General features: G+C 45.1%; 49 protein-coding genes and 2 riboswitches (2 of these 51 cut by a window edge). Of the genes, 22 read left to right on the plus strand and 27 right to left on the minus strand.

Annotated features, from left to right (window positions below; genetic code table 11):
* The 5 genes from B2P60_RS11115 to queC all read right to left on the minus strand — a co-directional run.
* Positions 1–1060 carry the 5' portion of a mechanosensitive ion channel family protein gene (locus B2P60_RS11115; RefSeq protein WP_286741374.1) on the minus strand. The gene continues 137 nt to the left of window position 1, outside the view, so the window shows 1060 of its 1197 coding nt (coding positions 1–1060); its start codon is at positions 1058–1060; its stop codon lies off the left edge, out of view.
* A gap of 80 nt (positions 1061–1140) precedes the next feature.
* Complete coding sequence (locus B2P60_RS11120) at positions 1141–2637, minus strand: dihydrolipoyl dehydrogenase (protein WP_286741376.1); 1497 nt, start codon at positions 2635–2637, stop codon at positions 1141–1143.
* Between the two features lie 96 nt (positions 2638–2733).
* Positions 2734–3231, minus strand: coding sequence for a peroxiredoxin (locus B2P60_RS11125; protein ID WP_193005130.1), 498 nt, complete (start codon positions 3229–3231; stop codon positions 2734–2736).
* A 165-nt stretch (positions 3232–3396) separates the two neighbouring features.
* Positions 3397–3726, minus strand: coding sequence for a hypothetical protein (locus B2P60_RS11130; RefSeq protein ID WP_193005129.1), 330 nt, complete (start codon positions 3724–3726; stop codon positions 3397–3399).
* A gap of 228 nt (positions 3727–3954) precedes the next feature.
* A complete protein-coding gene (gene queC / locus B2P60_RS11135) occupies positions 3955–4734 on the minus strand; it encodes a 7-cyano-7-deazaguanine synthase QueC (protein WP_193005128.1) in 780 nt (259 codons plus the stop codon).
* Between the two features lie 398 nt (positions 4735–5132).
* Here queC and ttcA point away from each other — a divergent pair, with 398 nt between their 5' ends.
* The gene (gene ttcA / locus B2P60_RS11140) at positions 5133–6281 is read left to right on the plus strand and encodes a tRNA 2-thiocytidine(32) synthetase TtcA (RefSeq protein WP_198334342.1); all 1149 of its coding nucleotides are present in this window, start codon (positions 5133–5135) and stop codon (positions 6279–6281) included.
* Between the two features lie 133 nt (positions 6282–6414).
* On the opposite strand, the gene B2P60_RS11145 is transcribed toward ttcA, so the two are convergent.
* The 6 genes from B2P60_RS11145 to ccoN all read right to left on the minus strand — a co-directional run bounded on the left by B2P60_RS11145 (position 6415) and on the right by ccoN (position 12428).
* Entirely contained in the window at positions 6415–6996 is a 582-nt protein-coding gene (locus B2P60_RS11145) for a FixH family protein (RefSeq protein ID WP_198334343.1), read from the minus strand.
* Between the two features lie 145 nt (positions 6997–7141).
* Positions 7142–8551: a cytochrome c oxidase accessory protein CcoG gene (ccoG, locus tag B2P60_RS11150; protein WP_198334344.1), complete on the minus strand. Its 1410-nt coding sequence runs from the start codon at positions 8549–8551 to the stop codon at positions 7142–7144.
* Between the two features lie 432 nt (positions 8552–8983).
* Positions 8984–10120 carry a cytochrome-c oxidase, cbb3-type subunit III gene (ccoP, locus tag B2P60_RS11155; RefSeq protein WP_198334345.1) on the minus strand — a complete coding sequence of 379 codons (1137 nt, stop codon included), beginning with the start codon at positions 10118–10120 and terminating at the stop codon, positions 8984–8986.
* On the minus strand, positions 10117–10299 hold the full coding sequence (locus B2P60_RS11160) for a cbb3-type cytochrome oxidase subunit 3 (protein WP_183618778.1): 183 nt from the start codon (positions 10297–10299) through the stop codon (positions 10117–10119). The genes ccoP and B2P60_RS11160 overlap by 4 nt, the downstream gene beginning before the upstream one ends.
* Positions 10299–10937, minus strand: a complete 639-nt coding sequence (gene ccoO, locus B2P60_RS11165) for a cytochrome-c oxidase, cbb3-type subunit II (RefSeq protein ID WP_193005123.1) — start codon at positions 10935–10937, stop codon at positions 10299–10301. The genes B2P60_RS11160 and ccoO overlap by 1 nt, the downstream gene beginning before the upstream one ends.
* 9 nt (positions 10938–10946) lie before the next feature.
* The gene (gene ccoN, locus B2P60_RS11170; RefSeq protein WP_193005122.1) at positions 10947–12428 is read right to left on the minus strand and encodes a cytochrome-c oxidase, cbb3-type subunit I; all 1482 of its coding nucleotides are present in this window, start codon (positions 12426–12428) and stop codon (positions 10947–10949) included.
* A gap of 861 nt (positions 12429–13289) precedes the next feature.
* Between ccoN and B2P60_RS11175 the strand changes: the two genes are divergently transcribed.
* A complete protein-coding gene (locus B2P60_RS11175; protein ID WP_193005121.1) occupies positions 13290–13679 on the plus strand; it encodes an SCP2 sterol-binding domain-containing protein in 390 nt (129 codons plus the stop codon).
* A 118-nt stretch (positions 13680–13797) separates the two neighbouring features.
* Here the strand turns inward: B2P60_RS11175 and B2P60_RS11180 are convergent, their stop codons facing one another.
* Positions 13798–14772, minus strand: a complete 975-nt coding sequence (locus tag B2P60_RS11180) for a hypothetical protein (RefSeq protein WP_193005120.1) — start codon at positions 14770–14772, stop codon at positions 13798–13800.
* Positions 14773–15223: 451 nt separating this feature from the next.
* Between B2P60_RS11180 and B2P60_RS11185 the strand changes: the two genes are divergently transcribed.
* The 3 genes from B2P60_RS11185 (at position 15224) to B2P60_RS11195 (ending at position 17651) form a co-directional block, all read left to right on the plus strand.
* The gene (locus B2P60_RS11185; protein ID WP_198334348.1) at positions 15224–16459 is read left to right on the plus strand and encodes a lipoprotein-releasing ABC transporter permease subunit; all 1236 of its coding nucleotides are present in this window, start codon (positions 15224–15226) and stop codon (positions 16457–16459) included.
* A 44-nt stretch (positions 16460–16503) separates the two neighbouring features.
* Complete coding sequence (gene lolD / locus B2P60_RS11190; RefSeq protein WP_230708533.1) at positions 16504–17184, plus strand: lipoprotein-releasing ABC transporter ATP-binding protein LolD; 681 nt, start codon at positions 16504–16506, stop codon at positions 17182–17184.
* Positions 17185–17345: 161 nt separating this feature from the next.
* Positions 17346–17651, plus strand: coding sequence for a hypothetical protein (locus tag B2P60_RS11195; RefSeq protein ID WP_193005117.1), 306 nt, complete (start codon positions 17346–17348; stop codon positions 17649–17651).
* A 38-nt stretch (positions 17652–17689) separates the two neighbouring features.
* On the opposite strand, the gene B2P60_RS11200 is transcribed toward B2P60_RS11195, so the two are convergent.
* A complete protein-coding gene (locus tag B2P60_RS11200; protein ID WP_286741381.1) occupies positions 17690–18307 on the minus strand; it encodes a DUF2062 domain-containing protein in 618 nt (205 codons plus the stop codon).
* A 270-nt stretch (positions 18308–18577) separates the two neighbouring features.
* Between B2P60_RS11200 and B2P60_RS11205 the strand changes: the two genes are divergently transcribed.
* From B2P60_RS11205 to B2P60_RS11220, 4 genes are all read left to right on the plus strand, one after another.
* On the plus strand, positions 18578–21469 hold the full coding sequence (locus B2P60_RS11205; protein WP_286741384.1) for a ComEC/Rec2 family competence protein: 2892 nt from the start codon (positions 18578–18580) through the stop codon (positions 21467–21469).
* A 364-nt stretch (positions 21470–21833) separates the two neighbouring features.
* Positions 21834–22892 carry a signal peptide peptidase SppA gene (sppA, locus tag B2P60_RS11210; RefSeq protein ID WP_286741386.1) on the plus strand — a complete coding sequence of 353 codons (1059 nt, stop codon included), beginning with the start codon at positions 21834–21836 and terminating at the stop codon, positions 22890–22892.
* A 118-nt stretch (positions 22893–23010) separates the two neighbouring features.
* Entirely contained in the window at positions 23011–23901 is an 891-nt protein-coding gene (locus B2P60_RS11215) for an alpha/beta fold hydrolase (RefSeq protein ID WP_286741388.1), read from the plus strand.
* Positions 23902–23971: 70 nt separating this feature from the next.
* Positions 23972–24763, plus strand: coding sequence for a CPBP family intramembrane glutamic endopeptidase (locus tag B2P60_RS11220; RefSeq protein WP_286741434.1), 792 nt, complete (start codon positions 23972–23974; stop codon positions 24761–24763).
* A gap of 50 nt (positions 24764–24813) precedes the next feature.
* Here the strand turns inward: B2P60_RS11220 and dusA are convergent, their stop codons facing one another.
* From dusA to B2P60_RS11235, 3 genes are all read right to left on the minus strand, one after another.
* On the minus strand, positions 24814–25785 hold the full coding sequence (gene dusA / locus B2P60_RS11225; protein ID WP_286741389.1) for a tRNA dihydrouridine(20/20a) synthase DusA: 972 nt from the start codon (positions 25783–25785) through the stop codon (positions 24814–24816).
* Positions 25786–25906: 121 nt separating this feature from the next.
* On the minus strand, positions 25907–27148 hold the full coding sequence (locus B2P60_RS11230) for an MFS transporter (RefSeq protein WP_286741391.1): 1242 nt from the start codon (positions 27146–27148) through the stop codon (positions 25907–25909).
* 306 nt (positions 27149–27454) lie between these two features.
* Positions 27455–29101, minus strand: a complete 1647-nt coding sequence (locus B2P60_RS11235; RefSeq protein ID WP_286741392.1) for a phospholipase D family protein — start codon at positions 29099–29101, stop codon at positions 27455–27457.
* A 492-nt stretch (positions 29102–29593) separates the two neighbouring features.
* Between B2P60_RS11235 and B2P60_RS11240 the strand changes: the two genes are divergently transcribed.
* From B2P60_RS11240 to B2P60_RS11255, 4 genes are all read left to right on the plus strand, one after another.
* Complete coding sequence (locus B2P60_RS11240) at positions 29594–30850, plus strand: O-succinylhomoserine sulfhydrylase (protein ID WP_286741436.1); 1257 nt, start codon at positions 29594–29596, stop codon at positions 30848–30850.
* A gap of 82 nt (positions 30851–30932) precedes the next feature.
* Entirely contained in the window at positions 30933–31262 is a 330-nt protein-coding gene (locus B2P60_RS11245; protein WP_193005110.1) for a YbaB/EbfC family nucleoid-associated protein, read from the plus strand.
* 227 nt (positions 31263–31489) lie between these two features.
* A complete protein-coding gene (gene recR / locus B2P60_RS11250) occupies positions 31490–32083 on the plus strand; it encodes a recombination mediator RecR (RefSeq protein WP_286741394.1) in 594 nt (197 codons plus the stop codon).
* A gap of 223 nt (positions 32084–32306) precedes the next feature.
* Positions 32307–33614: a ribonuclease D gene (locus B2P60_RS11255; RefSeq protein ID WP_286741396.1), complete on the plus strand. Its 1308-nt coding sequence runs from the start codon at positions 32307–32309 to the stop codon at positions 33612–33614.
* A gap of 15 nt (positions 33615–33629) precedes the next feature.
* Here the strand turns inward: B2P60_RS11255 and B2P60_RS11260 are convergent, their stop codons facing one another.
* From B2P60_RS11260 to gcvT, 5 genes are all read right to left on the minus strand, one after another.
* Positions 33630–34319: an esterase/lipase family protein gene (locus B2P60_RS11260; protein ID WP_286741397.1), complete on the minus strand. Its 690-nt coding sequence runs from the start codon at positions 34317–34319 to the stop codon at positions 33630–33632.
* Between the two features lie 198 nt (positions 34320–34517).
* Positions 34518–37415, minus strand: a complete 2898-nt coding sequence (gcvP, locus tag B2P60_RS11265) for an aminomethyl-transferring glycine dehydrogenase (protein ID WP_286741399.1) — start codon at positions 37413–37415, stop codon at positions 34518–34520.
* A 57-nt stretch (positions 37416–37472) separates the two neighbouring features.
* Positions 37473–38231 carry a nitroreductase family protein gene (locus B2P60_RS11270; protein WP_286741401.1) on the minus strand — a complete coding sequence of 253 codons (759 nt, stop codon included), beginning with the start codon at positions 38229–38231 and terminating at the stop codon, positions 37473–37475.
* Between the two features lie 270 nt (positions 38232–38501).
* Positions 38502–38882: a glycine cleavage system protein GcvH gene (gcvH, locus tag B2P60_RS11275; protein ID WP_144297111.1), complete on the minus strand. Its 381-nt coding sequence runs from the start codon at positions 38880–38882 to the stop codon at positions 38502–38504.
* A gap of 86 nt (positions 38883–38968) precedes the next feature.
* Entirely contained in the window at positions 38969–40171 is a 1203-nt protein-coding gene (gene gcvT / locus B2P60_RS11280; protein WP_286741405.1) for a glycine cleavage system aminomethyltransferase GcvT, read from the minus strand.
* A gap of 171 nt (positions 40172–40342) precedes the next feature.
* Positions 40343–40491, minus strand: a riboswitch (glycine riboswitch).
* 54 nt (positions 40492–40545) lie between these two features.
* Positions 40546–40685, minus strand: a riboswitch (glycine riboswitch).
* A gap of 240 nt (positions 40686–40925) precedes the next feature.
* Between gcvT and B2P60_RS11285 the strand changes: the two genes are divergently transcribed.
* The 5 genes from B2P60_RS11285 to B2P60_RS11305 all read left to right on the plus strand — a co-directional run bounded on the left by B2P60_RS11285 (position 40926) and on the right by B2P60_RS11305 (position 46152).
* Positions 40926–41246 carry a YcgL domain-containing protein gene (locus B2P60_RS11285; protein ID WP_193005104.1) on the plus strand — a complete coding sequence of 107 codons (321 nt, stop codon included), beginning with the start codon at positions 40926–40928 and terminating at the stop codon, positions 41244–41246.
* Between the two features lie 235 nt (positions 41247–41481).
* Complete coding sequence (locus tag B2P60_RS11290) at positions 41482–42132, plus strand: hypothetical protein (RefSeq protein WP_286741406.1); 651 nt, start codon at positions 41482–41484, stop codon at positions 42130–42132.
* A 305-nt stretch (positions 42133–42437) separates the two neighbouring features.
* Positions 42438–43295 carry an AAA family ATPase gene (locus B2P60_RS11295; RefSeq protein ID WP_193005102.1) on the plus strand — a complete coding sequence of 286 codons (858 nt, stop codon included), beginning with the start codon at positions 42438–42440 and terminating at the stop codon, positions 43293–43295.
* 84 nt (positions 43296–43379) lie between these two features.
* Positions 43380–44603, plus strand: coding sequence for a vWA domain-containing protein (locus tag B2P60_RS11300; RefSeq protein ID WP_286741407.1), 1224 nt, complete (start codon positions 43380–43382; stop codon positions 44601–44603).
* A 352-nt stretch (positions 44604–44955) separates the two neighbouring features.
* Positions 44956–46152, plus strand: a complete 1197-nt coding sequence (locus B2P60_RS11305; RefSeq protein ID WP_198334362.1) for a globin domain-containing protein — start codon at positions 44956–44958, stop codon at positions 46150–46152.
* Positions 46153–46306: 154 nt separating this feature from the next.
* Here B2P60_RS11305 and B2P60_RS11310 read toward each other — a convergent pair whose 3' ends face one another.
* From B2P60_RS11310 to B2P60_RS11320, 3 genes are all read right to left on the minus strand, one after another.
* Positions 46307–47134, minus strand: coding sequence for a phosphodiester glycosidase family protein (locus B2P60_RS11310; RefSeq protein ID WP_193005099.1), 828 nt, complete (start codon positions 47132–47134; stop codon positions 46307–46309).
* A gap of 72 nt (positions 47135–47206) precedes the next feature.
* Entirely contained in the window at positions 47207–49009 is a 1803-nt protein-coding gene (locus B2P60_RS11315; RefSeq protein ID WP_286741408.1) for an FMN-binding glutamate synthase family protein, read from the minus strand.
* Between the two features lie 406 nt (positions 49010–49415).
* A complete protein-coding gene (locus B2P60_RS11320; RefSeq protein WP_286741410.1) occupies positions 49416–50243 on the minus strand; it encodes an IclR family transcriptional regulator in 828 nt (275 codons plus the stop codon).
* Positions 50244–50419: 176 nt separating this feature from the next.
* Here B2P60_RS11320 and B2P60_RS11325 point away from each other — a divergent pair, with 176 nt between their 5' ends.
* Positions 50420–51604, plus strand: a complete 1185-nt coding sequence (locus B2P60_RS11325) for an acyl-CoA dehydrogenase (protein WP_198334366.1) — start codon at positions 50420–50422, stop codon at positions 51602–51604.
* Between the two features lie 334 nt (positions 51605–51938).
* Positions 51939–53138, plus strand: coding sequence for a CaiB/BaiF CoA transferase family protein (locus tag B2P60_RS11330; RefSeq protein WP_264298168.1), 1200 nt, complete (start codon positions 51939–51941; stop codon positions 53136–53138).
* A gap of 17 nt (positions 53139–53155) precedes the next feature.
* Here B2P60_RS11330 and B2P60_RS11335 read toward each other — a convergent pair whose 3' ends face one another.
* From B2P60_RS11335 to B2P60_RS11345, 3 genes are all read right to left on the minus strand, one after another.
* Positions 53156–53551, minus strand: coding sequence for a transposase family protein (locus tag B2P60_RS11335; protein ID WP_286741412.1), 396 nt, complete (start codon positions 53549–53551; stop codon positions 53156–53158).
* Positions 53548–53988: a transposase family protein gene (locus B2P60_RS11340; RefSeq protein ID WP_286741414.1), complete on the minus strand. Its 441-nt coding sequence runs from the start codon at positions 53986–53988 to the stop codon at positions 53548–53550. Before B2P60_RS11340 ends, B2P60_RS11335 begins: the two co-directional genes overlap by 4 nt.
* 105 nt (positions 53989–54093) lie before the next feature.
* Positions 54094–54855 (minus strand): IclR family transcriptional regulator, encoded by a 762-nt coding sequence (locus tag B2P60_RS11345; RefSeq protein WP_193005095.1) that lies wholly within the window; start codon positions 54853–54855, stop codon positions 54094–54096.
* A 233-nt stretch (positions 54856–55088) separates the two neighbouring features.
* Between B2P60_RS11345 and B2P60_RS11350 the strand changes: the two genes are divergently transcribed.
* Both B2P60_RS11350 and gabT read left to right on the plus strand, forming a co-directional pair.
* The gene (locus B2P60_RS11350; protein WP_193005094.1) at positions 55089–56555 is read left to right on the plus strand and encodes an NAD-dependent succinate-semialdehyde dehydrogenase; all 1467 of its coding nucleotides are present in this window, start codon (positions 55089–55091) and stop codon (positions 56553–56555) included.
* 169 nt (positions 56556–56724) lie between these two features.
* A protein-coding gene (gabT, locus tag B2P60_RS11355) for a 4-aminobutyrate--2-oxoglutarate transaminase (RefSeq protein ID WP_286741438.1) crosses the window boundary here: on the plus strand, positions 56725–57671 show its 5' portion. Its footprint extends 310 nt past the window's final position; only the first 947 of its 1257 coding nucleotides appear in the window; its start codon is at positions 56725–56727; its stop codon lies off the right edge, out of view.

Here is a 57671-nt window from a genome sequence, read left to right on the forward strand (position 1 = left end):
AAATGTCAGCGGCATCAAGGGCACGCTTGATATCTTCTGTGAGACCTTCTTTGATCTTGGGCATACGCGCAACGGCGGCGGGCTTTACCCAAAAACGTACAATAAAGAACACCCCATACTCACCAATCTCCGCTACGGTGACCGAGGTCTCAGGGCGGCTGAGCACCACCTCGGTGTCAGTAAGTACCTGCAAAATCTCTTTACGCGCAGTGTCAATATCGTCTTCAAAAGCAATACGTACCCGAATGTCAAAGCGTATAAAGTTTTTGGAGGTCAGATTGGTCACCTCGGAGGAGGCAACATTGGAGTTTGGGATAATAACGGTGATGTTGTCTCGAGTCAAAATATGGGTAGTGCGTAAGGCGATAAGTACGACGCGGCCCTCATTTTCATTGATGTGAATCCAGTCACCCACTTGAAAGGATTGCTCCAGCAAAATAGTGATACCAGCGATAAAGTTGGCAAGGGTCGACTGAGCGGCAAAACCCACGGCCAAACCTACGATCCCCAAACCGGCCACTAGTGAAACAATATCGAAGCCAAATTGCGCCATAACGCTGGCAAGACCAAGTACTAACAGGAGCACTGATAAGATGTTTTGCAGGAGCTGCTCTATAGAAGCATTGAGTCCATAGTGCTGCAAAACCCTATGAATAATCTGGCCCGATGAGGTCCAAAGCACGTAGTAAATACCAGCCCAAGTACTGGCTTTAGCGGTGGCTTTAACCGTTTCGGGTTCAAAGTTAATTTGACTCATGATGGCGATCAGGCTGGCCACAATCCAAATGTAGCGTAGCACCGAGCGGATAATTTTGGTGCGTCGTTCATTCAAGCGAATTTTCGTTCTACTTTGCTTAACGATGTAAATAGCGAGCCAATAAAAAAACCCCAATACTGCCAGCAGTATGAGGATTTTTATACCAGTACTCACCAGCTCTACCGCTTTAGAAGACCAATCAAGTTTCTCCTCCTCTATGGAGCCACCCAGGGCAAGATATAGGCTAGTATGGAGGTCACGAATGATCTCTTTAAAAAAATCAGTAACACTAGCGATTGGCATTTTTTAGTCCATGCAAAGTTTTTTAAATTGTCTCAAACTGTTAAGGCGTACTGAATATTCAACCATAGCACTGCCGATGTTTAAAAGCTTGCTTCTTGTGTGTCATGGTATTGATAAGGGATTTCCATTTTCTGTTGAACGTCACGTAGCGCAGTCCGTAGCCCTTCTAATATCGTAGGATGATAAAAAGGCGTGTCAAGCATGGCCTTGATACTTAAATCATTGGTGATGGCGGTGGCCAATATGTGACCGATATACTCAGCATCAGGCCCCACCATACTGGCGCCTAGTATTCTATCGGTTTTTTTGCAGCCATAAATATGTAGCAGACCACAGTTAACGCCCATGACGCGACTACGACCTTGATTGTCAAAGCTTACCCTGCCGATGACATATTCTAAAGTTGGATCTTGTTGAATTTCTGGTAAAGACAGGCCGACATTGACGATTTGGGGAGCGCAAAACACGATAGAGAACGGCGTGGCTGGTGGGCGAATGTAGGCGGCTTTTTTATTGTCACAGACCATGCTACCAGCACTATAGCCTTCATCACTGGCGACGTGTAGCAGTGGGAGATGAACATTGGCATCACCAACGATATAGACATTTAAATCGCCAATCTGCCCCGTTTTTTCACTGAGGTGTTTTGGGCGGTTTTTATCATCAAGCTCTACGCCTAAGTGTTCAACACCCAGCTGTTTTATGTCGTTGCGGCGACCGGTCGCGACCAGTACGTATTCACCTTGCCACTGCTGAGACTCACCAGCACTGTCTTCATAGTCAATGAATGCAGCTAAGCTGTTATTGCTGCCGTTTGCTTGGGTGCCCACATTACTGATTTTACTACCCAAATGCATGGTCAGCTCACGATTTAAGCAATCGATAGCCTTATTGTTAATATCGGCATCTTTCAGGCCTGCAACGCGCTTTTCACGATTAAACAAAGTGACATTCACGCCCAAGCGGGTGAACGCTTGCGCAAGCTCCAGCCCAACCGACCCTGCACCTACCACTGCCATTGATGTTGGTAAATCTGTTAGCTCAAAGACGGTATCAGAGGTCAGAAGGGTATGGCCGAGCTTCTCAGCCCAACCATCTGGGATAAATGGCGAGCTACCTGTAGCGACAATAACTTTACTGGCTTCAATCACCTCATCGTTAACTTCAATCAATCCGTGCTCATTGATACAAGCACGTCCTGCGATTTTTTTATGATCGGGCCAGCTGTCTACTTGCTCTTTGATATAGCTTGCAAAATGGCTGCGCTCATCACGTACGCGCTGCATGACTTGTTTGCCATCTATCTGAGCGGTGGCATGCACGCCAAACTCAGCAGAATGATTGGCTTCATGCGCCCGATCAGCTGCCGCGATCAACAGCTTACTTGGCATACAACCTACGGCGATACAGGTAGTTGTCCAAAATCCTTCATTAATAATAACGATATTATCAAAGATTTTGCTGGCTTGACGAAAGGCGTTTTGGCCAGCAGTACCTGCGCCAATAACAGCAACAGTGACTTTGCGAGTAACTTTACGTTTACTGTCATCAGCAGAAGTGCCAGATTTTTTATTCATGTCGCTCTCAAATAGTGAAGGCTTAGTGGGTGTTAACGGTTACTTTTAGCATTTGGCATCAGGTTTTTGTCATACCTGTTTTGTAGTTGGTGCAGATTAAGACGCTAATGTCTCAAGCAAGCGCTCGGTATAGCCTTTGGCGCGTAGATTTCGTTGGGCGTGTGTCATTTTGCCCTCTGCATTAAACACAAATGCTGAACGCACCAGACCTAACGTTATTTTGCCATACATGTTCTTTTCTTTGATGACGTCGAAGTACTGGCACAGTTTTTCGTCGCTATCACTGACAAGTGCAATATGTAAATCGTGCTTGGTGATGAATTTTTCGTGCGACTCAATGCTATCACGTGAGACCCCAATAATGTCATAGCCCAAATCATCAAACTCATTAAGACGAGCAGTAAATTCTGTTGCTTGTGTGGTACAGCCTGGCGTATTGTCTTTTGGATAAAAGTAAAGAATAAGCCCTTTATCGGTATTGGCTAGCATGTCTTTGAGGCTGATCTCATCGTGAATCACATGTCCATCTAGCGCTCGTACTAGGGTGACGGGGAAGTCAGGTAAGGTCGTGTTTTCTGTGGTTGGCTTTGCCATTATAAAATCCTTATTGGTTGCGATTACCGGCGCGGGTTATATTTATCATGTTGTTATTATAAGCAGATTCGTAGAAATACCTCATCAGTTTTACACTTTGCTGCTGCATTGGCAACAAAAAAGACTGGCAATGACCAGTCTTTTGTATATCAAACAAGTTGTACATTAAGCCGATTTTTGTGGCTGCTTGAGATCTAAGCCTACCGTACATTGCTGTAAATCTTTTTGCATTTTTTTCACATATGGTAGGTTTGAAGGGTCTTTTTTGTCTTGCGCGTAGCTTTCAATTTCCCACATTTGACCGATAGTCATATTGCTGCGTACACCAATCGTGCAATTACACAGTTTGGTCGCATCGCCTTTATCAGCGACTTTATATTTGACCGCACCAGTGACACAGGTATTGATATTTTTTTGTTTAATGTCAACAGCATTTGCTTGTGGCATGGCAAAAATGGCCGCTAGGGCTAGAGGTAATACTGGCAACAACTTCATAAATGTCCTCGTAAATGTGGTATCAGTTTTTTAGATTTTGTACTCAAATTAGACTCAATTCGCTAATAGGTGAGTAATCCGTAACGCTGCTTATATCTCATGATAAATGCAATCGCTCATACCATAACAAGTATAGCGATTAAAATACAACGGCGACGTGCTGTGTTAATGCAAGCGAATGTTTCGCTAGTGTTGACTGCCGCCATTTGCTAGGGCAAATACTGTCTATTAAGACTGGTAGAGGGTTGGGTCAGTGACGCCAGCCTGTGCAAATCCTTGACGGCGTAGCGCACAACTATCGCAGACTCCGCAAGCAAGACCGTTGATATCAGCCCGGTAACAAGAAATCGTTTGCCCATAATCAACGCCGAGTGACAAACCAAGCTCAATAGTTTTCGCTTTTGATAGCTGCTGCAACGGCGTTTGAATAGACAGGTGGTGACCTGTGACGCCAGCTTTTGTGGCAAGATTGGCCATGTGCTCAAAGGCGGCAATGTATTCTGGACGACAGTCAGGATACCCAGAATAATCGACTGAGCTGACGCCAATGACGATATGATTGGCATCGGTTACTTCGGCGACTGCCAATGCGTAAGATAAAAATATCGTGTTACGCGCTGGCACATAAGTATTGGGAATGGCATCGTTATCAATCTCATCGCGTTTCTTATCAGGGAACTTATCCGCATCACCGTCAGGCACAATCATGCTGTGATCAGTCAGGGAGGAGCCACCAAGTTGAGCGATATCAATATCGATAATTCTGTGATTGACCTCGGCTGCCTCAGCGATGGCTTTGGCCGCGACAAGCTCACTATTGTGACGTTGGCCATAGTTAAAGCTGACTGCCGTCACAGAGGCATAGCGCGCCTTGGCCCAATACAAACAAGTGACCGAATCTAGCCCGCCTGACAGTAGCACGACGGCATTTTGATGTTTATGCGAGGTAGGTAAGTTAGCATCGGACGCTTGAGTGCTAGAAGGGCTTTGCGAGGTAACGTTGGTCATAGTGGTATCTATTATTGGTTTACGTAAATGGTTATTTTAGCAAAAATCGCTCCATTACAGAACCATGTGGCCATGATAAAAGCGCTCTTACCTGTAGAGTGTATTGAGTTATTTATCCCACTCCCGTCGCTTTAAAAAATCTGTGTGTATAAAATGTGCTACTGAGACAAAGTGATCGTTGATAAAGAGACTCACAAATAAAGGAGCTTTGGGTAATAAAGAAGTTGTGACGTTTAACTTTATAATTTAATGTCATATTTTCAATCTATTAGCAATATTTGTTATAATCCTGCTTCTAAAGTAGGCGTGCTAATGATTTTTGCTCACTGCTTTATCATCCCAATTTATGGCCAATGGCTTCATAGCAAAACCACCCTTGTAAAGATATTGAGTAACTTATGACCGCAGCGACCTTGTTTACGCCAAAAATTACACCTGATTTTGATGATACTGGCTTAGATAACCATGCTTTAGACGCTAATATGGATGGCATGGAATACGATGATGGCGCTGATGATGAGGATTATGAAGACAGTGCTGTGACTGGGCAGTCAGCGCCCACTGAGTCGGCACAGTTTCGTAAGCTACAGAAAAAACTACGTAGGCAAGTGTCTTGGGCGATTCGTGATTTTAACATGATCGAAGAGGGTGATGTGGTGATGGTCTGTGTGTCAGGGGGCAAGGACAGCTATACACTACTGGACATTCTACTGCTTCTCAAGCGCATCGCACCCATTAGTTTTGATATCGTTGCGGTCAATCTTGACCAAAAGCAGCCAGGCTATCCTGAAGATATTTTGCCCGCTTATCTAAACGAGCAGGGTATTGCTCACTATATCTTAGAAAAAGACACTTATAGTATTGTCAAAAGCGTGGTGCCCGAAGGCAAAACGTATTGCTCAGCCTGTTCGCGCCTACGTCGCGGTTCTCTGTACGGCTTTGCCAAACAAATTGGAGCGACCAAGATTGCCTTGGGTCATCACCGTGATGACATGTTGGCCACTTTCTTTTTAAACCTGTTTCATGGAGGTGCCCTCAAATCGATGCCTCCTAAGTTGCTCAGTGACGACAAGCAAAACCTACTTATTCGCCCATTGGCTTATGTCGAAGAAAAAGACATCATTGACTATGCTCGCCTCAAAGAATTTCCCATTATTCCCTGCAATTTATGCGGTAGCCAAACTAATCTACAGCGTGCGATCATCAACGACATGTTGCGAGAGTGGGATAATGCGCACCCTCAGCGTTTGGCGTCCATTTTTAAAGCCATGCAAAACGTGGCACCGTCACAGTTAGCGGATCGTGAGTTGTTTGATTTTGAACAGTTAAGTCTTGACCGTGATGATAATGAGCGTTTATTTGAAGGGGATAATATTCAAGCAGGGCAGACCGACAGTTTGGCGGAGATTGGCTTGCCAGTATCGCCAAAAGCGCAGACGTTTAGCTCGAAGTTTGCTAGCGATAAGCAGGATTCGGCAAGTAAGAATAAAACGGCAGAGGGCAGCCGTAGCACACAGAAAATCCCAACCATTAATCCTGTTCTTTAACGGTTTATCAGAGCGTGTCCTCGTTTTAAGAGTAATGAGGGCATGCCTGAGCCGTTAAATAACTCATAAAAAAACCAGCTCATATTTAGTATGGCTGGTTTTTTTACATTGTCAGATGAGGTAATGGTAAACGTTAACTTTCGGCAAAAACAGGTAATGGATCGAAATTAACCTCTGAGCGTGGCAATTTTGCGACATCTTGCATGCGCCAATCTTCTTTACCGTCATTACTTACTTGCAAGTAGTACTTGGCTTTTATAGGATCCATGTCTACTTGCGCGCTGTACTTATTGCCCTCGACATGCTGAAGCACCACATCACGATCTTTTTTGACGTCAGTTGCGTGTGAGATAGACAGGTCCAGCTTTTCTGGATAAACGAGCGGCGTACCATCCAGTAGTTTACCTGACTGCAAGCTTTGCTCAGGATAATTTAAATAAAAAACAATCTCGCCATTATCAGCAAACTGCATTTTGCCATGCAAGTCTAAATCAGCCGTGAGCTTGTCACGTGACACATCTTGATAAAGTGTCTTGCCATCCATATACCAGTCGTCACGTACCACGCTGTCACGGATTTGATAAGAATAATAAACAAACCAAAGGCAGGCGATCACAACCGCAGCTGGCATGCCAATCACAAAGATAACGACCATGTAATTTTTATACCATGGCTGCGTGTCTTGATGCTTAAAGTTCGGTGCTGGAGTAGACATAAAATACCTATTAACTGTATCGACTAACTGTATCGACGGATAATCTGACGGCTAAATACTGCCAGTTTTATGATAAATCGTAACCCCGTTAGTCCTTGACTAACGGATGCAATATAACAGACTACATAGCTAGACTTTTAATAACTTACTGACCTTGAGTGGTAAAAATATTTTGCTTACTGACCTTGTACTGGCCATCTTCACTGGTCACATTTAAGGTCACAGGGGTTTGCCCAAACTCAATCACATCGGGGTCGCCATAGATACTTACGGGCATATCAAAGCTTTCGCCCGCTTCTAGGGGTACATCATTAAATCGCAGCTCTAAGCTTAAACCCTCTTGCGGTGCAAGGGTTATCGTATAAGAATGAGCGTCCTGCGTCTTATTGGTCAGTTTAACGATATAGCTGTTTTCAATCATGCCTTGATTATTGACTGAAGACAACTGATTACGGTCACGACGAATATCAATCTCTAACGGCACTCGGTCCGTCAAAGCATATATGACGCCACCACATAATATGGCTAACAACGCTAAGTAAGCAAACAAGCGTGGGCGTAACACGCGGCTTGGCTCTTTTTCTGCCAATTGACGCTCTGTCGTATAGCGGATAAGCCCACGTGGGTAGCCGACCTTGTCCATGATTTCATTACACGCATCGATACAAGCCGCGCACTGGATACATCCAACCTGTAAACCGTCTCGAATATCGATACCAGTCGGGCAGACCTGCACACACATTTGACATTCGATACAATCGCCTAAATCTTCAGGATTTGTGCCTTTTTTACGAGGGCCGCGTGGCTCGCCGCGCTCATAATCATAGGAGACAATCAGCGTATCCTTGTCAAACATGACACTTTGGAATCGGCCATAAGGACAGATTTGAATACACATTTGCTCACGCATGTAACCGGCATTAGCATAGGTTGCAAACGTAAAGATAAACATCGATATCCAGACCCACGTTGGCCAGTCGGGAAGTGGTATGAAGCCTATCATTTGCCAGCTTTGATACAAATAATCTGTCCCAGCGACGTAGCTTACAAAAGTCGCTGCTGTAATCACTGAAAATACAAACCAAATAAAATATACGACAGAGCGTTTAAATACTTTTTTTGCGCTCAGCGGTTCTTTATCAAATTTGATTCGTTTGTTGCGATCACCAATGACCCACTTTTCGACATACTGATAAAGATGCGTCCAAATCGTTTGGGGGCAGGCATAGCCACACCAAACGCGCCCTGCATACACGGTCACCATAAACAAAGTAAAAGCTGCAATGATGGCAAACGCAGCAATAAAGTAAAAATCTTGGGTCAAAAACGTCATGCCAAAAATATAGTAATGCTGTGAGGGAACATCAAACCATATTGCTTGTCTACCATTATATCGTAGCCACGGCAAAAGCAGAAACGCAGCCAAAAGCGCATACATCGTGATGACACGAATATTTTGATAAAAACCTGTGACAAACCTAGGGTGAACGCGATGTTTGGTGGCATCAAGATCAACTTGCTGTACAGGAATTTTATTGGGTTGTTGTGCTGACATAAACGTGCCTCTTTTAAAAAAGAATCAGTTTGCTGGCATGATGAACAAACACCTTTGATAATGAGATGTATGAGTGTGCGATGTTATCAATGTCAGTAAGTAGCGGCGCGAACTTTGAACCACAAAGTATCGAATCCACCTACCAAATGATCGATTGTATATAGCTAAATGAGAATCGGTAAGATCTGCTAAAACCAGTGACTAATACACGGTTTTTAGGTGCCGTTATTTTAACATTCTCCCTACTATAAATGGGGTGATAATCTTAAAAAGCAAATAATATATAGTAATAATTATCGATAGCTCAGTCGTGCAAGATGCCCTAAATAAAGGCTTGATGACAGACGTATAAAAAGGGAGAACTGTTTTTACAGTTCTCCCTTTTTTGACACTTATCCATTTATTTCTAATACAGCATATAACGAAACTATATTAGTTAACAGTCGCTTCCACAGTTTCTGGAACCTCAGTGGTAGCAGTTGCTGCTTTAGCAGGCTGCGCGGTCTTATCTGACAGTGAGTAAACATAAGCAGCAAGAAGCATAATACGCTCATTACCTAACTTAGTTTGCCATTCAGGCATCACACCAGCACGACCATAACGTAAAGTCTCACGAATGGTTTCGCGATCGCCGCCATATAACCAAGTATTGTCCGTTAAATTAGGCGCGCCAGTAGAGTTCATACCTTTAGCGTCTTCACCATGGCAAAGCACACAGTTGGTAGGCTCATTAAAGATGACCTTACCTTGAGCGACCTTCGTTTGATCAAGATCGTAACCTGGCTGGTTGCCTGATATCGATAACACGTATTCAGATACCGCACGTATGCCATCTTCACCAAGTTGATCACGCCACGCTGCCATACCACCGACTCGGCCGTTATGCAGCGTCGTCAAGATGTTTTCAGGGGCGCCGCCATATAACCAATCATTATCGGTTAAGTTTGGATAACCTGTGGCACCTTTAGCGTTAGAGCCGTGACACACTGAACAGTTCTGTAGAAACAAGCGGCTACCCACTTTTAAAGCATTGGGGTTTTCAGATAACTTTTCTACATAGGGAGCGAGATCCGCCACCTTTTCATCAATCTGAGTTTGCAGATCTGCTGGCGGATTATCACTATGACGCATCGTCGCTTGCATATCCGCAAGTGTCGCTAAAGTCGATGTGGCCCCGCTGGCATCCGCTTTTGCTAAGATGTTTTGTTCAAAGTTATCCGTAAATACTTTGTTATTGCTCTCAAGCTCACTATACAGCTCGTTTTTAGAAGACCATGGTACTGTTTCGCCATCGACTTCTACGGTGGCAATACCGTCCCATTTTGACGGAAAAATAGCTGGAAAAAATACCCAGTATGCAATACCCCAAACGATAGAACCAAAAAATATCACTAGCCACCATTTAGGCAATGGCTTGTCATACTCTTTAATGCCATCATAAGCATGGCCTGTGGTACCGTCCTCTTCTAGTTCTGGCTTGTACTTCAATACCATTAGTAAGACACCGAGGATAGCAGCCCAACACATGATACTTAGTATGGTAATCCAAGAACTCCAAAAAAATGTCATCGTTTATCCTTATTGCGCTGCTCTTCAGACAGAGATTCTATATCCTCGTCATCAAGCGCAAGTTGTGCATCTTCTTCGAAGCGTTTTTTGTTTTTTGGCGAATACGCCCACCATGCAACACCTACGAAGGCAACAAAGGCAGAAACGGTCGCAATTGTTTGTAATTCACCAATACCCATTAGCGCTGTCCTTCCATCGCGGTGCCTAACTGCTGTAGATAAGCGACCAAAGCATCAAGTTCAGTGGCACCAAGTACAGCATCGGGTGCTCCTTCGATATCTTCTTCAGTGTAAGGTACACCAAAGCGATCGCGGAATAGACGCATTTTAGTTTGAACGTTTGCACCATTCACTTCGTTGGTAGCCAGCCATGGGAAACCAGGCATGACTGATTCAGGGACCAGTGAACGTGGATCGATCAAATGCTGCTTTTGCCAGTCTTCAGAATAACGTCCACCAACACGTGCCAGATCAGGTCCAGTACGTTTTGAGCCCCATAAGAATGGGTGATCCCACGTAGATTCAGCAGCACGTGAGTATGGTCCATAACGTTCAACTTCAGCACGTAGTGGACGAATCATCTGAGTATGACAAACGTGACAACCTTCACGAATATAGATGTCACGACCTTCAAATTCTAGTGCAGTCCATGGCTCCATAGAGGGCAGGGGAGCATTCACCCCACCTTCTTCAGGACCCTTGTTGTCATATATCAATGGTACGATTTCAACTAGCGTTGCAAAGCTAATAGCAATAACGATACCGATAACCAACAAGCCTGTATTTTTTTCAATAATTTCATGCGGTGTACCAGACATGATCGCTCCTTATACGTTAGCTGCCGAAGGTTTATCAACACTAGGTTCATGATCAGTAGGATCTGCGATATCGACAGGCTTACCTTCTGGCATCTTAAGTGTTTTATAAACGTTATATGCCATCACAAACATACCCGATACATATAATAGGCCACCAAAAGCACGACCAATATACGGGAAATGCGAGAATTCAACGGTATCAACGAAACTATATACCAACGTACCATCTGGGTTAGTCGCCAGCCACATCATGCCTTGACCAATACCTGAAATCCACATGGATACGATATAGAAGATAGTACCCGCTGTCGCCAGCCAAAAATGCGTCGTGATTAAGCTGATAGAATACATTTTTGGTTTGTTATAGATACGTGGTAACAATACGTATAGTGAACCAATCGTAATCATACCTACCCAGCCAAGTGCCCCTGAGTGTACGTGACCGACTGTCCAATCCGTGTTATGCGATAGCGCATTGACGGTCTTGATAGACATCATTGGGCCTTCGAACGTCGACATCGCGTAGAACGACAATGCCACAATCATAAAGCGAATGATTGGATCGGTACGTAATTTATCCCAACTACCTGATAGCGTTAGTACACCGTTAATCATACCACCCCAAGATGGTGCGAATAGGATGATTGAGAAGACCATTGCCAATGACTGCGTCCAATCTGGAAGCGCTGAATAATGCAAATGGTGACCACCGGCCCACATATATGACGCAATCAATGCCCAAAAGTGAACGATCGACAAACGGTAAGAATAAATAGGACGACCAATCTGTACTGGAACGAAGTAGTACATCATTCCAAGGAACGCTGCCGTTAGATAAAAACCTACCGCGTTATGCCCGTACCACCACTGCACCATCGCATCGGTCGCACCGCCAAATAACGAGTAAGACTTAAATGCGCTAACAGGAATCGCCATGCTGTTTACGATATGCAGTAGGGCAATCGTAATGATAAAGGCTGCAAAGAACCAGTTAGCCACATAGATATGTGAGGTTTTACGTTTGATGAGCGTACCGAAAAAGACAATGGCATAAGATATCCATACCAAAGCAATTAAAACATCGATTGGCCACTCAAGCTCCGCGTATTCTTTAGAGGTGGTCAAACCTAGAGGCAGCGTAATGACGGCTGATACGATAACCGCTTGCCAACCCCAAAAAGTAAACCAAGCCAAATAAGGCGCGAATAACCTTGTCTTACAGGTACGCTGAACAATATAGTAAGACGTTGCGAACAGGGCCGAGCCACCGAACGCAAAAATAACCGCATTAGTATGTAGCGGTCTTAAACGACTAAAGGTCAGCCATGGGATGTCAAAGTTTAGTGCTGGCCATGCTAACTGTGAAGCAATGAACACACCAATACTCATGCCGACGATGCCCCATACCACGGCCATTATCGTAAAGAATCTTACGACAGTAATTTCGTACTCACGGTCCACTGGGGCGACTGCTGTGTTTTGTAAACTCATTGGATGATTCCTTTACAGCCCGAATTATCAACAGAATTAACTAACTCTCCGCATCATCTGTACTATACAAATAATCACCAGATAACGATTGCGGTACATGCTGTTTTTTGACCTACTTATGACAGTCACGTTATTAACTATCAATCTAAGCTTTCGCTCTACATCAGCTAGTATTAGTAGACAGAAGAGACGTTGCAAACGCCCTGCGTTTGTCGCTAATTGATAGTAGGATTATTAATAAAACGTCAAAGTAAATAAGAAGGTGCGCCGTTTTTGAGCATCAAACATCTCATGAGGCTAAGTATTTATCTTAATTATTACCCAAAATCTGTACGAATGAAGATAGATACTAATATCCATAGGATCGTAAAAAACACATTAACCCTAGATGTGTGCTAGCGGCAGCTGACAAAAAAACATGTTTACGTAATGTTTAGTTAAAACTCCTGACTCTGTTTAAGGGTATTGTAACGCAATCCTAATGAAATATCATCAGAACTATGCGGCAAAATACAAACTCTTTGGTAAAAATACTAGCGAGCAACTTATTATTAAGACGCTATCGCCCTATTTTATACTCTATTTTGTCACTATTCTAGCGGTACGTTTGAGTGAGGAAATCACAGATCATTGCCCAGCGTTGGCATGACTGAGGGAAGGACTTTTGTAACAATGGCAACCTTACAGAGATAAATAGGTTTTACTTATCATCGAGCCGCCCTTTATAATAAGGCCGAACACGAATGATAGAGGCGTTCTTTTATACCGCTGTTATCAGCAACTACTTTATAATTTGGTATCCAATTAGGCGAGGATACTAAAAAACTTTTGCCTAATATAATACTAATTAAGGACAATAATATGGCCGTATTTTTGACAGATGAATGGTTTGAGCAAGTTGAACAGATGGGCCGTGAAGCAGGCGAGCTTAACTTACCACCAGCACTTGCAAATATGATCGTCAACCTAAAAGTCTCTGACACTGAGAAAGATATCGAAGCTAACTTTGCTAATGGTTTACTGCATCGCGGCTTAAATGACTCGGCAACGACGACTTTATTACTTGATCGTAGTATCTTACAGTCCATCATCACAGACTTTGATACCAATCAAATTATGGGTGCATTTATGAGTGGCAAGATTCGCGTAGAAGGCGATATGTCACAATTAATGGCGGTACAGACCGCTCGCCCAAGCGCCGAGCAAAAAGAGCTGTACACCCGTATCAAATCAATGACGACGATGGCTTGATCTTAAAGTTGTACGGTTTTTTTGAACCGTGAGAGTCCATTTGGCAAAAAAATCCCCTAATTGATGTTAGGGGATTTTTTATGGTTACCGTCAACAGTAAAGCGTGTTTATCGTTTCATTAACTGGCTTTTGATGGCTGTGCTGTCTTGTCCTGATTTTCTTTATAAATTGCCGCTTGGAGCCAGACGTTTGCTTGTACATAGTCCTGCACTTTAATAGAGGCCGTCTCTGGGGTATTAAGCGCGCCAATACGTACCACAAATGGATCGGCGTCTTGCTCACGTAGTATCACCACGTCAAACAGAATAACTGACTTTTCGTTAAACACCGTCTCTTGTTTGCCGAGCACCTGACCTTGACACCATGCTTCATCTTCTTGCCCTAGAGTATCACCAAACAGATACGCACACATATGACCCAGATTAATCTCTACAGGCGCCATTTGCTCTTTGGTTTCTGGCTTCCATGCTTTAATTTGCTCTTGTAGGTCATCTGGTAGCTTGCCATCATTGGCCGCCACAATGTCATTAAACGCACGGTGGTAGCGGATGGCTTCTTGATCCTCAACCATAATGACTTCGTCTTGATCACTCAGTTTAATCTCATGCGCCCACGCACTCAAATTCACAAAATAAGAGGTTTCTCGCTGATACAAATGGCGATTGGTGGTGTAAAGTTGGTCAAAAGCATAAATGATACTGCCATCAGCGGTACGCAAACGTAGGACCGCATCGTGTGAGTTGTCATTAGCGATGACGCGCTCAATTTTACAATTGAGTCCATAAGGGCTATCCACACAAGGGTAGGCGTTGATAAAGCACTCAGGCTTACCATTTTTCATCGCGAGTACTTGATTGATGTGACAAGGCTGATCTTCAGACAGCAGTAAGCAGCTATCTTGAGCGCTCACATTGCTATTTAGGCCTTTAGGCATCGCTGCTTGTTCAATCATTTTTTGCAACCACTCTGGTACGTCATGACTCATGTCATCGGTCAGAATGCGCCAATGGTCGGCATGGCCCGCAGATTGCTCATCAGTTAAGGTGATTTTGGTGGGAGACTGGATGTTTTTATATTGATAATTAATGGTCATGAAGATACTCAAAGTTAAGTCAGCGTGAGGTTTGGACCTAAAACTGCTATTGCTTACGTATCAGCCAATATTTAACATGATTGGTTTTTGATCGTCAGCAATTTGTCATCAGCAAAGGGTCAACAAACAACAATGAACGGTGAATGACAATTGTCCTTAGCATACAATATATAGGTATTGACGCAAGTAATAGCAAGTCCCTCATAAAAAATAGTAACAAAACCGGATTTTTTACCAAAAAATACCGCCAGTTTTTGCTAATGACTGGCACATCTCAGTCAAATTGTGTCAAACTAGCTCCCTTTTGACGGCCATCTTTGGCTCGTCTGAAACCCTGTTGTTGTGTTCGATTTATATGTGAGTGGGGCAAATGCAAGCATACCATGCATTTGCTATTGCTCGTTTTATAGCCTATATAAAGTCGCACGTAGATAAGATAAAGAGTTTGAATATGTTTCGTCCTTTAGCGTTATTTATCGGCTTACGATACACCCGAGCAGAGCGTAGTAATGGTTTCATCTCCTTCATATCGCTTATCTCGATGATTGGTTTGACTCTTGGGGTAGCCGTATTGATCACGGTGCTATCGGTCATGAATGGTTTTGACCGTGAACTAAAAACCCGTATTTTGGGTATGGTACCGCAAGCAACGGTGGTCTCAACGGAGATTATCGGCGACTGGAAGCAGTTGGCTGACAAGATTAAAGAAGACCCAGAAGTGGCAGCCGTGGCGCCCTTTATCCAGCTGCAAGGGATGTTGACCTCAAATGGTCAGGTCGCAGGTATTATGGTGACTGGTGTTGATCCTGAATATGAAAAAAACGTCTCCATCATCAATGAGCACATGATTGAAGGTAGTATTGACACTTTACGAAATGGCGACTTTAGTATTGTGTTGGGGGAGGAGATGGTGCAGTCGTTAGGGCTGCAGTTAGGGGATAAAGTGACTTTGGTGCTGCCAGAGGCTTCACCTTCACCCGCAGGTGTGATTCCGCGCTTTAAGCGTTTTACCTTGACAGGTATCTTTACCATTAGTCCAGAAGTAGACAGTCTCATGGCCTTTATTCCCATGGGTGATGCCGCAAAACTGCTACGTCTTCCAGATGGGGCGCAGGGCGTGCGCATGAAGCTCAATGATATCTTTACAGCGCCAATAGCCGCAGAAAAAGCCGCCGCGATAGCACCTCAGCAGTTGTATCCTAATGACTGGACGCAAACTCACGGCAATTTGTTTGGTGCAATTCAGATGGAAAAAGCCATGGTGGGGTTGCTGCTGTTCCTTATTATCTTAGTCGCTGCCTTTAATATCGTCTCCAGCCTTGTCATGCTCGTGACGGATAAAAAAGCAGACATTGCGATTTTAAAAACCTTTGGCGCATCTCCTCGTCTGATTACGCAAGTCTTTATGGTACAAGGCGTGGTCATCGGTGTGATCGGTACGATTGCTGGTACGATATTGGGTATTATATTTGCACTCACAGTCAGTGATATTTTGGGCTTTATTAACCAAGTCTTTGGTCTGAATCTGTTTGATGCTTATTTTGTGAACTACCTGCCATCGCAGTTGCGTTTGCTAGATGTGGTGTTAATTACTGGTGCATCGTTTGTACTGAGCTTTTTGGCAACCATCTATCCAGCAAGGCGTGCGGCTAAAATTCAGCCAGCGCAAACGCTACGTTATGAGTAGTCCAAACGCACCAATACCGACATAAATAAAATAAAGGAAGCATCATGTCTGCCATTTTAGAGGCAAAAAACATCAACAAGATATATGATGAGGGGGCGGTCAGTACGCAAGTATTGACTGGCCTTGATTTGACCGTTCATGCTGGCGAGCGCATTGCTATTGTTGGTACCAGCGGTTCAGGCAAAAGTACCTTGCTACACTTGCTTGGCGGCCTTGATACGCCAACCAGTGGAGAAGTCTGGTTACACGGTCAGTTGTTAAATAGTATGAATGAGACTGAACGTGGGGCAATGCGTAATAAGCATTTGGGATTTATCTATCAGTTCCATCATCTATTGGCTGAATTTACCGCTGTTGAAAACGTTGCTATGCCTTTACTGATGCGTCCAAAAGTGTCGATCACTGAAGCGCGTCAACAAGCAATTGCTATTTTAGAAAGTGTGGGTCTTGAGCACCGTTTGGCGCATCGCCCAGGTGAGTTATCAGGTGGTGAACGTCAGCGTGTGGCCATTGCCCGTGCGCTTGTCACTAAGCCGTCGCTTATCTTAGCCGATGAGCCGACAGGTAATTTGGACTATGACAATGCACAAAGCGTTTTCGGACTGCTGTCAGAATTACAAAATACCATGCAAACAGCATTACTTATGGTGACCCACGATCGCAATTTGGCGGCGCTAGCAGATCGTCAGCTACTGCTACGTAATGGTCATTGGGAGCAGTATTAGACGGGTTACAAGCAAGGCTAGATAGTTGAGTAAGGTCTGTTTACCATTGTCCTATCAACAAACGCATAGCAGAAGTTACAATTAAGAAGTTATAAACAAGGAAAGAGGTTATAAACAAGGTTGGCAGTGAGCGGCCATGTTCACTTATAGGAAGATATATAATGACTGAAGATGACAACCCAATCGATGCCTTTGGCAGTGCCGAAGAAGGCGTAGAACCATTAAAACCTTATATGGATCCGACGTTGTTCGATACGATTGATAAACAAGCACAAATAGATTTACTCACCCCTGTTTTTGATGCCATCACTTTGGCGGGTGTTGATTATGATTTAAAGGCTCAAGATAGTGCGACAGGCAAGCGCTACACGCTTCTAAAAGATGAGGAGGTGATTGATGTTTTTGTGATGGACATGAATCTTACCGACAATATTCTTGACGCTATAGAGCAGAACAAAGAAGACTGATTTGCCCACAGAAATATGGTGGCGTTAAGGTAAAAACCCTAAGTTTTTGGTGTTTTATCAGAAGATTGCTGCTGACGCTTTTGCCAGCTGACGACGGTTCTATAACGCCAAACGGCTTTAAACGCCAGTCCACAAATGAGGCTGGTGACAATCGCTAAGATGGTTAGCCCTATACAAAATGCCGTAATCGATACGGTGCCGCGATAGGTGATAAATGGATTGGCACCGTCTGATAGTGCCCATAAGCTAAAATCAGCAATCATTCGACCAATGAGTCGTAGGCTAATCATCGGTACGTCGATGATTTTGGCGCCGACATAGTAGCCTGCATAAAAGATAGGCAAACTGGTGAGTGGATTGGTGATCCAAGTGAGACCAAGCGCCATAGGGACATTGGCACGGAAAACCAATGAGCCGATTAGCGCCAGTAACATTTGTCCTGGCAAGGGGAAAAAGGCACTAAGCACACCAATGTAAACCGCTTTATTTAGGCTATGACGATTGAATTGCCACAACCGAGGGTCAGCCAAATGCGGTGCGAACAGTTTTAAGGTGCGACTTTCTAGGATTTTCTCTGGTGTAGGAAGCAGGTCCTTCAGACGTTTTTGGGGCACAGGATCGCCTTTAATCGTTAACGACAGTCCGCTCAATCGCATTGATGGACTGCTATAAAGTGATATTATTAATAAACATATGGGTAAGGGTATATAGGATGATGATGCCAGATTATCGTCAGCGCAATATGTCTAATCAGTATAGGGTAATATAAATATAAATGCTATTGCATCACGTATCAGTTGTTATGGCGGATTTAACCACCCGTTTATGTTTAGGTATTTTTTTTCGATTATACATAACCGCTCATACGAGTATAGTACTGTCATTAGCTGGCTTATAGTATTCATATCATCAAGCAAGGAGCGCTGGTGTACTGGTTGATGGGTAGTTTGATTGTTGTCGCTATGATGGGTGTTTTGGCGGTCGCGGATAGTGTAGCGATGCCGCTTGGTTCACTGCTCGTGGATAATGCTATTGCGCCCGCCTTACCTTTATTACTTATTACTCTTGCCATCACTCTGATGGTGCTTGCTCAATTTAATATCCCTGCCGTCAATAGCAGTAGCATTTCTCAAAAATCGCCTAGCTATTTACCTTGTCATCCCAACCGTGCCTGCCGTATCCTCAATCATACTTTAGTCGTTGCATTAGCCATGGCGCTCGTTATTGGCAGTGCCTTGCAAGCGATGATTAGTCATCAGCAAGCAGAAATGACAGAAGTTACTAAGCCAATGCGTGTGCAGGCACTAGTGACTATCGAGGGGATAAGTGACAGTGTCTATGATGCTGCTACGGATAGTAGTTATAGACAAGTTGCTACCATCAGCCACGTGTCACCTTTAGTGTCTGAGTTAACCACTCAAGATTTAGATACCCTTACAGTGAGTGAGTTAGATAAAGATGAGGGTGGTGACAGCAAACACCGCGTACTACTCAACGCCTATCCAAAAAAGTCGTCGAATAACAGCCAGCTTGCACGCTTAAACCACTTGCAACCAGGCGATCAGTTGTTTATGAGCTTAACCCTTGCGCCTTTGGCTACTTCTGAGCAAGCGACAAACAATCCGTCTGGGTTTGATAGCTATCGCTGGCTACGAGGTCGTCATATTGATGGGGTAGCGAATGTCTTGGCCACCAGCTCACCGATTGTGAGCGCCAGTTCATCAGTATTAGCGCCTGCTTCTCACTCGTACCTACAGAGTTTTCGCACCCATATTGACCAAGGACGTTGGCAGTTACGGCAGTACTTTTATCAAGATTGGGCAGAGCAGACCACAGAAGCGCAGCAAGCAAAGGCGGTCACATTAAGCTTGCTCACAGGCGATCGCAGTTTAATCAATCGTGATACCAAAGACTTGTATCAGCTGGCGGGCATCTCGCATTTGCTTGCTATCTCAGGGACGCACATTTTGTTTTTAGCGATCATGTTGGCTGGTGCCGTTATCCTGATCTTCAATCGACTGTGTCCTCTGGTTTATCGTTACGTCCCGCGTTGGCAAGTACGTTGGTGGGTGATGATTGGGGCGGCTTTTATCTATGCGCTATTCACTGGTTTTGATGTGCCAGCAGCACGTACTGCATGGATGCTATTGGCGATAGGGGTGGTGCGTTTAACATTGTTGCCTATTAGTACTATGCGTGTTTTGTTGGCGCTAGCAGTACTGATGGCATGGCAAGATCCATATGTACTTTGGCAGGCAGGTTATTGGTTGTCTTTTATTGCCGTGGCCTTGTTACTCAAATATGACGACACGTCATACAAGTATGCGCAATCTACTGTCGCGTCCCATAGGACCAAGGCAGGAAATGCGCTTGTTAAGCGTGTTTGGGCTCTCTCTAAGCGCATGTTTACATTGCAATTTTGGTTATTTATTACTTTATTACCCATCACCTTGCTATTGTTTGGCAAAGCATCGCTGTGGGGACTGCTCATAAATTTATTTGCAATTGGTCTGTTTGGCTGGGTGATTGTTCCGCTGAATCTACTGGCCGGACTGTGTTACCTTTTATCCCCCGTTATAGCTAATAGCATTTGGGCGCTCGTTATTGCCATCATGGCTGGTTTGCATGAATGGATAACATGGCTAACTTCAATGCCCGTGTTGGCAAAAGCGTGGCTGTACACACCAATAAACATGGCCATACTGCTTATGGTATTACTAAGCATATTGCCTTGGTTGCTACCACGAGGGTTGGTTAGTCGTTGGCTGGCATTGCCTCCTCTAACCTTGTTAATGATGACGGTCTATGCCAATCAGCAGTCACTGATGACGATACCGACGTTATACATTTTGCCAACGGGTGATCGCTATGTGAGTGCCGTGTTGTTGCAGTATCCTATTGTCAATGATGAGGCTGGTAAGAATAATAATAGTCAGTCACTAGCGACAGACCAAACGAAGAAGAACGTTAGCTGGCTGTTTTTAGCCGATCATCGGCCTACAACCACACGAACGGTGACAAGTCATTTGACGGCAGACAAGCTCTCTATGAGCTTAGAGCAGCAGCTAGGCAGCTTATCAGTCAACAAACTAGAAGGCATCGTCGTGCAGAGTGCTAGGGTTGGTTTGACTGCCACGCTGACTACTGACCATAAGCGCACGGTCTCGAATGCTGCGCCCTCTGAGCTACTACCAATGACAGTGGCTCAGTTAAATCAGCGACTACCTGTCAGTCAATACTGGCAAGCAGGACGCTCTGATCGTTGGCCTAAGATGCAGCAAGCCTATCAAACAGGCAATCACTCTAAGAGCTTATCCACATCGGCTATCAGCGCTCAACGTTGCGAACAAGGAAAATTATGGCAATTGGCGACTGGGGGTTTGTCCATAGAGGCGATGACGGGCTGGAGCAAGATAGGTGATGCCAACGTTTGGGACTGTACCGTGGCTATCGATACTCATTTACCCATGCGAGTGTTAATATATAATGCTGCCGATCCAATGAGATCGCTATCTGCCACTGCTCAAACACTCACACCAAGTGTCCAATCATCGCCTCACCATACTCAGGCGTCTTCATCACGCGTTGTTTTAAATGCAGACACGCATCAGCGCGTTTGGCAAATGTGGTCATTACTGTGTGTCGCTGAGAAAACGGATAAAGAGACAAGGTTTGATGACGTCATTTGGCTGGGTCATAGTGCCTCTGATATAACGGCCGATGTGTTACGGCAGCAGCGCATAAATAAGATCATGACTTATGATGAGAAGGCCTTAGAAGTAGCCTTAGCGTTAAATACTACCGTAAGTTCGAAATAAAATCGATTCGTTAGTAGTTAGTAGTTAGTAGCCACGCGCGACTGGTATAAATTTTCCTTACTTACTGTTATCACAGAGGCCACAAAAAATTCATTCCAGTCGCGCTGTATCGGTTTTAAAGTGAGCCGCTTACATTCATTAACCATGCTAGTGATACAGGCCATTAAAAAAATGGCTTATATGATCAGCGTTACAATATGGTGATATTTCACAGTTATACTATTGAACCAGAATTGAAATACCACCATACTTAGCAGCTTGTGAATACAGATGACAAATACAGTGAGGGGACATGATCTTCTTACTTTATCTATTTTTTATGTCATTTTTATCGTTTCAGATTGTTTCTGACTTAGGAAGTTATATGCCCAACTGGCCACCAGACCCCAACAAACGTCCTGACAATTCGACAAATCAGCCCACACCGATTCAGCAGCCAAACCAGCCGAGTGGACAAGAATGGCGACTGCTGGAAACTACTTTATTGGCTAGTGTGGTTGAGCAGCGTCGTGCCCGTCGTTGGAGTATCTTTTTTAAACTACTCACCTTTGGCTACCTATTGCTGATATTTTTGCTGCTTGGTCGTAGTTGTACCAGCCAAGCGCCTACAGGGTTAGATGGTGTCGATACGAGCCAGCCGCATTTAGCGGTGGTTGAGCTGCAAGGTGTGATTAGTAGCGGTGATGTGGCCAATGCTTATGATGTCAATGAGGCTTTAACTCGCGCCTTTGAAAATAATAACTCAAAAGCGGTGGCATTAGAGATCAACTCGCCTGGTGGGTCACCAGTACAGTCTGATGAAATTTGGCAGAATATGATGGACTTGCGCCAAGAATATCCTGACAAAAAACTTTATGCGGTGATTGGTGATATTGGTGCATCAGGCGCTTATTACATTGCGTCTGCCGCAGACGAAATTTATGTCAATCCCTCAAGCTTGGTTGGTTCTATTGGCGTGATTATGCCAAGCTATAACATTAAAGGTTTAATGGATAAGGTAGGTGTAGAAGATCGTACGATCACGGCTGGTGAATACAAAGATATCTTAAGCTTATCGCGTCCATTGACTGATTATGAAGAAAATCATGTCGAAAAAGTCTTGGCCAATACGCATCAGCACTTTATCAACGCGGTCAAAGAAGGTCGCGGTGACCGCCTAAAAAATCCTGAACAAAACGAGCTGTTTTCAGGGTTATTTTGGACAGGTGAGCAATCTATTGAGCTTGGCTTAGCAGACAAAAAAGGTAGCATCGCAACCTTAGAAAAACAGTTAGAGCTTGATAATGTAGTCAACTATAGCCCAACAGATCCGTTCCAGATGTTTATGGATCGTTTTGCTGTTCAGTTGGGCGCAGGCATTGGTTCTAGTGTCAGCCTTGATAAGATCTTACCGCAAGAAGAAGGTAATGCGCAGATGCGTTAAGCATTTTATGTTTTAGATTTAGAGTGTATGATTGTTGAGGCTGAGCGTAGGATTATGCTCAGCCTTAATTGTATGTAAGCGTTAAGCACCATAAAAAATATCTACAATGAGAGCCGTCATGAGTGATGAAATCAGTTTGCAGACCTTTGCTGCGCTACCTGTCTCTAAATTAACAAAAAAGCCCGTTCTACATTTTGCCCACGCCAATGGGATGCCAAGTGCGGTCTATCAGCCTTTTTTTGAAAATCTGGCGAAATTTTTTACGATTGAGTATATTGCGATGTTGGGTGCCACGCCCGACTACCCAGTCGATGACCACTGGCGCAGTCTCACGCAGCAGATTGTCGATAGTGTACAACATACCTGTGAAAAGCATGGTGTCACACAAGTCGTCGCGGTCGGTCATTCGCTTGGTGCCATGTGTACGTTGCAAGCCTTGTACCGTGCGCCTGACTATTTTGCCCAAGCGGTATTGATGGATCCCCCTTGGATTTATGGCAAAGTCAGCTTGCTGTGGCATTTGGCAAAGACCGTAGATAGATTGCCATTCATGAATCATCGTTTGATGGATAAATTATCGCCAGCTGGCGTGTCCAAACACCGCCGTGACGTGTGGGATAGCCGCGCAGAAGCCTACGAAAAAATGCGACACAAAGGGTTTTTTAAAAATTTTGACGAGCGTAGTTTTCAAGGATACATCGATCATGGCTTACATGAACGTGCAGACGGTAAGGTGACATTGGCCATTCCTAAGGACAGTGAAGTGGCCGTGTTTCGTACCAATCCCTCTTGGTATTGGCTTGCACCAAATCGTGGGCCTAAGCCGCCTGTCACCTTGATTATCGGTGAAGACAGCATATTTTTAAAACGACAATTTCCGCAGCAAGTCAAATCAAGATTAGGCATTCCTTATCAGACTCACGCTGGTGGCCATATGTTCCCACTTGAATATCCAGACTCTGTCGCGCAGCAGGTGTCGACTGTGATTAAGCAGCAGTTACCGAGCTAGTCGCTAATGATTTATTATCGACGTTTATGATAGAGATGGGCTGATAGAGCACTTTTTGAGTTACGATACTATGCTAAAAGACGTTACCGCTTCACACAATTTGACGACGGCAGCTAATAAACCACCGCCACTATTTTCACGGTTGGGGGCGTTTTTGCTGACGATAGGAATGGTGCTTGCGTTTTTTATCAGTCAGCTACTAGGGGTGTACATCGCTGGCACGTTAGTTTTACCGGCTCATAAAGCTTCAACCGCCAGCGATATATTCTTTTTTGGTAGTAATGATGGGACAGTGGTGAGTCTCTCCATCATGATTGGCTGTGTGCTCTTAGTAGCGATTAGCGTTTTAGTGATTCGTTTAAGAGGGGGGCGTGTTCGTCAGTATCTGGCGTTAAAGCCTTTTTCCTTTGCAGTAGGCATGGGCATGTTTGGGCTGCTGTTACTATTTATGATTATCAGTCAGGCGTTGACGTACTGGTTTGATGAGACACCACTGGTATTCGTCGATCCTTTATATCAGTCTGTCAGTTCAGTATGGTTGCTGGTGGTGGCAATGGTGATCGTGGCACCGCTATATGAGGAGTTGATCTTTCGCGGTGTACTATGGTCGGCGATTTCTGAGCAGTATACGCCACAAGCTGCTTCAGAGCATCGCGGAGCGATAGTCGCGAGTCTTGTGACCAGTTTGATATTTGCGGTGATTCATGTGCAGTATGGCATCTATGAGGTCAGCACCATCGTGGTGTTGGCGTTGATATTTTGCTATGCGCGTGTCAAGTCGGGTTCGTTATTGTTGCCGATGTTATTGCACGTCATTAATAATGGGGCGGCGATGTGGCAGTATCTTGCGCAAGCGGCGTAAATACCCTAACGGTTATCACTATGGCCGTTAGGGTCTTCCGATAAAGTTGGCTATGCGTCAGGGTTTAATAGTAAAACCTCGTCTGCTGCGCGTTTGACATCATCGAGGGTTAGCTGAGGTTTGCCACTCAGTGCCTGTCGCCACTTGCGTGCCCCCATCAGACCTTGAAACAAGCCTAAATAGTGGCGAGTCATCGTTGGCAGCGCTTCCCCTTTTTCAATTTGCTCTTGTAGATAAGGATATAGCTGCTCTAAAATTTCTGAACGCTTAGGGGCTGGCTTGCCCCATAAGCTATTGGCTTCTGCCAGTAAATAAGGGTTGTGATAAAACGCCCGTCCAATCATCACGCCGTCGATATGCTGCAAGTGGGTTTCAATATCAGCGACGGTATCGATACCACCGTTAATTTCGATATCCAGTTCTGGAAAGTCTTGTTTTAGACGATAGACATCATCGTAGCGCAGCGGCGGTATCTCACGGTTCTGCTTGGGGCTAAGCCCTTGTAGCCAAGCAGTACGCGCATGAACGATAAAACGTGTACAGCCAGCAGCAGCCACCGTCTGGACAAAATCTACCATAAACTCATAACTGTCAAAATCATCAATACCAATACGATGCTTCACTGTCACAGGAATGTCGACCGCGGCTTGCATGTGTGTGACTAAGCCTGCAACGATTTTAGGCTCTGCCATTAAGCAAGCCCCAATCTTATTGTGCTGCACGCGATCAGAGGGGCAGCCAACGTTGATATTGACTTCATCATAGCCGTACTGCTGAGCAAATTCGGCGCACTGTGTCATCTCGCTGATATCTGCGCCACCAAGTTGTAGCACGAGCGGATGCTCGAGCGTATCAAAGCGCAAATGCCGTGCTCGATTACCATGTATCAAGGCACCCGTACTGATCATCTCGGTGTATAAATAGACATGCGGATTAAACAGCCGCGCAAAGTAACGGTAATCTGTTGTCGTCCAATCAATCATGGGGGCGACAGAAAGTCTCTTGTTGGTCATATCAACCATGGTTCTTTGCCTTAATATTTAAATGTTTGAACATTGACACGAAGGTTTTTATCGTAAATAGAGGAATAAGGCGTAACGGATGATAGACCGCATCACACCTTAAGTTTAATCGACACGCTCACTAGATAACATGATTGAGCTTTTTGAATTCAGGCAAGTTATAAAAATATATGCCCATGATGATGCCAATGAAGCCGATAAAAGCGATATAGAGCGCTGGTGAAAAGCTCACATACAAAGTGGCATAGCCAAGCCCAAAAGGCACCAATACACCCACAATACCGTAGGCCACATTATAACAAAAAGTCATCCCTGTTAGCCGTACATTGGTTGGAAATAACTGTACTAGGATAGCGGGTATCATACCAACGATACCGGCACAAAAACCCAAAAGCGCATACATGATTAAAATATAATCACCGCTTCCCTGCAGATGGTAAAAGAACACAAACATCTGAGCGATTAATAAAATGGAACCAATCGTCAAAATTTTACCAAAGTTTTGATGGTTGGATATTATTCCATAAAACACACACCCAAAAATCATAAACACAATACCCAAACTGTGAGAAAAATCAAATAAATCGTTGTCTAGTGTAAAGCGTAATTCAATTAAATCAGGGAGCAAAAGCACAATGACCGTGGTGATACTAGACACAATTACAGTGAGAAGCATACCAATAAATATGGCGTGTTTGCAGTGCTTAAAGAGGAGTCTGAATGGCTTGGCAACGTAGTCATTCGGTTGGGATTTTTTCAATTCAATAAAAAACGGTGACTCATCTATCCAGCGCCATGCCAATAGCGGCAAAAGACTCAAGATAGCTGCGATAAAAAATGGCAAACGCCAACCGTAGTCCGCCAGCTGCTCAGTACTCATGGTATTCGTCAGCCAAAGAAAAAAAGCGTTGGAGAATAATACGCCGACATAAAAACTGGCCGTGACATAACTACAGGCCACTGACAAATACTGCCGAGGAACATGCTCTGCTACAAAAACCCAAGCGAGTGGGACAAAAAGCCCAAATGCGATACCTTGTATGAGCCGTAGGGTAATAAACAAGGCTGGTGCAATTAATCCCCATTGTGCATAAGTCGGCAAGCATGCCATCGCCAATAAGCTGCCTGCGGTCACTAACAGGCTGATTAATAGGACGGGCTTTCGGCCTTTAATATCACCATAACGACCAAAGATGATACCGCCAATAGGACGGGCTAAGTAACCAATCGCAAAAAGTCCAAGCCCTTGAATTTTTGTAATAGCGGGATTGACATTGACAGGAAAAAAAGCGGCCGCCACAATGTCTGAGAGATATAAATAAATCAAAAAATCAAAAAATGCGACTGCGCTGCTGAAGCACATAAATAGGACTGTATTTCTGTCTTTAGAAGACATTAGTGCATATTGAGAACGAGAAGGCATAATAGGTCGCGCATCCACATGTAAAAGTGCTCGTTAAGACAGTTATCTAGGTAACTGGCTATAATAAAAAACGACAAATCAGTACAGACAGTGATTTGCCGAAAAAATAAAGGGGTTTGAACTATAAAGTGTTTGAAAAACAAATAATTGACTTAAGGGCGCTCAAGCCAAAAGTGTCCCACTCAAGCGCTCTGACGCGAGTTAAATATGAATGATAAGTTTTCTTCGGTTTCTCAGGTGCGACAGCTATAGTAGCCAATCGATCGGTAACCATGACATGATAGTGAGCCAAATATGGTCACCCACATCGACGCGCGGCTCTGAATCGTAAACCACTTTTTGATCGTCTTCCATGGTATGCCACTGCAGTTTGCCGTTATCTAATAATTTCACTTCATAAGCTTGGTTCAATAAGTCATCACTAAGCGCGCCATGTAACTGTTTTGCAAGCTGATCATCATTGATAATCACGCCCATCTCAGTATTGATGTTGGCAGAGCGGGGATCGACATTATAAGAGCCAATGAATACTTGATAGTCATCAACGGCAAAGGTTTTTGCATGTAAGCTGGTTGAGGATTGACTGCGGGCTTTCCATAATTTGTTTTCACGTTTTTCTTCAGACGCTGTCGATTTTAGCTCATAGATTTTGACGCCAGCGCGTAGCAGACTAGGACGCCATTGGCTGTAGCCAGAATGAACGGCTGTCACATCAGTGGCATCAAATGAGTTGGTCAAAATCTTAATGTCAATACCAGCCTCAGCCAGCTGTACCAATGTATTGACGCCATCTTTAGTCGGTACAAAGTAAGAGGAGATGATGGTTAGTTGCTTGGTTGGGCTGCCTAACAAGGTACGCAGCTGATGCACCAAGTTGGTCTCAGACGGGACTGTTTTGGTAAGCTTGCCCACGTCATCACTCAAAAATTGCATGTCTGTCCAGCGAAACGGCACCCGTTTATTGATTAAATCACTGTCTATCGTGGATTCTTCAATAGCGGCTTTATACACAGTCAAATCGCTATTGGTGTTGTTTGCTTTTTCTGGACCGAGCTTGTCTAAAGCCGCCAAGAAGTCAGAGGTTTCGCTACTGTCCGGTGTGACTAAGGTTTCGATATCAAATGACAAAGGAGATGACCAGTAACTGGCAAAGCTGTTATCAATATCTGCGACTACTTTACCGATGAGTAAAACATCCAAGTCTGCAAATTGGCTATTTTGATCGTTACTGAGATATTCGTTGCCAATGTTACGTCCACCAATAATGGTGATTTGCTTATCAAAGGTCATACTTTTATTGTGCATACGGCGATTGATACGCGGCAAACCTGTGACATAATTTAAGGTTTGAAATTTGCGGTGCATCAAAGGATTAATGATACGCACTGCAATGTTAGGGTGACTAGAAAAGCGTAACAGATGCTGATCAAGTTTGGCGTTATTATTAAAATCGTCTAATAATAACCGTACAATCACGCCGCGCTCTGCTGCTTTCCATAAGTCTTTTAAGAGTAGCTGACCGGCTTGGTCATCATGCCAAATGTAGTACTGAGCGTCGATATTGCGTGTGGCCATGTCTGTTAAGATACTGCGGGAGGCAAAAGCGTTGGCACCCGTCACGATTGGGTGATAGCCTGACAGATCCGGATGAATGTCGTTTTGCTCGCTAATAGCGCCCACCAGGTCGACACTGTTGCTAGTGGCGGCTGTGTCATTTTGTTCTATTTTTTGGTTGCTCTCTGGTTGATATAAGGCATTAATTCGTGCTGATAACGCTTGGCTCTCAGGCAAATGTGGCTGCTTAGGTAAACTCTGACAGGCACTAAGACTCAAGGTCAGTCCGAGTGTTAGACTCAATGATAAGTTGCTTGGTTCCATACTGAGCATCGACATAAATGAGTTACCTTAGTGAGCCTTAATACAATAAATAAGTGGCTAAAAAATGAGCTTGCGCTTGCGGTCGGTTTTTATAGATGATAGCACTGATTATGAGGCGTATAATAATTTCGTCCAAGTCAAAATCTAAATCGCCGCTAAGCTTAGCAGCTGTAAACCGCTCTGCCTATTATAAATACGTTATTTTTATTGTATTGAGCGCCGAATTCAAAACCGTGCAGTCAGGGTTTTCTCTTGGCTGCCATTCCGCGTTAATAATCCGCATTAATAAATAGAGAAACGGGTATGCAAAAACAACGTTTAGCACTCACCTGAAACCAGCTGTTTGGAATAAGTTGGCATGATATGATAACGCTGTGCCCTAGAGCGTGTCCTCAATTCATTCGATAGTCAAAAAATACGCAGTCATTTTATAACAACTCAAGCAACGGAACCTTTATGAGTCAGTCGCAAACCCAAGATGAGAACAATTTAAACCAAAAAAACTCAATGGATAAGTTAGATCCAAACTGGCGCAACGATGCCTTAGATTTAGGGCTTGATTATGGGATGCAGACCATCGCAGTGCGGGCGGGTCAACACCGTACGGATGAAGGGGAGCACTCAGAGCCTATTTTTACCACCAGCTCTTATGTTTATCACTCAGCGGCTGATGCAGCGGCGCACTTTAATGGTACCAAAACCGGCAATGTCTACTCGCGTCATACCAATCCAAGTGTGCGTACCTTTGAGCGTCGATTGGCGGCATTAGAGAATGGCGAACGTGCCGTTGCGACCGCCTCTGGTATGGGCGCTATTCTCACGATGTGCTTGGCGTATCTAAAAGCGGGCGATCATCTACTGGCGGCCAATCAGTTATTTGGTTCCTCCATCGGCCTATTCAATAACTATATGGCGAAGTTTGGTGTTGAAGTCAGCTACGTTGATTGCTTCGACAATGACGCGTGGGCAAAAGCGGTACAGCCAAATACTAAGGTGATTTATTGTGAAAGCCCAAGTAATCCATTGGCCCAAATTTGCGATATCGGTTATTTAAGTCAGTTGTGTAAAGCCAATGACCTCTTATTGGTGGTGGATAATTGTTTTGCCACTCCGGCACTGCAACGCCCGTTAGATTTGGGTGCTGATGTTGTCATTCATTCTGCCACTAAATATCTAGATGGACAGGGTCGAGTATTGGGCGGAGCATTGGTTGGTAGTGATGCGCTGATGCAAGAAGCGTTTACTGTCGTCCGCTCAGGTGGTATCAGCATGAGTCCATTTAATGCTTGGGTGTTTACCAAAGGGCTTGAGACGCTGAAATTACGTATGCAAGCGCATTGTCATAATGCCAACCAAGTGGCCCAATTCTTGGTCAATCATCCTAATGTGAGTAAAGTGCATTTCTCAGGATTGAGCGATCATCCTGCGCATGAGCTGGCAACGCGCCAACATCATATGCAAGACGGCTATGGTGCTATCATGGGGTTTGAAGTGATGCCATCTAACAGTAGTGACTCAAATAGCCGCGATCCAAAAGCCGCTGCTTGGCACGTGATTGACTCAACCCAAATGGTCTCTATTACCAATAATTTGGGCGATGCCAAAACCACGATTACCCATCCTGCGACCACCACTCACTTTCGCTTGACCGCTGAAGCCCGAGCCGAAGCAGGGGTCAAAGATGGTTTGATTCGTCTATCGGTCGGTCTTGAAGATGTGGAAGATATTATCAAAGATTTGGCGCGTGGTTTAGACAGTTTGTAAAGATAACGGTATAATCGTCAATAACGCATTCACGTTACGTTATCAATCATTACTTATTACTATAAAAGACAAAGAGGCAACTATGAATATTCAAGCACTGATGCAACAAGCTCAAACGATGCAAAAGAAAGTCGAAACAAACGTTGAAAATGCCAAAAAAGAGCTGGCTAACAAAGAAGTACAAGCCGAGGCAGGCAGTGGTTTGGTAAAAGTAACCATGACGGGTCGTCATGTGGTTAAACGTTTGACCATCGATCCAAGCTTGCTAGAAGATGAGCCTGATATGATCGAAGATCTTATTGCCGCTGCTATCAATGATGCGGTTCGCCAAGCGGATGAGCTATACGAAGAAACCATGGCGGGTGCTACCTCAGGTATGGGTCTACCACCAGGTATGCAAGGTATGTTCTAATATCCGTCCCAAAACCAAGCTAACTTTGTCAGACTCGCTAAGCCTACTAAAAGTAGCGCTAGCACTCGTCTTCCTCGTTATCTTGAGTTTCTGGGATTGATATACGACTTGTTTTATATTTAGCTAACGGTATGTTATCTGTCTATATTCATGAAGGAAATGGGGTTGTTATCGACACGATACGACCCCATTTTTATCGCTATGGTTTATAAATAAAGGAAGTAACTTTGCTGACAGCCAAATTTGATCAGCTGGTCAAACAGCTGCGTGTTTTGCCAGGTGTGGGGCAAAAAAGTGCCCAACGTATGGCGCTACATTTGCTCACCAAAAAACGCCCGCAGGGGATGGCGCTCGCCCAAGCGCTTGATGACGCGATGCGTGAAATCGTCGAATGCCAGCGCTGTCATAGCTTTAGTGATGATGCTGTCTGCCCGTTGTGTCAAGACCCTAGGCGTGATGATGGACTGTTATGTGTGGTTGAAACAGCGGCAGATGTCATGGCGATTGAGCAGACCGCAGGATACCGTGGACGCTATTTTGTGTTAGGCGGACATTTATCACCGATTGATGGTATCAGCGCGGACGACTTAAATATTGATCAGCTGGTATGGCGAGTCAAGCAAGAGCCGGTTGGGGAGCTGATACTGGCAACAGGTACCACCGTTGAAGGACAGACCACAGCCCATTTCATCAGTGAGGCAGTCGGTCGCCATGTCGATAAAATCACCCGTTTAGCGCAAGGGGTGCCCATGGGCGGTGAGCTTGAATACCTTGATAGCATGACGCTCGGTCAGGCCATGCAAAATCGTTCTTTTTTATAGTACCGCTCCTTTTTATATAGTCCATTCTATTTAAAATTTATCCCATTAGAACGAGGATAGTAACGTATCGATTTTATTTTCAACCGACTATAGTGTGGTTATAACAGCAAAGTCTGATTTATTTGACGATGTTGTTATAATGGCTTTATTACTGTTTTTTATCCCATTCTATTAAGACGCTGTTTAGCGTTTTATTTTATTCTATTTATGCAGGTATCTGCCCGTGTCCAATAATGCTAACAACGCTTCAAACCCTCAAGCAAATACTCCTGATGTGTCTGACGAATTAAAGGCGTCAGAAAATACTAGGATGACGTCAGTAGACGTGCCTTTAGAGCCGGATATCGAGGCGTTGTTAGACATCGCTGATGAGGTCGAGGTTACTTGGGTGCGCGAGCAAAGCCAGTTGGCGGAAGTGATTGATGCGTTGGCCACTTGCGGGCGCGTGGCACTAGATACTGAGTTTATCAAGCGTGATACGTATTATCCGCGCTTGGCATTGGTCCAGCTAAACATTGGCGATCATATCTATTTACTAGATGCCCCGCAGTTGCAGTTGGCGGAGCTATGGCAAGCGCTCCGTGACGTTGATGTGGCCATTTGGCACGCTTGTGGTGAGGATTTGGGTATTTTCTACTTGTTGTCTGGCTGTCCGCCATTGACCAATATTTTTGATACGCAAATTGCGTTGTCTTATTTGACCGGTCAATTACAAATGGGTTATCAGCAAGCGCTTGATGATCAGTTGGACATGCATATTGACAAAGAGCAAAGCCAATCAGATTGGCTACAGCGCCCACTATCAGATGAGCAAGAACAATATGCGATTGATGATGTACGTTATTTGCCAGCGCTGTATTTAAGTCTTGAGTACGAGCTAAAAAAGCAGGGTTTATACAATTATGTATGGGCAGACTGTCAGCTTTATGCCAGCGATTTGTATGCCGCTCAGCACGTTGAAGATGAGGCAATGTATTTAACGATGGCAGATTATCGCTATACCTCGCAGCAGATGGCGATACTAAAAGCGGTCGCTACTTGGCGAGAAGAGCTGGCACGGGCGACCAATCAGCCGCGTACTTTCGTCATCAAAAAACAAGCCGTGCGTGAGATGGTCACTGAAAAACCAAATAGCATGCGCGAGCTGGCGCATAAAACGACGATGCACCGTAGTATGTTGCGACTGTACGGTGAAGAGTTGCTTAAGGTGATAAGAGACGCAAAAAATCTGCCACCTGCTGAGCATCCAGATTGTCTATTGCCGCCTTATCGCTCAAAAAACAAAGTGCTGTCTAAAGCTGTGCAGCAAGCAATTGATGATCATGCGCGTAGCATAGGCGTACCAGCGAGTGTCCTCATGCGCAAAAAATGGCTGGGTCAACTGTATGAAGTGATTGCTTTTGATAAAGATCTAAGCGAGTTGCCGCAAGGGTTAAAGGGCTGGCGCAACGACTGGGTGATCCAAACCCTGATTCCAGTCATTGAAAAGCACAAAACTGAACTACAACAAGGCATGGGTATTAGGGTTTGACGGGTTTTTAGACACTTAGTTATTAAGCGTTTCACGTTTAAACTGCCCATGCTCTAAAAAGTATCTTGTTTGCTCAGCGACTTCTTTATCCACCAGCATGCCAGTGTGCGAAACTGGCATGACGATATGGTCAGACGCTGTCTCAATTTTAGTCTCTGCCACATAAACGGTGCCGTCATGGACAAGTTGTTCCTTCGGTAATGGCTTGCCTAATTTATGCAGTTTGCGGTTATGATAGTGCAAAAATAACTGTCCCAGACCGTAGGGCTGATTGCCCGCAATAACGCCAAGGGTTATGTGCTCTGGTAAGGGTGCTACGGTTCCATCTAGCGCGTCAATATATGAGCGTCCCATCATAGCAGGCGTTAAGCGCCAGATATAATCGGCACAAACACTCCCTATATGCGGTGTTCCGAGTGTGACGCAGCGGCCAATCTGCCACTTGGGATACTGAGTGACAAAGTCACGAACGATCAACCCTCCCAAACTGTGGCCGACTAGATCTACTGGCTGGTCAGGATGATGATGTTTTTCCAGCCATGCGTTTAGGTGAGCACTGTTGGTGTTGATACTATCGCGCAGGCTACGGTAGCCGTATTGATGGGTGTTAAATCCTGCCTTTTGCAAACGTTTGGCAAGAGGGCGCATAATCCAAGCCGTTTGATGCAGCCCATGTAATAGAATGACGCGGTTTTTTTGTTGCATGTTTGCTTCCAACAAAGTAAATAGTGGATATAAGTACACATGAATTTTATGCTATCGCTAAATACTATCATTTATAGTTAATACTATTGAACACGATGCGCAAAATAAAAACCTCCAAGTCAGCTGCTGACTTGGAGGTTTTTTTGATAAAGAAACTATTTATAGTTTACCGAAATTATCATTTACCGAAAACTTCGACTACATGTAGTTTTCGATACTTGGGCAAGAGCACATAAGGTTTTTGTCGCCATAAGCGTCATCAATGCGCGCCACACTTGGCCAGAACTTGTGCGCGCGAACGTACGGTAGCGGGAATGCAGCCGTATCACGACTGTATGGGTGCGTCCATTCGCCACTAGTAATCATAGCAGCGGTATGCGGTGCATTGACCAATGGGTTATCTTCTAGTGTCCAATTATCTTCACCTGCTTTGGCTTTCATGGCTTCCGCTTTGATAGATTTTAACGCACTGATAAAGCGGTCTAGCTCCTCGGCCGACTCAGACTCTGTCGGCTCAATCATCAAGGTGCCTGCTACTGGGAAACTCATCGTTGGTGAGTGGAAACCATAATCCATCAAACGCTTGGCGATATCGCTTTCAGTGACGCCAGTCTCTTCTTTTAACGGGCGAATATCGATGATACATTCGTGCGCCACGCGGCCGTTTTTACCGGTATATAGAACAGGGTAGTGGTCCTTAAGCTGGCTTGCCACATAGTTGGCATTTAGTAGTGCCAACTCAGTTGCCTTTAGTAAACCATCGCGGCCCATCATAGCAATGTACATCCATGAGATAGGCAGAATGCTGGCTGAGCCATAGGGTGCTGCTGATACGGCTGAGCAGTCTTTTTGTGCATTGTGCACAGGGCTTAAGGTATGGTTGGCCATAAATGGTGCCAAATGTGCCTTCATACCAATAGGGCCCATGCCTGGACCGCCGCCACCGTGCGGGATACAGAAGGTTTTATGCAGGTTCATGTGTAGGACGTCTGCGCCAACGTCAGCTGGCTGCATCATGCCTACCTGCGCATTCATGTTGGCGCCATCCATATACACCTGGCCACCATGTTTATGAATGAGGTCACAAATATGACGAATGCCTTCTTCAAATACACCATGCGTCGATGGGTAGGTAATCATTAAAGCACCCAAACGCTCACTGTGCTCTTCACATTTGGCGGTTAAGTCGTCGATATCAACGTTGCCGTTTTCATCGGTTTTAACCACAACCACTTGCATGCCCATCATCATGGCAGTAGCAGGGTTGGTGCCGTGGGCTGACATAGGAATCAAGCAAACATCACGATTGTTTTCACCAAGTGATTCGTGATAACGGCGGATAGCGAGCAGACCGGCGTACTCACCTGAGGCGCCAGAGTTTGGCTGCATCGACACATCGTCAAATCCGGTGATGGCTTTTAGCTGGTCTTGTAGGCTATCAATCATGGCAATGTAACCTGTGACTTGATCGCGCGGTGCAAAAGGATGCACGTTGGCAAACTCAGGCCAAGTGATTGGTAGCATCTCACTGGTCGCATTCAATTTCATGGTACAGCTGCCCAAAGAAATCATACTGCGGTTCATCGCCAAGTCTTTGTCTTCAAGCGATTTTAAGTAGCGCAGCATTTCATGCTCGGTATGATGCGTGTTAAAGACGGGATGCGACAAGATGGCGTCAGTACGTAAGTGAGCGCTATCAAGAGACACGCTGGCCGCTTCAGGTAGTTCATGGGCTTTACTAACGAACAATTGAGTTAAAACCTTGAAGTCTTGCTGATCACTGGTTTCACTAAAAGCAACAGACAATTTTTGCTCGCCAAGACGCCATAGGTTGTAGCCAACATTATCTGCATTTTCAAAAATTTGTGTGGCCAGCTTTTCAGAACCACAATCAACAACGACCGTGTCGAAGAACTGATCGTGTACCACGCTTAGATTGCTATCGTTTGCTTCTTTGATAACAGTGGCAAAGGCGGTAGCAAACGCATGAATACGTGTCGCAATACGCTTCACACCCTCTGGACCATGATAGACGGCATACATACCTGCTAAGTTGGCCAGTAGTACTTGAGAGGTACAGATGTTGGAGTTGGCTTTTTCGCGGCGGATATGCTGCTCACGGGTTTGTAATGCCATACGTAGCGCCGTATTGCCTTGCGCGTCTTTTGATACACCAATAATACGACCAGGGGCAGAGCGTTTGGCTTTGTCAGAGAATGCAAAGTAAGCGGCGTGTGGACCACCAAAGCCCATAGGTATACCAAAACGCTGTGTACTACCTAGCGCCACGTCTGCGCCCATGTCCGCTGGTGATTTTAACAGCACCAAGCTCATGATATCGCTTACGACACTAACGTAGGTTTTATTTTTCTTAACGGCGGCGATAACGTCAGTTAAATCTGTAACATCGCCTTCAACGCCGACATATTGGAATAACGCACCAAAGTAATCGCCAGATTTGGCGGTTTCAAAATCACCCACCACCACTTCCCAACCAAAGTATTTGGCACGAGTATTGATGACATCTAGCGTTTGTGGATAAACACGATCATCAACAAAAAACTGGTTTGATTTGCTTTTGCTCACACGCTTTGACATCGCCATGGCTTCTGCTGCGGCCGTGGCTTCGTCCAATAATGAGGCACCCGCCATCTCCAAACCCGTTAGATCAATACAAACTTGTTGGAAGTTAAGCAGTGCTTCTAGACGACCTTGCGCAATTTCAGCTTGATATGGGGTATAAGCGGTGTACCAGCCTGGGTTTTCAAGGACGTTACGCTGAATGACCGCAGGCATACGCACAGGCGAGTAACCTTGACCGATATAGCTTTTATTCACGGTGATATCGTCAGCCATCGTACGCAATTTGGCTAAGGCTGCATGCTCACTCATGGCCACTGGCAGGTCCAATTCTTTATGTAAACGTACGGGCTCAGGCACGGTATCGTTGATGAAGCTTGCCATATCTTTATAACCAACAGCGTCAAGCAAGTCAGCTTGTTTGCTGTCATTTGAGCCTAGGTGGCGATAGACAAATTCAGCTTCGTTGAATAGTCCTTGAAAGGTATCAAACGTGGGATTTTGAGAGATAGTCATGACAGTCCTTGGTTAAGGGAGTAATAAAAGGATTTACTAAAATAACGGTGTGATGCACTACACATAGTGCACAAACTGGTCCTGATCAAAACGAAATTGGGTATTGTAGACGCCATTGTCAGCACGCTCGCCGGCACCAATCATCATAACGATATGCTGATCGTCGTTTAAACCTAATAGACGTTTCATCGCTGGCTCATCAAAGCCGCCCATGGGACAGCTGTCGAACCCATGCGCTCGTAGTGCGAGCATCAGATTTTGGGCAGCAAGAGCGGTGTTATTGGTTGCCCAATTTTTGGTGTCTTCAAACGTATAGTAAGGCGATTTGATCGGCCCTTTGACCCGTCTGACCACTTGCGTCGCGCCCCATTTGGCTGCTGATATCACGTTGGCTGGACCACGTAAGAAGTCCATAGTAACGACTTTGGTGTAGTAGTCTTTGACCTTTTTGGGTACTGGCTTATCAGGATATTCACGTAAGATTTGCTGAGCGTGATCGTGCCAAATATCCGTACGAGCAATAACAGCGATTAAGCGCGCTGAGGTTTTCGCCGCGTTTTGATTCATGCAGTTTTTGACTGCCTGCTGACGACTTTCAGCACTATCAATCACATAAAACGCCCAAGGCTGTAGATTGCTAGAGTTGGGCGCTAGCATAGCCAGGCGCAGACAGTCGGCTAGGACATCATCCGGTATGGGCGTGTCCGTAAAACGACGTACTGAACGACGTGACTCTACCACCTCGCGAAACGCTTGTAGCTGCGGTGTGTCACTAGGCGTAGCAATACGGTCTTTATTGTCAGTGTTGGAGGTCATATGAGAATCCATGCTGGGGATTGAGTGATCAACTTGGGGCGTTATTGAGTACGTTTTTCAATCGCGCCTGACAAGTGACTAATACGAATAAACTGGCTAGTGGTTGTGAGCCAATAAGTTGGGCGATGACATTTGTTAGTAAACAGTACAGATACCGACTGGCGTCAGTATCTATAGTAATGAGATCTGTTATTTGGTTGATAAACAGCGGTATTGTAATGAAACACCGCCTTTAGGTTCGTAAGTTAAATTTGTAAGTTAAAGCTGCTATTACAGCTCGTTTTCGTACTCGTCAGCAGTCAGAAGGGCTTCGTAATCAGCGATGTTGTCAGGCTTCATTCTGAAAAACCAACCTTCGCCATATGGGTCAGAGTTAATGATTTCAGGATCATCTTCTAGCGCCTCGTTGATGGCAACCACTTCACCTGACAGCGGGGCATACACGTCAGAAGCTGCTTTTACCGATTCAACCACTGAGATTTCATCATCCACAGCGATGATGTCGCCCACGTCTGGTAATTCAACAAATACCACGTCACCCAATAAGTCCTGTGCATGGTCAGTGATACCCACCGTGATCGTACCGTCGTCTTCTAAGCGTAGCCATTCGTGGCTGGCGATATATTTTAATTCTGCTGGGATATTGCTCATGGTCTCTCTCCTAAACGATAGAGGTTAATTAACAAAAAATAGGGAACACTACAGCCAATCGAGGCTAATAATAGAATTTATAAAGCCTATGAGTCAAACTGCTGTTTGCCATTACGGACAAACGGTAGCTTAAGAACGCGCACATCAACGAACTTACCTTTACCGCGCAGATCAACTTGAACGCTGTCGTTATCTGACAAGCTGGCAGGTACACGGGCAATAGCAATTGAGTTTTTTAAGCTAGGGGAGAAGGTGCCACTGGTAATCACACCAGTTTGCTCGTTGTCAGTGCCTTGATTGATGGTCACCGTCATGCCTTCACGTAAGACGCCGCGCGTCGTTAGTAGTAAGCCGACTTGTTTCATGGCGGTATTGTCGTCTTTTGCTTGTTTGCGTTGGCTGACGAGAGCATCACGGCCAACAAAATCACGGTCATCTTTTAGCGCGAGTGTCCAGCCCATGTTGCATTCATAAGGGTTGATGGTCTCATCCATGTCATGACCGTAAAGGTTCATGCCTGCTTCCATACGCAAAGTATCGCGTGCGCCAAGGCCTGCAGGTTTGATGCCATTGGCTTTTAGTTGCTCAAAGAACGCTGGTGCATCATCGCCATGCATGATAACTTCGACACCATCTTCACCAGTATAACCAGTACGGGCAACGAACCAGTCTGTGCCTTCGATGTCTGTTAGATCAGCACCAACAAAAGGCTTAAGCGCGGCTAACGTATCGGCCCAGCTTGGTTTGGTCTGTGCTAACTTCTCAACCGCATTCGGTCCTTGAACGGCAATCATGGCAAGCTCTGGACGTTCAGTGATGGTAATATCGAAGTCTTTAGCGACTTTGTTAAACTGTGCCAAGTCTTTATCGCGAGTGGCAGCGTTAGAGACGATACGGTACTCGGTCTCATCTGCATTCATCAAATAGACGATTAAATCGTCAATGACACCGCCTTGCTCATTTAGCATCCCAGAGTAAAGCGCCTTACCAACCGTTTTTAACTTAGCAACATCATTGGCCAGTAGCTTTTGTAGCCACGCTTTGCTATCAGTGCCTTTGATATCGGTCACGACCATGTGTGAGACATCAAACATGCCGGCATCGGTACGAACGGCTTCATGCTCTTCAATTTGTGAGCCATAATGAATCGGCAGCTCCCAGCCAGAAAAATCCACCAGTTTGCCCTCACTGTCGACGTGAGACTGATACAAGGGGGTGCGTTGGGGTGTGGGATTTTGAGCGCTTTGAGAGATGGTATCTTGAGAGTTGGTAGCTTGAATATCAGTCATAACAAATCCTTATGTGTACATCAGTTGTACTCAGTAAAAGTACATGGGCTGATGCGCATTATCATAGTAGCGAGAAGCAACATTGCAGGGTGCAAATATTACCTCAAAGGGTGGCACAGAAAATAAAGATGAAGCCGTCAGCCAAACAGACGCTGAACGCCCGTTTAAGCAAAAGCCCTATCTGTCCTGTGACCTGAGATTTTCAATACGAACCATCATGTGTGGGTATTTATATGAACCCTAAAGTTGATGATAGCGTATTTTCTCCCCTTCGGTGGGTAAGACGTCGTCCGTTCTTACCGCTCTCCAGATTTGTTATGCCTTATGTTTGTGGGTCATGTGCGATTGATAGCACACTACTAAACCATAATGACATGTGTTTTTCAGTCCTTTTACCTGAGCGATTGGCAGGGTAGATGCGCCTTCGGTGGTCATGTAGCAATGATATACGTCGTATTACCGATGCGGTGGGATACGGTATATATGCTCACAAACTCTCTCCTGAAAAACGCTTTTATTATGAAAGGTTCAAGATGCTTTTACAAGCCATCAACGACATTAAAATAGATAATTTTGGCAAAAATGACTTTTTGTGAGAATAATGGGTCAAAGTACAGAAAGGACAAGTACTTTTATTTTTAGAGTGTGGCATAAGTTTTAAAGCAAAACACCATCGCAAAACCTAAAGCCCTTACTGATATTTGCCCAAATGTGCTAACCTATGACCATACATAGTTTCTGATAGGGTGCTTTTATGCATTGTGATATTTATAAATTTCCCAAACACGACGATATGTATGTCTATATTGCGCGTCCTGATTATCCCGACGACACCGACGAGATTAAGGATTGGCTGGGTGTTTTGCCAAAAGATTTCCGTGCAGGCTTAGGTCGTAGCAAGTTTGTCATGCATCTAGATTTGGCAACCACGCCAACGCTTGCTCGTGTCGATAAAGCCGAGGTACTAAAAAAGCTACAGTCTCAAGGATACTTTGTCCAAATGCCGCCGCAAGACGTCATGCGTCGTCAAGCAGAATTACGTGCCCGCGAAGCACAAGACAATATTTACGATTAATGCTCGTTTTTTGCGAGCTGATTATAAGTCCCTTCTTTCACAAGTAAGGGATCAAACGTCTACGAAACATTTAGTCACATGCATTTCACTAGAAGGTCGTGATAAACTAGCGGCCTATTAAGTGGGCATATTGATGGGGTGTTCGGTCTTATTTACAGATCTGTCAGAACGTCTCATACCGTATTTAGTACAGAAATGTGTCGCACCATTTTTAAACGCAGGTAATAAAACACGCATGGACTGGTTAAAAAGTATCTTACACAGCTTACCACTGGAAGCCATCAGTGACATTCTCGGCGAAATTGTTATTTGGTGGGGGCAGCTGGTAAAAGACGTGCCACCCGCCGACTTACCAATGTATGCGTATCTTGGTGGTGTCATTATCGTGCTGGTGTTGTGGTTGTTGGTCGCTCGTATGCTACCGCGTCCGCTCGGCGGTATGAGTTGGATGGTACTGTTTGCGGTATTGTTAGCGCCAGGTACTGCTATTGGTGACCCTAGTGTGATTGCCCCAGCCAGTATTGGGGTGGTTTATGCGATCATGATGAAAGACACGGCAGGCGCGATTACTCATATGTTACCTATATTAGTGGTGCTAGTGGTAGGCTTGTTTGTTGGTTTTATTTGGCAGCTTATTCGCGGTGCATTTGAGTCAAGTTTAGACAAAGCTCGCAGTCGTACGGCAGAAGATACGCAAGCAACGATGCAGCTGACTACGGGCAATTATTTGACAGAAAATGCGACTTTACCTGAACAAGTGGATGTCACGCAGCAAGCTAATAAGTCTTCTTTGGCGGCTAAGACCGAAACAGACGTCAGCTTAACCAAAGCCAAAGACAGCACCTTGGCTAAAAAACCTAATGTCGAAAAATCTGATAAGCTATAAAGTGAGACAGCGCCTTTAGCCACTTGCTCTTAAATAATAAAAAAAACTGTCTGATAGATAGAGTCTATTAAATAAATTTAATAAATAAAAAAGACACCAAGCGTGTCTTTTTTTGTGTGAGATCATTTACTAATAAGAGATGAAATGAGCAGTTGACAGCTTTCAGAAGTGGATCGCATGTCTGAATAACTGCGAACGCATGAGTATTTTGGCAATGGGCAAGGCTGTGCTAATCTAAATGTTTACGTATCCGCCGTTTATGACCTTTAAACGTTTTAAGGTATAACAATAACTGAGACTTGATTATGACTGATAACCCTAAAAAAAGCTTTACTGGTACCCAAAACTATATTGCCACTGACGACTTGCAGCTCGCGGTCAATGCGGCGATGACGCTACAAAAGCCCTTGCTGATTAAAGGGGAGCCAGGTACTGGCAAGACTTTACTGGCAGAAGAGGTGGCGGAGAGTTTAGGTATGCCGCTGATTACTTGGCATATTAAATCGACGACCAAAGCCGAGCAGGGGCTGTATGAGTATGATGCGGTATCGCGCTTGCGTGATTCGCAACTGGGGGATGACAAGGTTTATGAGATTGGAAACTATATCAAGCCCGGCAAACTGTGGGATGCGTTTACCAGTAAAGAGCGAAGTGTGCTATTGATTGATGAAATTGATAAAGCGGATATCGAGTTCCCAAATGATTTGCTACATGAACTTGATAAGATGTCTTTTTATGTTTACGAGACAGGCGAGACCATCACCGCTGAGCAGCGCCCCGTGGTTATTATCACCTCAAACAATGAAAAAGAGTTGCCAGATGCGTTCTTGCGTCGCTGTTTTTTTCACTATATTGACTTTCCTGAAGCAGAAACCATGCGCCAAATCATTGAGGTGCATTTCCCTAATATTCAAGAAAAGCTGGTCAATGATGCGCTGGATATCTTTTATAAGCTGCGCGGTGTTCAAGGACTCAAAAAGCCACCGTCAACTTCAGAATTGGTCGATTGGTTAACGTTGTTGCTGGCCGATGATATGGCCCAAGCAGAATTAGAAGAAAATCTGCGCGGTGAAAAATCTATTCCGCCGTTGTACGGCGCCCTGCTCAAAAACGAAGCCGATGTGAGCTTATTGCAGCGTTTTGCCAATATGATGCGTCGTTAAGCAGATATGAGCAGCGACATTAGGATAGAACCACTGCAAACGTCCAAATTGTAACCATATCAGCCAATAAGTGATGCGACTCTTATGTTTATCAAACTATTTTATACCCTGCGTACTTATGGCGTGCCCGTCAGTACGCGTGAACTGCTCGATCTAAATGCCGCGCTAGATCAAGGGCTGATGATGCAGCCGCATCCTGAAAACCCAGAGCTGTCGACCTTTGCTAGCCGAGAGGACATGTATCGTCTGATACGTCTGTGTATGGTCAAAGACGAGCGTCATTTTGATAAGTTTGATCGCGCGATGGCAGACTATTTTGAGGGCGTCGATAGTCTCGATATGGACGAGCTATTGGCGAAGCTGACCGATGTGCCAAAAGAGTGGCTAGATCTAAAACTAGATCCAAAAAACTTGACCGAAGAACAACGGCGACTGCTAAAAAAATACGGCTCACTTGAAGAATTGATGAAAGCGCTTGAGGAGCGCTTAAAAGAGCAAAAAGAGCGTCATCAAGGAGGCAGTAAGTGGGTCGGGACAGGCGGCACGTCACCGTTTGGTGCTTACGGCGATCATCCAGAAGGGGTACGCGTCGGTGGTGAGTCTCGTAAGCGCAGCGCTGCAAAAGTTTGGGAGCAGCGTAAATACCGTAATCTCGATGACGACCATCAGCTTGGCACGCGCCAAATTCAGATGGCACTGCGTAATCTGCGACAGTTTGCCCGTACAGGCAGCGCCGATGAGCTTGATATTCATGAGACCATCAAGCGCACTGCCAAAAAAGGGGTGCTGGATATCTCTATGCAGGCGGAACGTCGTAACCGCGTCAAAGTTTTGATGCTGTTTGATGTTGGTGGGAGTATGGATATCCATGTTGAGGCGCTTGAAAAGCTGTTTTCTGCCGCGAAAAATGAGTTTAAAACCCTAGAGTTTTTTTACTTTCATAATTGTCTGTATGACTATGTGTGGCAGGACAATAACCGTCGCCATAGCGCACCGATGCCCACTTATGAGCTGCTCAATAAGTATGGCCGAGAGTATCGCGTCATCTTCGTGGGTGACGCCTCCATGTCACCGTATGAGCTCATGACAGTAGGCGGTAGTGTTGAGTACATGAATAATGAAGCGGGTATCGTGTGGCTCAAGCGAGTACTGAATCATTTCGATAAAGTGGCGTGGCTCAATCCTGAAAACCCCGCCTATTGGCAATATACGCAAACCATTGTTGAGATAAAAAAGTTGTTTGAAAATAAAATGTATCCCATGACATTGCATGGCGTGGAAGAAATGACCAGCTATTTAGCGCGATAATTTTGATGTTTGGCCTACATAGTAGCGCTTATTAATACTGATGGATTATTTAATAAAGCAGCCGCTGAGAGATCTCAGCGGCTGTCTTTTTGTCTAAAGACGTCCAATTTATAGTCATTACCATTGGTGCGCTCAGTAAAATGTGTTAACATTCATTTTAAATGAATGTTATGGTAATATTTTGACTGGTGACGCTAAGAGACTTTTGCTTAAAAGAGTCTGCTCAAAACAATTTGCTAAAAAGAGTTTGATGCCAAGCGTCTGTAAAGTCTATCTAGTGACCGTTGCTTATTTAAACCCCTCATTTTCTGTTCTTTAACTCTCAATTTGTTCAATGACTAAGAGAAACAACATGGCCTCACCACAAACGTTAGAAATCGTAAAAGCTACTGTCCCCGTACTCGAGGAGCATGGAACGGCAATCACCACCGTGTTTTATAAAAACATGTTTGAAGCGCACCCCGAACTGTTGGACATATTCAATGAAACCAATCAAAAATTAGGCCGCCAACAGACCGCATTAGCGATGACGGTGCTAGCCGCAGCCAAGCATTTGGATAAATTGGCCACGCTATTGCCGCAGGTGACCCAAATCAGTCACAAGCATCGGGCTTTACAAATCTTGCCTGAGCACTATCCTATCGTTGGTAAGCATTTGATCGGGGCGATAAAAGAAGTACTGGGGTCGGCTGCGACTGATGACATTATTAACGCTTGGACCGAAGCTTACGATGAAATTGCCTCGGTATTTATTCAGATTGAGCATGGTATGTATGAAGAGGCGATGTGGCAGGGTTTTGCTCCCTTTACCATCACTGAAAAAAGGGCCGCGGCCACAGATATCGCCGCTTTCACCGTTGAGCCCGTCAATGATCGTTCAAAGAAGGCTCAAGACATCGATTTAAGCAAACTAAATTTGACAGCTGGTCAATACATCACCGTCAAAACAGACCCAAAAGACAGTGACCATATTGCCCTACGTCATTATTCTTTGTACTCGGCGAGTAGTGAAAAAGGCATCCAGTTTGCAGTAAGACGTGACAACCGTAATGAGCATCACGGCTTGGTGTCCAATTATCTGCATGACCATTTAGAGATTGGTGATACGGTTTTGCTGTCAGCGCCTGCAGGTGACTTTGCTCTGAATCAAAATCTGGTACAACAAAACGAGATCCCACTAGTGCTGATGAGCGCGGGTGTCGGTGTCACCCCTGTGTTGTCCATGCTAGAGGCCCAAGTGTCAGCCAATCCAAAACGCCCAATCATCTGGGTGTATGCTTGTCAGAATAAAGCGCATCACGCCTTTGCTGCTGAGGTAAATCAGTTATTGGAAATGGCTGCAACCGTAGAGACGCACCTGTTTTACTTTGACTCTGGGCAAATATTGGATGAGGCGTGGCTTGCTAAATTGCCTAAGCCTGCTGATATTTATGTCTGTGGTTCGATGCCGTTTATGGAGAGTATGATTGATGGGCTAATGGCATTAGATCATGGCGTTGATAGCGTCCATTATGAACCATTCGGTCCTAAAATGAGCTTAGGGGGCTAGTTTTAACCCTCGTTTTCAGAAATAGGTTTAAAAAAGTACTTAGCGTTAAAGTCATGCTAAGTGCTTTTTTAGAGGCAATGAATAGGGATTTGTTGTACACGCAGGGCGCTCTGGTGTAGAAGTTGGAAAATCTTCTAAAAGCGTTAAAATCAAACTACTTTGCCTTTTTTTCAACCAATCCAATCATCACACCCATCTCTTTTTTATCATGTTTGTCGATACTGGGCGCATATAACGCCGAAGCAATCCCGCCATCTAAAAATAAAGCATTCGGACAGTCCAACTCATTTTTGAATAAGGTGGCAAATTGATAAAATGTCACAGGTACCTCACTATTGGCAAATTTTATGCGGCCATCATGGCAAACGCCTACCGCGTTACGGATTTTGAGTGAGGTACTATCAGGATTGAACTGGGGATGGATCTCGTCATTGATGACCAGCATCGGACCAGACTGGGTGGCATACCAAGGCTTTGCGTCATCACTTTTTAGCCGGTCACCTAAAGCACGGCTTTCTGTAATTTGCACGTTGCCAGATTTATCCCACCAGAACACGCCATTGGGCAGTAGATGAAAATTTCCGCCGCCTTCTTTGAGGTTTAAAGCGCGCTTTTCTTCACCCTCAATAACGGTATAGCCAATCGGTGCATAAGTGTCATTGTACATACCGGCATTCATGGCAAATTTAAGCGCTTGATTTGCTGGTAACGTCGTTAGTAATGTGTCAAAGGTCAGTAGGGGTTGCGTACTATCAGGCTGTTGCCAAAATAACTGTAAAGCATAGCGATCCCTAGTCAACGCTTCAGCTTTAACGCTACAAGTGTTATAAGCAAAGGGGGCGTCTTCGGACTGACAAGACCAATTCTGTGGGTCACTGGCAGAGTCGTTATTACTTATTGGCTGGCAAGCACTGACACTTAGGACACTTAGCAAGAGTAGGGCGGTGGCCCATAACGGTAAGGAAGGAGCAAAACTTGGCATCGATCGTGAGTCTTTTAAAGGTTGGAAGGAAAGGTAAATAATCTTAACGGACAGCGTTTTAATCGCAGAATTTTACTCACTGCTATGCGGAAAGTCACGAAAGGTATTATTGACGTTACCGATTAACCTGCCACCATCAACGATGTCATCCAAGCTGCCAGGGCTTTGTTCTGTTGGCGCACTGGTCTCTTTACCTTTATCGCGTGAGTCTTTGTTGTAAGCAATCAGCGCATCATTATTCGCTAAGAAGCTATCAGGATTTGCCATGACCCACATCTGGTTAAACACATCCGCACGGGCACTCTGATCGAGTAATGCCTCTTTGTCAGTAAAATAAAAGTACTTCGATAACAACTTTATCTGCCCGTCATCTAAACGACGGGCAATATGATAAGGCTGCAATTGGCTTGGGTGTTGTAGACCCACGGCACCAACGATACTGGCAAGCGATTTGAGCGTGTTTTTATGGAAGCTTGCGACTCGCTCCGCTTTACTTGGGACGTCCAATGCTTTTTGGCGATAGGGATCTTGGGTGGCGACGCCTGTCGGACAAGTGTTGGTATGACAAGAGCGCGACTGAATACACCCAACGGCAAACATAAAACCGCGCGCTGAGTTGCACCAGTCTGCACCCAAGGCAATCATACGAGCGATATCAAAACCAGAGACGATTTTGCCGCTTACGCCAAGCTTAATTTTGTCACGAATACCTGCGCCGACCAACGTATTGTGTACCAATAAAAACCCTTCCACCATTGGCATGCCGACGTTATCCATAAACTCAACAGGGGCGGCGCCCGTACCACCTTCTGCACCATCGATGACGATGAAGTCAGGGTAGTTGTCGGTCTCTATCATCGCTTTAACAATCGCCATAAACTGCCAAGGTTGTCCCACACATAGCTTGAAGCCCACTGGTTTTCCGCCTGATAATTCACGTAACTGCTGCCAAAAGGCGACAAGCTCGCGTGGGGTGCTAAAAGCTGTATGGGATGATGGCGAGATGCAGTCTTGTCCCATGGGCACATGACGCGTTTCGGCGATTTCTTGGGTAATTTTCTCGGCTGGTAGCACGCCGCCTTTACCAGGTTTTGCCCCTTGGGACAGTTTGATTTCGATCATTTTAACTTGGGGGTCGACCGATTTTTCGGCAAAGGCCTGAGGGTCAAAGTTACCATGCTCATCACGACAACCAAAATATCCGGTACCCAGCTCCCAAATCAAATCGCCACCGAACTTGCGGTGATAAGAGCTGATAGCACCTTCGCCTGTATCGTGGGTAAAGCCGCCAATTTTTGCGCCTTGATTGAGCGCCATAATGGCATTGGCAGATAAGCTACCAAAGCTCATCGCTGAGATATTAAACACTGACATGTCATGCGGCTGCTGACAACGCTCGCCACCAACCGTGATGCGAAAGTCTTTATTTTTTAGAGGCTGACTGATCGCTGACTGTAAAAACCACTCTTTGCCTTGTGTGTATAAATTATCTAATGTACCAAAGGCATTGGTGTCACTGACATTTTTAGCCCGCTGGTAGACAAGGGCGCGTTGCTGGCGTGAAAACGGCACTTGCTCTTTGTCGTTTTCTAACAAGTACTGGCGAATCTCTGGGCGAAAGTCCTCGAGCACGTAACGAATGTGTCCGGCAACGGGATAATTGCTCAAGATAGAATGCTTGGATTGAATCAAGTCATATATGCCCAGTGCGACCCCGAAACCACCAATAATAATTAGCCACCAGTTAGTGAGTAATAGACCGGCCAATAGGATCAATATGGCAGCACCAAAAGTACTAAAGCGCAGTAATAAACCGACCACATAAGGCAAACTGGCTTTGGGTTCAGGATTTAGATTGGTACGAGATTGGGGCATAACAACACTCAACAGGCATATACAAACATTAAAAAAGGCGAAGATCACTGAAGTAGAAAGACGGCTAAAGAGGACTCTACCACTATCAAATGCCAGTAAGCGTCCAGAAGTATCGTCTACATCCTCTATATATGATATCACTGCCTAGAATTAATTGGGTAACAGTGTGCTAAAGTAATTCAGGTAGATGGCATATATGCTGAGACTGACCGTCTGCTGCACCTTTTGAGTTTACCTAATAGCTCAAATTTAGCCAGTTCAAATTATCCGATTAATGAGAATAAAAATAGCCTAAGTAAACTTATCACTCATCCCACAATCGATAGTCAGATTTTAGCTGATATTGAACCCATTGATGCCGTGCAATTGACGTATGGGATAAAGATTTTGAGCTAAGGACGTATCTTTAATCCCCGTTACCAATCTTTTCAGCCAACGCCTGCAATTTTGGCACAATCATCAAAGCATAGTCATCCGCGTCCCAGTTGGCACTCGGGACACTGGCATTGATTGAGTAAGCGTATTGCCCAGTTGCAACATCATATACGCCAACAGCGACGGCCAATATATCAGTAGAAAACTCACCGTCAGAGACGGTATAACCATACTTTTTATAGTGTTCTACTGCCTGTTCTAAGGCGGTTTGCGCGCTATGAAACGTGTCTTTAGGTAAATGCTCTTGTAGATTGTTACTAATCATAGCCTGTCTTGTCGCTGAGCTGACAGCATAAAACGCGCGGCCAATAGCAGTGTATGCCACGGGCACTGCTGAGCCAACTTGTAGATTAACGGACAAACGAGCAGGGCTGCGACAACAGGCGTGATAGCGCATTTCTCCTTCGACCTCAGTGGCTAAATTCACTGACACCTCATTTTCGCTGGCGAATTGTCGTAATAATGGCGCTGCAGCAGCGATCATATCATGACGACTCCACGCAGTAGCGCTGAGCCTTACTGCACTACTGCCCAATTGATAGTGTCCGTGTTCCGTGGTACGCAAAAACCCAAGCGTGGTTAAGGTATGGATGAGACGGGTGATGGTCGCTTTTGGCAATTGAGTCATTTGACACAACTGCTGATGGGTAAGCCGCTCGTGATGCTCAAAAGCGGCAAGCAATGTCAGTCCGCGACCAAGCGCTGTCACAAACTGCCGGTCATTGTCGTTTTTGCTTTGGCTAAGCGTACTGTTTATTCGATCCAGTAGAGGAATGGCTGTGGATAAGGGTTTTGTCATTTTATACTCATATTTTTTTGATAAAGGTTTACAGCGTGGCTTAATTTTGCTTAAATAGTTTATATTATGAAACTAAGTTTCGCACAGCGGAATTACAAAGTCAATAACTTGCTAAATCAATTTATGACATTTATCACTACTCGTCAGTCAGGATGACTGATATCAAGGAGAGACACATGGCAACATCGACCAACCCTCGTTTTAACTGGGAAGACCCTTTTTTATTACGCAACCAGCTCACTGACGAAGAGCGTATGGTGACGGACAGTGCTCAGCAATTTTTTCAAAAAGAGCTGATGCCGGGCATTATCAATGCCAATCGCAATGAGCACTTTGATCGCAATATCATGCGTCAAATGGGTGAGATGGGCCTGCTTGGGGTGACGATTGATGGCTACGGCTGTGCTGGTTTGTCAAGTGTTGCCTATGGTCTGATTGCCAAAGAGGTAGAAGCGGTCGATTCGGGCTACCGCTCAGCGATGAGTGTGCAATCGAGCCTCGTGATGCACCCTATTTGGGCATACGGTACAGAAGAACAAAGAGAAAAATACTTGCCGAAGCTTGCCACGGGTGAATACGTTGGCTGCTTTGGTTTGACAGAGCCAGACTCTGGTTCAGATCCGTCATCGATGTCGACTCGTGCGCGGGCAGTCGATGGGGGTTATGAGCTAACTGGTAATAAAATGTGGATTACCAATAGCCCTATCGCTGATGTGTTTGTCGTTTGGGCCAAAGATGATGCAGGGGACATTCGCGGTTTTGTGTTAGACAAAGGCATGAAAGGGCTGTCTGCGCCAAAAATTGAAGGCAAGTTCTCACTACGGGCCTCAGTCACGGGTGAGATCGTCATGGATAAAGTGTTTGTCCCTGAAGCCAATGCCTTCCCAGATATTCGTGGTCTAAAAGGTCCTTTTGGCTGCTTAAATAAAGCCCGTTATGGTATCGCTTGGGGTTCGATGGGTGCGGCTGAGTTCTGCTGGAAAGCGGCGCGTCAGTACACGCTAGATCGTAAGCAGTTTGGTCGTCCGCTGGCCGCAACACAGCTGGTGCAGTTGAAGCTGGCCAATATGCAAACAGAGATCACTTTAGGTCTACAAGCCGCGCTACGTGTCGGTCGTCTGATGGATGAGGACAACGCTGCTCCTGAGATGATCTCTATGATTAAGCGTAATAACTGTGGTAAAGCACTTGAGATCGCTCGTATCGCTCGTGATATGCATGGTGGTAATGGTATCTCTGATGAGTTCCATATCATCCGTCATGTCATGAACTTAGAAGCCGTTAATACCTATGAAGGTACACATGATATTCATGCCCTTATCCTAGGTCGTGCACAGACAGGCATTCAAGCATTCTTTTAAGTGTTTTTATAGTCAGTTGAAAATAAAATCAATACGTTAATATCATCGTGCGAATGGGATGAATTTTTCTGGCTTGCTGTTCGCCAGCGTGACAGAGGCTACAAAAAAATCATCCCATTCACTCTGTATCGGTTTTCAATAGAATGGCCAAAAATGTTTAACACAGAGATGCTTCACTGCGTACGTTGCGGCTTGGACTTTTGTGAAAAAGAGCATCAATAGTAGCGTACGTTTTTAGTTGTTATTCATCATCTAACTGCTTAGGGGCTAAATGATGAATAACAGTTTTATTATTAGAAAATCAAAAAAACAGGTTAAAAAATAAGGGACTCTTATGACTGATATGCCAAAAGGCGCGTTGAATGGTGTCAAAGTGCTCGACTTATCGAGAGTGTTGGCAGGCCCTTCTTGCACGCAGGTGCTTGCGGATCTTGGGGCAGAAGTCATCAAAGTTGAGCGTCCTGGCATTGGTGATGAAACCCGTCACTGGGCACCGCCAAAGTTCAGCGATGACACGTCCGCTTATTATGCCACCATCAATCGCAATAAAAAATCGCTCACCGTAGACATTACTACGCCAGCGGGACAAGCCATTATCAAACAGCTTGCCATTGATAGCGATATTCTAGTAGAAAACTTTAAGGTCGGCGGGCTTAAAAAATACGGCTTAGACTACGACAGCCTAAAACAAGACAATCCGCGTCTGATTTATGCGTCTTTAACAGGATTTGGGCAAACAGGGCCAGATGCCAAGCGCCCCGGTTATGATTATATTATCCAAGGTCTGTCAGGGCTGATGAGTATCACGGGTCCCAGCGATGGCGAACCACACAAGGTCGGTGTGGCAGTCGTTGATTTATTTGCAGGCTTACAGCTGACCATTGGTATCCAAGCGGCGTTATTGGCCCGTCAAAATACAGGACTGGGACAACACGTGGATGTGGCACTGCTCGATAGTGCGCTTGCCATGTTGGCAAACGTCGGTATGAACCATCTGGCGTCAGAAAAAGTACCACCAAGACTGGGTAATCAACATCCAAATATCGTGCCTTATCAAGTATTTAGCGCTAAAGGGCAAGCGCACTTTATTTTAGCTTGTGGCAATGACAGCCAGTTTGCCAAACTATGCGATGTCCTCTCAGTCGATTGGCACACTGACGAGCGTTTTATGACCAATCCTGCCCGCGTTGCTCATCGGGAGCTTCTGTGTGATGCGCTGACCAAGCAATTCGCTCAGCGTCCACGCGCACACTGGTTAGAGGTTTTAGAGCAGGCAGGTATTCCGTGCGGGGCGATTCATAATATCGCTGAAGCCCTGTCCATGCCGCAAGCGCTGGCCCGTGAGATGATTGTTGATTTTGCAGCGCTTGGCAGTCCTGTACGCGCACTTGGCAATCCGATCAAACTATCCGCTTCACCTATAAGCTATCGCTCGCCGCCACCCAAGTTGAGTGAGCATACCGATAGTACCTTGGCTACGCTCGGTTACGATAATGATATGATCGCCAAACTCAAAGCCGATGGAATTGTTTAGTAGACCTCTTGCAAAAGTCATAGTCTAAGCTCGGAATTAATGATACCAGCAAACAGCTTCATTCTAAGATCATAGCGCTGACGACGGTTGCGATATTTATGAGCCACGATTTTGAACAACTTGATTAAGCCTATTTTGTGCTCAACCACAATACGGAACTTTGCCAGATAGTGATTGGCCTGTTTGCATATCTCCAATAACTGACCACCACGAGGTTTCTTAAATGGTGTGAAGGTTTGCTTATGTAGATTTGCTATACCCTGATAACCACTGTCTGCTAGATAGTTAGTATTCTCAGGCAACCAATCAGGACAAGTATCTTTATACAGCTTAAAATCGTGGATTGACCCTTTGCAGGTTTGTACATCAAGTATCAACCCTGTTTGCCAATGAACGATAACCTGCGCTTTCAAGGTGTGTTGTTTTTTCTTACCGCTGTAGTAGTCGCTTTGGTTTTTTTTGGACGCTCAATAGGGGTTTCGGTGGCATCAACAATGACGACGCTCCAATTGATGTCATCATCGACGCGACTAGGGAGCTTTTTGGGCAATTCAAACTTGCCAGAGTCAATCAGGATGTCTTCTACTTTACGAATGATACGGCTAGCAGAAGACTCATGAATACCAAAGTCCATACTGATATGATAAAGCGTGCGGTATTCACGCCAATAAGTCAGGGCTAGTAGTATCTGCTCCTTAAGACTGAGCACACTTGGTCTGCCTGATTTGGTCTTAGATGCTTCATGCTCTTGCATGGCATCAAGCATGTCATAAAAGGTGGCTTTATGAATGCCAGTATAGCGTTTAAAACCAGCGTCACTTTGTTTGAGTAGCTTATCTATGTTTGGCATGGTTCCTAAAAAGTTATGAGTGTCTTCTTATTTTAATTCCCTTTGCTACTTTTGCAAGAGGTCTAGTGAAGTGTTTAAAAGAAGCGCAACATTAACCCCTTTATCTTAATGAGCGCTAAAGCCCAAACGTTGCTCAATTTGCTCAGCCAACTCAATCAGCACGGCACTGACTTCAGCCCGCTTTGCTTCGTACTCTCCTTGCAAAAAACTGACTGCCATACCAGCGACGGCAGTGCCTGAAGCATTACGGATATAAGTGCCTAAGCAGTACATACCATCGCGCAGTTGCCCATCATCGAGTGACACTCGACTTTCATGTATCGCTGCAAGCTCGATGGATAAATCTGTAAAATTACTGACGCCATGTTGTGTCATGGGCGTCGGAAACCTCTCTTTATACAATAACTTTATGCTGTCCATAGACATGGTTGACAGCATGGCTTTACCTGTCGCAGAAAATACGGCAGGTACTCGAACCCCTGCTCGAAAGGTAAAGCCGAGCGGGGCGGGTGACTCATGACAGGCCAAAAACACCACTTCCCCCAGATCCAGCTTAGACAAGGTGACCGTGTGCTGAAGTAGGACTGGGTACTGTACGATAAGGTCTTTAAACAACTGTACAACGCCTTGCTGCTGCTCATATTTGCCTGCCCAATACATCAAATAAGAGCCTAGATGAAAGCGACTGTCCGTATCTTTATAGATGACATGTTTGTTCAGTAAGCTTTGCAAAATATTATGGGTTGAGCTACGAGGAAGCGCCAACTCTTTAGCGATATGAGCAGCAGTAAGAGGGTGAGGACTGTCTGTAATCAAATCCAAAATTTGAAACGTTTTGTCCAACGCAGGGACAGCGGTCGAGCTCATAAGTAACCTATCAAAGTTAATAAAATCAATATTGTATAAAAATGTCGCGATAAATAATCATGAAAATGCGAATAAGGGTTGCAAACCAGAAGCGATCATTCCTATAATGATGTCTCATATATAGAATACTTGTTCAGTATATTGAACAAGTATGAAAGTATCAATAATTATTTGACAAACCTATTATATCCATTCTTATAAATATTTACCCTCAAATGACAAGGAGCGTCAAAATGTCACAGTCTACGCTACAGTTATCGAATCCTGATCTACTCAAACAATCCTGTCTCATCAAAGATGGTTGGCATGCGGCCAGTGATGAAGCCACCCTTGAGGTCAATAATCCCTTTAACGGTGAACTTATTGGTACGGTGCCAAGTCTCACTACCAAAGATGTGAATGACGCAGTTGCCTACTCGCATGAAGTACAAACCGCTTGGGCGGCCAAAACTGCGCAAGAGCGTGCAGATCTGTTGCAAAAATGGGCAGATCTCATCGATGCCAATAAAGAAGATCTTGCTATTATCATGACGGCTGAGCAAGGTAAGCCTTTAACCGAATCACGTGGTGAAGTTGGCTATGCCAATAGCTTTATTCGTTGGTTTGCAGAAGAAGGCAAGCGTGTCTATGGCGATGTCATCCCTGCGAACAAGTCACAACTGCGCCATGTCATCCTAAAACAACCCGTTGGCGTTTGCGCAGCTATCACCCCATGGAACTTTCCAGCGGCAATGATTACGAGAAAGGCGGCGCCTGCATTGGCGGCAGGCTGTACGATGATCATCAAACCTGCGACCGAAACCCCATTTTCTGCTCTAGCATTAGGCGTATTGGCTGAGCAAGCGGGCATTCCAGCAGGTGTGATCCAAGTGGTCACTGGCAAAGCATCAACCATCGGCGACATTTTAACGGGTGATGCACGTATTCATAAGCTATCGTTTACTGGCTCTACTGAAGTCGGTCGAACGCTTATGGCTCAATGTGCGCCAACCATTAAGAAGTTATCACTAGAGCTTGGTGGTAACGCGCCATTTATCGTCTTTGATGATGCCGATTTAGAGGCAGCGGCGGATGGCTTAATCGCCTCTAAATACCGCAATGCTGGGCAAACCTGTGTTTGCGCCAACCGCATCTATGTGCAAGACAGCATTAAAGATCAATTTTTAGACGTGTTCGTTAAAAAAGTGGCTGAGCTTAATGTTGGCAATGGTATGGATGACGGCATCGATATCGGCCCTCTTATTAATCAAAAAGCCTTAGAAAAAGTACAAGCACTGCTAAAAGATGCGCTAGATAAAGGGGCAACGCTCATCGCTGGTGGCAGCACGAATAACGCCTCAGAGCTGACCTACAATCCGACTGTGATTACAGATATTAGCCACGATATGGACATTGCCTCTGAGGAAATCTTTGGTCCTATCGCGACCATCTTTACCTTCAAAGACGAAGCAGAGGTCATCCGTCAAGCCAACGACACGATCTATGGTTTGGCCGCGTATTTTTACAGTGGGGATTATGCACGCTCATGGCGCGTGACCGAAGGACTTGAGTACGGCATCATCGGCCATAATACGGGCTTGATCTCTACGGAAGTTGCGCCATTTGGCGGCGTGAAGCAGTCAGGCTTTGGCCGTGAAGGCTCAAAATACGGTATTGAAGAGTATGTGGTGACCAAATACTGGTGCTCTGATATCAGTTAATAGTGTCGATAAACGATTCATTATTAGTAAGACATTTTAGGCATCTTTGGGGTTTTACGACAAACGAATCCCATTCGCGGTCTAGTACATATCCAATAAACCAGCAGTCAACCGCCAATCAACTAATGGCACTTATGTTACCAATAAAGAAAAGGACATTCTTATGACAATGACCAATCAATCACTACTAGAGCGCCGCAAAGCGGTATTACCAACAGGACTTGGTGTGGCCTTTCCTATCTTTGCAGAAAAAGCAAAGAACTCAGAAGTATGGGATATTGAAGGCAATCGCTATATCGATTTTGTCGGCGGCATCTCAGTATTAAACACGGGGCACAGCCATCCAAAAATCACTCAGCGCGTGCACGAGCAGCTAGACAAATTTACGCATACTGCTGCCCAGATGATCAACTATGAGTGCTATGTTGATTTGGCTGAGAAACTGTGCGAAAAAGCCCCTATCAGCGGTGACACAAAGGCTTTCTTTTTGACCACGGGGGCAGAAGCCGTCGAAAACTGCATTAAGATTGCTCGTGCTAAAACGGGGCGTCCAGGGGTGATCTCTTTCGTTGGTGGCTGGCATGGCCGCACCTTAATGTGCATGAGTCTCACGGGCAAAGTACTGCCTTACAAAAAGAATTTTGGTCCTATGCCAGGCCCTGTGTTTCATGCCCTGTTCCCTGCTGAAGAGTTAAATGTCACAGAAGCACAAGCCCTACATAGCCTTGAGATGATTTTCCAAGCAGATATCGACCCTAGTGAAGTGGCGGCAATGATCATAGAGCCAGTACAGGGTGAGGGCGGCTTTCACCAAGTAACCCCATCATTTGCCAAAGCGTTACGCGATATCTGTGATATGCACGGCATCGTTCTTATTTTTGATGAAGTACAGTGTGGTTTTGCCAGAACAGGTACGCTGTTTGCGAGTGAGCAGTTGGGCGTTGAGCCGGATCTGATGACCAGTGCCAAGAGTTTGGCGGGTGGTTATCCTATCTCGGCAGTTATTGGTCGCGCTGAGATTATGGACGCGCCGCAAGTGGGCGGTTTGGGTGGTACTTATGCTGGTAACCCATTGGCGTGTGTGGCTGCGCTTGCCGTCATAGAAGTGATCGAAGA

Origin of the sequence: Psychrobacter sp. UBA3068, from assembly GCF_002366815.1 — a bacterium.
In the GTDB taxonomy this organism is placed as follows: domain Bacteria; phylum Pseudomonadota; class Gammaproteobacteria; order Pseudomonadales; family Moraxellaceae; genus Psychrobacter; species Psychrobacter namhaensis.

Bases quoted from the DNA above. Each gene is read 5' to 3' on its own strand.
- B2P60_RS11120 (WP_286741376.1), bottom strand. From the start codon at position 2,637: ATGAATAAAAAATCTGGCACTTCTGCTGATGACAGTAAACGTAAAGTT.
- B2P60_RS11125 (WP_193005130.1), bottom strand. From the start codon at position 3,231: ATGGCAAAGCCAACCACAGAAAACACGACCTTACCTGACTTCCCCGTC.
- B2P60_RS11130 (WP_193005129.1), bottom strand. From the start codon at position 3,726: ATGAAGTTGTTGCCAGTATTACCTCTAGCCCTAGCGGCCATTTTTGCC.
- queC (WP_193005128.1), bottom strand. From the start codon at position 4,734: ATGACCAACGTTACCTCGCAAAGCCCTTCTAGCACTCAAGCGTCCGAT.
- ttcA (WP_198334342.1), top strand. From the start codon at position 5,133: ATGACCGCAGCGACCTTGTTTACGCCAAAAATTACACCTGATTTTGAT.
- B2P60_RS11145 (WP_198334343.1), bottom strand. From the start codon at position 6,996: ATGTCTACTCCAGCACCGAACTTTAAGCATCAAGACACGCAGCCATGG.
- ccoG (WP_198334344.1), bottom strand. From the start codon at position 8,551: ATGTCAGCACAACAACCCAATAAAATTCCTGTACAGCAAGTTGATCTT.
- ccoP (WP_198334345.1), bottom strand. From the start codon at position 10,120: ATGACATTTTTTTGGAGTTCTTGGATTACCATACTAAGTATCATGTGT.
- B2P60_RS11160 (WP_183618778.1), bottom strand. From the start codon at position 10,299: ATGGGTATTGGTGAATTACAAACAATTGCGACCGTTTCTGCCTTTGTT.
- ccoO (WP_193005123.1), bottom strand. From the start codon at position 10,937: ATGTCTGGTACACCGCATGAAATTATTGAAAAAAATACAGGCTTGTTG.
- ccoN (WP_193005122.1), bottom strand. From the start codon at position 12,428: ATGAGTTTACAAAACACAGCAGTCGCCCCAGTGGACCGTGAGTACGAA.
- B2P60_RS11175 (WP_193005121.1), top strand. From the start codon at position 13,290: ATGGCCGTATTTTTGACAGATGAATGGTTTGAGCAAGTTGAACAGATG.
- B2P60_RS11180 (WP_193005120.1), bottom strand. From the start codon at position 14,772: ATGACCATTAATTATCAATATAAAAACATCCAGTCTCCCACCAAAATC.
- B2P60_RS11185 (WP_198334348.1), top strand. From the start codon at position 15,224: ATGTTTCGTCCTTTAGCGTTATTTATCGGCTTACGATACACCCGAGCA.
- lolD (WP_230708533.1), top strand. From the start codon at position 16,504: ATGTCTGCCATTTTAGAGGCAAAAAACATCAACAAGATATATGATGAG.
- B2P60_RS11195 (WP_193005117.1), top strand. From the start codon at position 17,346: ATGACTGAAGATGACAACCCAATCGATGCCTTTGGCAGTGCCGAAGAA.
- B2P60_RS11200 (WP_286741381.1), bottom strand. From the start codon at position 18,307: ATGCGATTGAGCGGACTGTCGTTAACGATTAAAGGCGATCCTGTGCCC.
- sppA (WP_286741386.1), top strand. From the start codon at position 21,834: ATGCCCAACTGGCCACCAGACCCCAACAAACGTCCTGACAATTCGACA.
- B2P60_RS11215 (WP_286741388.1), top strand. From the start codon at position 23,011: ATGAGTGATGAAATCAGTTTGCAGACCTTTGCTGCGCTACCTGTCTCT.
- B2P60_RS11220 (WP_286741434.1), top strand. From the start codon at position 23,972: ATGCTAAAAGACGTTACCGCTTCACACAATTTGACGACGGCAGCTAAT.
- dusA (WP_286741389.1), bottom strand. From the start codon at position 25,785: ATGGTTGATATGACCAACAAGAGACTTTCTGTCGCCCCCATGATTGAT.
- B2P60_RS11230 (WP_286741391.1), bottom strand. From the start codon at position 27,148: ATGTGCTTCAGCAGCGCAGTCGCATTTTTTGATTTTTTGATTTATTTA.
- B2P60_RS11235 (WP_286741392.1), bottom strand. From the start codon at position 29,101: ATGTCGATGCTCAGTATGGAACCAAGCAACTTATCATTGAGTCTAACA.
- B2P60_RS11240 (WP_286741436.1), top strand. From the start codon at position 29,594: ATGGATAAGTTAGATCCAAACTGGCGCAACGATGCCTTAGATTTAGGG.
- B2P60_RS11245 (WP_193005110.1), top strand. From the start codon at position 30,933: ATGAATATTCAAGCACTGATGCAACAAGCTCAAACGATGCAAAAGAAA.
- B2P60_RS11260 (WP_286741397.1), bottom strand. From the start codon at position 34,319: ATGCAACAAAAAAACCGCGTCATTCTATTACATGGGCTGCATCAAACG.
- gcvP (WP_286741399.1), bottom strand. From the start codon at position 37,415: ATGACTATCTCTCAAAATCCCACGTTTGATACCTTTCAAGGACTATTC.
- B2P60_RS11270 (WP_286741401.1), bottom strand. From the start codon at position 38,231: ATGACCTCCAACACTGACAATAAAGACCGTATTGCTACGCCTAGTGAC.
- gcvH (WP_144297111.1), bottom strand. From the start codon at position 38,882: ATGAGCAATATCCCAGCAGAATTAAAATATATCGCCAGCCACGAATGG.
- gcvT (WP_286741405.1), bottom strand. From the start codon at position 40,171: ATGACTGATATTCAAGCTACCAACTCTCAAGATACCATCTCTCAAAGC.
- B2P60_RS11285 (WP_193005104.1), top strand. From the start codon at position 40,926: ATGCATTGTGATATTTATAAATTTCCCAAACACGACGATATGTATGTC.
- B2P60_RS11290 (WP_286741406.1), top strand. From the start codon at position 41,482: ATGGACTGGTTAAAAAGTATCTTACACAGCTTACCACTGGAAGCCATC.
- B2P60_RS11295 (WP_193005102.1), top strand. From the start codon at position 42,438: ATGACTGATAACCCTAAAAAAAGCTTTACTGGTACCCAAAACTATATT.
- B2P60_RS11300 (WP_286741407.1), top strand. From the start codon at position 43,380: ATGTTTATCAAACTATTTTATACCCTGCGTACTTATGGCGTGCCCGTC.
- B2P60_RS11305 (WP_198334362.1), top strand. From the start codon at position 44,956: ATGGCCTCACCACAAACGTTAGAAATCGTAAAAGCTACTGTCCCCGTA.
- B2P60_RS11310 (WP_193005099.1), bottom strand. From the start codon at position 47,134: ATGCCAAGTTTTGCTCCTTCCTTACCGTTATGGGCCACCGCCCTACTC.
- B2P60_RS11315 (WP_286741408.1), bottom strand. From the start codon at position 49,009: ATGCCCCAATCTCGTACCAATCTAAATCCTGAACCCAAAGCCAGTTTG.
- B2P60_RS11320 (WP_286741410.1), bottom strand. From the start codon at position 50,243: ATGACAAAACCCTTATCCACAGCCATTCCTCTACTGGATCGAATAAAC.
- B2P60_RS11325 (WP_198334366.1), top strand. From the start codon at position 50,420: ATGGCAACATCGACCAACCCTCGTTTTAACTGGGAAGACCCTTTTTTA.
- B2P60_RS11330 (WP_264298168.1), top strand. From the start codon at position 51,939: ATGACTGATATGCCAAAAGGCGCGTTGAATGGTGTCAAAGTGCTCGAC.
- B2P60_RS11340 (WP_286741414.1), bottom strand. From the start codon at position 53,988: ATGCCAAACATAGATAAGCTACTCAAACAAAGTGACGCTGGTTTTAAA.
- B2P60_RS11345 (WP_193005095.1), bottom strand. From the start codon at position 54,855: ATGAGCTCGACCGCTGTCCCTGCGTTGGACAAAACGTTTCAAATTTTG.
- B2P60_RS11350 (WP_193005094.1), top strand. From the start codon at position 55,089: ATGTCACAGTCTACGCTACAGTTATCGAATCCTGATCTACTCAAACAA.